This window comes from Sphingobium sp. Leaf26 (assembly GCF_001421665.1).
In the GTDB taxonomy this organism is placed as follows: domain Bacteria; phylum Pseudomonadota; class Alphaproteobacteria; order Sphingomonadales; family Sphingomonadaceae; genus Sphingobium.
Map to the genome: position 1 here is coordinate 1 of NZ_LMKV01000002.1, position 56,356 is coordinate 56,356.

Sequence of the window (56,356 nt, forward strand, 5' to 3'; positions counted from 1 at the left end):
GCTTGCCCGTTTCCAGATCAACGCGCAGAATTGCGTCCATTGCAAGACGTGCGACATCAAGGACCCGACCCAGAATATCAACTGGGTCGTCCCCGAAGGTGGTGGAGGGCCGAATTATCCCAATATGTAAGCGCCTGATCCTTTTGTCCCTGCTGGCGACGCCTGCCGTGGCCGGGGCGTCGGTCGAGCCGGACGGGGCACTGCATGCCTATGCGCGGGCGCGGCTGGCGGACAGCGACGGGGCGCTGGCGCTGGCGGTGGCGAGCTATCGCGAGGCGTTGAAGCAGGACCCGGCGCGGATCGAGATTGCGCGCCGCTCCTATGCGCAGGCGATGGAGAGCGGGGACAGGCTGCTGGCGCGGCAGTCGGCGGCGTTGCTGGATGCGGCGGGCGCCCTGCCGCGCGACGGCACGTTGCTGAAGATCGGCGACGCGCTGACCGTGAAGGATTGGGCCGGTGCGCAGGCGATGACCGACCGGATGGTGGAGGAAGGCAATTTCGCGTTCCTGGCGCCGATCATCCGTAGCTGGATTGCGCTGGGCGAAGGGCAATATGCGCCGCCGGTGATCGAGGGCAAGGATCGGTTCGCGGCGCTGGGGCTGCGCTATGCCGATGAACATGGCGCGTTCCAGGCGCTGGCGCGGCGCGATGTGGCGGCGGCGGTGCCGGCGATCCGCAAGGCGCTGGCGATCCGCAGCGGCGATGGAGCGACGTTGCGGATCGCCTTTGCCGGTCAATTGGCGGCGCGCGGCGCCAGGACGGAGGCGCTGGTGCTTCTGCCGGTCGGCAGCGCCAATTTCGCGCGGGCGCGGGCGGATATCGAAAAGGGCAAGCTGCCCAAGGCCCTGCGCGCGGCGACGACGCCGGCGCAGGGTTTTGCCCGGCTCCTGTCGCGGCTGGCGGTGGATGTGTCGTCCGATGCGAGTGCGTCTCCGCTTGGCCTGCGGCTGGCGCGAATCGCGACCTTCGCCGATCCCGACAGCCCGGACATCCATATCGTGGCGGCGCGGCTGCTGACCGCGCAGGGCCATGCGGCGGGGGGGGCGGCCGAGGCGGACAAGGTGCCGACGCAGGGCTGGTATGGCGCGGTGGCGCAGGCCGAACTGATCGACGCGCTGGCGGCGGCCGGCGACCTGGACGGCGCACTGACGCTGGCGCGGGCGCAGGCGACGGAACCGGGCGCGGAGGCGGAACGGCAGGTGCGGCTGGGCCGGTTGCTGGCGCAGAAACAGGATTTCGATGGCGCGGCGGCGGCCTTCCGCGCGGCGCAGGCCGGCTATGCGCCGGACCAGATGCCCTGGACGCTGCTGCTGTTCGAGGGCAGCGCGCTGGAACAGGGCAAGCATTGGGACGAGGCGCGCGCCGTGCTGGAGCGGGCGGCGACGATGGCGCCCAATGAGCCGGTGATCCTGAACTATCTGGGCTATGCGCAGATCGAGCGGCGGCAGAATGTCGAGGCGGCGCTGGCATTGCTGAAGAAGGCGAGCGCGCTGAAGCCGCAGGATGCGTCGATCACGGATTCGCTTGGATGGGCGCAGTTCGTGACCGGCAATGTCGATGCAGCGGTGCCGGTACTGGAGCGGGCGGCGGCGGCGGCTCCGACCGACAGCACGATCAACGAGCATCTGGGCGATGCGTTGTGGGTGGCCGGGCGCCGATATGAAGCGCGCTATGCCTGGGCCGCTGCGTCGGTCTTTGCCGAGGGCGACGTGGCTGCACGGCTGGCGGCGAAACGCAAAGAGGGGATGAAGCCCGAATATGCCGCACCCTGATATGGCGCTGGACGTGGAAGCGCCGACCGACCCCGTTACCGAGATTGCTTATGCCAAGGTCAACGTCGCGCTGCATGTCCGGGCGCGGCGCGATGACGGCTATCATGCGCTGGAAAGCCTGTTCGTCTTTGCCGAACATGGCGATGTGGTACAGGGATGGGCGAGCGATGACGGGGCGATCGACCTGACGATCGACGGGCCGTTCGGCGGGGTTCTGGATGCGGGTGCGGACAATCTGGTCGTGCGGGCGGCGCGGACGTTGCAGGCCTATCTGGGCGAGCAGCGCGGGGCGGCAATCCGGCTGACGAAGAATTTGCCGGTGGCGTCTGGGATCGGCGGCGGGTCGGCGGATGCCGCCGCGACGTTGCGCCTGCTGGCGCGGCTGTGGGATGTGCGGATCGAACCGGAGGAATTGTCGGCGCTTGCACTGGATCTGGGATCGGATGTGCCGGCCTGCGTCGCGAGCGTGACGCAGATGGTCAGGGGGCGCGGCGAGCGGCTGGCGCGACATGCGGTCGAGGGGCTGGAGGGGCTGCCGATGTTGCTGGTCAATCCGGGGGTCGGCGTGTCGACGGCGCAGGTCTTTGCCGGATGGGATCGGGTGGATCGGGGCGCGCTGGACGCTGCGAGCCTGTCGGCGTTGTGCGCGGATGGCCGCAATGATCTGGAAGCGCCGGCTTTGGCGGTGGCGCCGGTAATCGGGGATGTGCTGGCGATACTGGCGGCCCAAGAGGACGTGCTGCTGGCCCGGATGTCAGGATCGGGCGCGACATGCTTCGCGCTGTTTCGCAGCGAGGCGGCTATGGCGGCGGCTGCGCAAGTGGTGGCGGACGCGCATGGAGATTGGTGGACGATGGCAACGCGGATCAGGAGCGCATGAGCGAAGCGTTTGAGCAGATTGACGGCGGCGGGCTGGACCTGCTGATCGTGGCCGACCATGCGTCCGCCCATGTGCCGGCGGATATCGACCTGGGCATCGCCCCGGCGCTGCTGCGCGAGCATATCGCAGTCGATATCGGCGTGGCCGAGGTCAGCCGGTTGCTGGCGGCGGGGCTGGGGGCGACGGCGATATTGGGCGGCGTGTCGCGGCTGGTGATCGACCTCAATCGGGAAGAGGATGCGCCCGGCCTGTTGCCGGTGATGAGCGACGGCCATGCCATCCCCGGCAATCGCGATGCCGATCTGAACGACCGGATGACGCGCTTCCATCATCCCTATCATCATCGGGTGGCGCAATTGCTGGAGGGGATGACGGCGCCCTTCATCCTGTCGGTGCATAGCTTTACGCCGACGCTGGCGAGCGACCCGGATCAGCAGCGGCCATGGGATATTGGCGTACTTTATAATCAGGATGACCGGGCGGCGCGGATCGCCATTCCCATGCTGGAGGCGGCGGGGCTGAAGGTCGGCGATCAGTTGCCCTATGCCGGGACGGTGCTGAACGCGACGATGAACCGCCATGCAGAGGGCAATGGCATTCCCTATCTGGGCGTGGAGATGCGGCAGGATCTGGTCGGCGATGCCGCCGGGCAGGCACGTTTTGCGGCGATATTGGGACCGGTTGTGCTGGAATGCAGGAAGGCGTTGGCATGACGCGGATCGGGTGTGCGCTGGTGGTGCTTGCGACATTGGCTGGCTGTGGCGAACAGGCGCCATCGGCGCAGCGGCAGACCGGAGCGGCAGCGGAGGCAGAACCGGTCGATGACGGCAAGGCGGATTGTGCGCTGGGCGGGGCGCATGACTGGGCGCATGACTGCGGGGTCGAGCGAGCGGGCAAGATGCTGACGCTGCGGCATCCCGATGGCGGGTTTCGCCGCTTTCGCGTGCTGGATGACGGGCGCGGGTTGGAGGCGGCGGATGGCGCGGAAGCGGCGAAGCTGACGATATTGGACGACAGGCGGATCGAGGTGATTGCGGGCGGCGACCGCTATCGCCTGCCGGCGCAGGTTGGTGCAGTCGCCGGGCAATGAGTGGCGGGCCGATCCTGACGGCGACGCAGATGCGGGCGGCGGAGCAGGCGGCCTTCGACACGGCTGTCGATGATTATGGATTGATGGAGACGGCCGGCGCGGCGGCTGCGGAGATCATATGGCGCGCGGGGCATCGGCGCGACACGCTGGTCCTGTGCGGGCCGGGCAATAATGGCGGCGACGGCTTTGTGATCGCGCGGCTGTTGCGCGAACGGGGCGTGGCGGTGCGGGTGGCGGCGCTGGGCGAGAGCCGGACGGTGTCGAGCCAGCGGGCGCGGGCGGCCTGGGCCGGGCCGGTCGAGGATATGATGACCGCTGCGCCGGCGCCGCAACTGGTGGATGCGCTGTTCGGCACCGGGCTGACGCGCGGGTTGGACGAGGCCGTGGCGGCGCGGCTGTGCGATCTGGCCGGGGCGGCGACGATCAGTCATGCGGTGGACCTGCCGAGCGGCGTGGATACCGATAGCGGCGCGCTGCTGTCAGCGGTGCCGCTGTTCGGGACATCTATTGCGTTGGGGGCGTGGAAGCCGGCCCATCTGTTGCAGCCGGCGGCAAGCCATGTGGGGCGGCTGGTGCTGGCGGATATCGGGATTGCGGTGCCGAGTGCGGTGCATCGGCTGGGACCGCCTGAATTGTCCGTACCGGGTAGCGATGCGCATAAATATACGCGCGGACTGGTGGCGGTGGTGGCCGGGGACATGCCGGGCGCGGCCTGCCTGTCGGCGCAAGCGGCGGCGCGATCCGGGGCGGGCTATGTCAGGCTGATCGCCGATGCGGCGGTGCCGGGGGTGAGCCATGCGATCGTACGGAGCGGGGCGCTGGATTTCGATCGGGCCAGGGCGGTGCTGGTCGGGCCTGGGCTGGGGCGTGATCCTGCCGCCTGGGAAAGGTTGGCGGCGGTGGCCAGCGCCGATGTGCCTTATGTCGCCGATGCCGACGCCCTGTGGCTGTTCGCGGAAATGGGGTTTGGCGGTCTGTCCCGACCCGCCATCGTGACGCCGCATGAGGGGGAGTTTCAGCGGCTGTTTGGCGATGTGTCGGGCAGCAAGATCGCGCAGGCACTGGCGGCGGCGCGATCGTCCTGTGCGGTGGTTGTCTACAAGGGCGCGGATACGGTGATCGCTGCGCCGGATGGTCGGGCGGCGGTGGCGTGCGGCGCTTCGCCCTGGTTGTCGACGGCGGGGACCGGGGATGTGCTGGCCGGACTGGCGGCCGGACGGCTGGCGGTCACGGGCGATCCGTTCCGGGCGGCATGCGAGGCGGTATGGCTGCATGGCGAAGCGGCACGGCGGGCCGGGCCGGCTTTCGTCGCGGATGATTTGCCTGGCGCGCTGCCAGCGGCTATCGCCGCGAGATTGTGACAGACAGCGACCCAGATACCATCATCCGCATCGCCGCCAAGGGCGACGGCGTCACCGCCGACGGCCGCCATTTTCCGCTGACCGCGCCGGGCGACCGGATCGCAGCCGACGGCAGCGTCGTGTTCGGCGTGCATCATGTCGAGCCGCCTTGCGTGCATTTCCCGGCCTGTGGCGGGTGCCAGATCCAGCAACTGGACGATGAAAGCTATGCCGATTTCGTGACCGGGCGGGTCGCGGGGGCGCTGGCCGGGCAAGGTTTGACGCCCGGAGCGGTTTTGCCGCCGCATATCTCGCCGCCGATGACCCGGCGGCGGGCTTCGCTGCGGGCGGCGCGATCGGGCAAGCGCGTGACCATCGGCTTTGCCGAGGAGGGCAGCCACAAGCTGATCGACCTGGACATGTGCAGCGTACTCGACCCGACGCTGTTCGCGCTGATCGCCCCGTTGCGGGGGCTGTTGGCGACGATCCTGCCGGACAAGCGGGCGGCGCATGTGCGCATGTCCTTGGTGGATCAGGGCGTGGACCTGTTGCTGGAGGGGGTGAGCGTTCAGGGACTGGCGGCAGACGAGGCTTTGGGGGATTTTGCGCGCGGCCATGGGCTGGCGCGGCTGACCATCGATGAAGGCGACGGGGCGCAGACGCGCTGGGAGCCGGAGGCGGTGACGGTCAGTTTCGGGGGGGTGCCGGTGGGATTTCCGCCCTTCGCTTTCCTGCAGGCGACGCCGGATGGCGAGGCGGCGCTGGTCGGGGCGGTGCGCGACGCGATGCCGGAGAGCGGGGCGATCGCCGATCTGTTTGCCGGGCTGGGCACATTTGCGCTGGCGCTGGGCGAGGGGCGGCCGGTCTATGCCGGGGAAGGTGCGCGCGATGCGATATCGGCCCTGAAGCTGGCCGGCGCGCGGGCGCAGCGGCGGATGGTGGCGGATCACCGCGACCTGTTCCGCCGGCCATTGACACCGGAGGAATTGAACCGCTTCGCCGCCGTGGTGCTGGACCCGCCGCGGGCCGGGGCGAAGGAGCAGGTGTTGCAACTGGCGGCATCGACCGTGCCGGTGATCGCCTATGTGTCCTGCAATCCTGCCAGTTTTGCGCGGGATGCCGTGCATCTGGCGGCGGCGGGATATCGGCTGGATAGCGTGACGCCGGTAGGGCAGTTCCGGTGGACCACCCATGTCGAACTGGTGGGGATTTTCCGGCGATAACCTACCCTTTTCACGGGACGGTGAACTGGCCCCCGGCCTTCGCCGGGGAACGGCGGGATAGTGGTCGGATAAGAAAAATCCCTCGCCGCTGGGGAAGCGGCGAGGGACTTGATCTTCTCTTGCGAGGCGGTCAGCCCAGCTTGATGACGTTTGCGCGACGACGGGTCGGCAGGACTTCGGTGTAGAGGCTGGCCATCGGCTCATCCTCGACCTCGATCGTGGCTTCCGACGTGAATCCGTTGAAGCCGGTCCGCATCGCCGCGCCATAGGCGCCGAGCATCCCGATTTCGATATAGTCACCGACCTTCACGTCCGCAGGGAGCATGAAGGGGCCGACCATATGGTCCATGTCGTCGCAGGTCGGGCCATAGAAGGAGAAACCGGTCAGTTCCTCCTCGCTTTCGTCTTCCCGCAGCAGGGCGACGGGGAAGCGCCAGCCGATATGCGCGGCGTCGAACAGCGCGCCATAGGCGCCGTCGGTGATATAGAGTTCGTTACCCCGGCGGCGTTCGACGCGCACGATGATGGAGCTATATTCGGCCGACAACGCGCGGCCGGGTTCGCACCACAGTTCCGACGAGTAGCTGACCGGCAGGCTTTCGAAGCCGCGATGGATCGCTTCGAAATAATTTTCGAGCGCGACCGGCTCCATGCCCGGATAGATGGACGGGAAGCCGCCGCCGACATCGATGATGTCGACCGTAACGGCCGCGTCCACGATCGCGGCGCGCACGCGCTCGATCGCATCGCTATAGGCCTGGGGGCTCATCGCCTGGCTGCCGACGTGGAAGCAGATGCCGAGCGCATCGGCGGCCTGACGGGTGGCCATCAGCAATTCGCGGGTTTCGCCCAGTTCCGCGCCGAATTTCGACGCGAGGCTGAGTTCCGAATGTTCGGACGACACGCGCAGACGCACGCACAGCTCCAGATCGGTCGCGTCGTTGGTGGCGCGCATGATCTTTTCCAGCTCCTCGATCGTGTCGAGGGAGAAGGTGCGAACGCCATAGTCACGATAGGCCGTTGCGATCGCTTCCTCGGCCTTGACCGGGTGCATGAAGCACAGCTTGACGCCATCCTCACCAGCGAGCGTTTCGGCGACCAGACGCACTTCGGCGATCGAGGCCACGTCGAAATGCGTGATGCCCGATGCGTATAGCGTGCGGATCAGATCGGGTGACGGATTCGCCTTGACCGCATAGAGTGAGCGACCCGGAAACTTCTCCGTAAAGAAGCGGGCGGCCCGAGCAGCGGCTTCGGGGCGAATCAGCGTTACCGGTGCTGCCGGTGTGAGGGTGGTCGCTACCCCCAGCGCGCTAGGATGCTTGTGCAATTCAAGGGACCTCCAGTGTAGTTCAGGGCGAAAAAGCTGCCTTGCGGTGGAAGTCCCATGGGGCAGCGGACGGTCCGTATATGCGGGGGTGTCCCCCCTGTAAAGCGTGGGGGCAAATTTTGTTGCGCGTCAGGCTATGAAACGTGCTTCAGGAGAGACGGGCTTTAAAGTCGCCATAGGAAAATGATTTTATTTCAGTGAGTTGATCTGTATCCGAGTTCCAGAGCCAGATGGCTGGCAGGGGAACGCCGTTGAAGGTGTTGGTCTTCACCATCGAATAATGCGCCTGGTCGAGGAAGGCGATCCGCGCGCCCGGCTCCGCGCCGCCGGGGATTCGATAATCGCCGATGATGTCGCCCGCGAGGCAGGACGGACCGCCGAGCCGGGTTACGGGACCGTCCTCCGGCTCGTGCAGCATGGCGGGGCGATAGGGTGCCTCGATCACGTCGGGCATGTGGCAGGTGGCGCTGATGTCGGTGATGGCGACGGGCATGCCATTGTCGATGACGTCGAGGATTTCGCCGATGAGAATGCCCGCGTCCAGCGCCATCGCCTCGCCCGGCTCGATATAGAGGGTGAGGCCGGTCTGGGCCTTGATCCGTTGCAGGAAGGCGATGAGGTCGTCGACCTGATAATCGGCGCGGGTGACATGGTGGCCGCCGCCGAAGTTCAGCCATTTAAGCCCGCCTATATGGGGCATGATATGGGGTTCGATCGCGGCCCATGTGCGTTCGAGCGGCGCGAAATCCTGCTCGCACAGGTTATGGACATGAAGCCCGTCGATGCCGGCCAGATGCTCTGCGCGCAACTGGTCGATCGGGAAGCCGAGGCGGCTGTGCGGCTGCGACGGGTCGTATTTGGGCACTTCCCCCTCCGGGTTGAGGGGGTTGAGGCGCAGGCCGATGTCGAAGGTGCGGCCGTCCGCACGGGCGGCGTCGATCACGGGTTTCAGGCGCGCGATCTGGCCGGGGCTGTTGAAGATGACATGATCGGAAATTTTGAGGATTTCTGCGAGGTCATCGGGCTTGTAGGCGGCGCAATAGGTGGCGATTTCGCCCTGATATTCTTCATCGGCGAGGCGGGCTTCATAGATACCCGACGCGCAGACGCCGTCGAGATATTCGCCCAGCACGCCACCCAGCGACCACATGGAGAAGGCCTTGAGCGCGCCCAGCACCTTGATGCCTGCGCGGTCACCAATGTCGCGCAGGACGGCGAGGTTGCGGCGCACCGCGACTTCATCCACCACGAAGGCGGGCGAGGGGACGCGATACAGGTCGAAATGGGCGAAAGCGGCGGGATCGCCGGCGCGGGTTTCCATATGGTAAATCTCGTCATTCCCGCGCAGGCGGGAATCCATCTCCCGACGTCGCGAATGGGGTTAGGGCCGGAGATGGATCCCCGCCTGCGCGGGGATGACGAACATCGTCAGAACGCCAGCGGCGCGTCCAGTTCCTTCACCTGCCAGGGCAGGCCATGCTTGTTCAGCATATCCATGAAGGGATCGGGATCGAACTGTTCGATGTTGAACACGCCGTCTCCCTTCCACGCGCCGGTCAGCATCATGGCCGCGCCGATCATCGCGGGGACGCCGGTGGTGTAGCTGACCGCCTGGTTGCCGGTTTCGGCATAGGCCTCTTCATGGTCGCAGACCTGATAGATGTAGACGGTCTTTTCCTGACCGTCCTTCTGCCCGGTCGCGATGTCGCCGATGTTGGTCTTGCCCTTGGTCGTGGAACCCAGGCTGGACGGTTCGGGCAGGACGGCCTTCAGGAACTGGAGCGGGATGATTTCCTGCCCGTTGTAGATGACCGGGTCGATGCGGGTCATGCCGACATTCTGGAGCACTTCGAGATGCTTGAGATAGGCGTCGCCGAAGGTCATCCAAAAGCGGATGCGCTGGATTTCAGGATAGTGGGTGGCGAGGCTTTCCAGTTCCTCATGATACATGAGGTACATGTTCTTTTCGCCGACCTGGTCGAAATCGAACAGCTGCTTGTGGCTCAAAGCCGGGCCTTCGACCCATGCGCCGTTCGCCCAGTGGCGCGACGGGGCGGTCACTTCGCGGATGTTGATTTCCGGGTTGAAGTTGGTCGCGAAATGCTGGCCATGGTCGCCGCCATTGCAGTCCAGAATGTCGAGCGTGTCGATCCGGTCGAGCAGATGCTTCTTGATGTAGGAGGCAAAGACGCTGGTGACGCCGGGGTCGAAGCCGGAACCCAGCAGCGCCATGATGCCGGCTTCCTTGAAGCGGTCCTGATAGGCCCACTGCCAGCTATATTCGAACTTGGCGGTGTCGCGCGGTTCGTAATTGGCGGTGTCGAGATAATCGGTCTTCGTCGCAAGGCAGGCGTCCATGATCGCCAGATCCTGATAGGGCAGGGCCAGGTTCACGACCAGCCTGGGCTGCACCTTCTGGATCAGCGCGATGGTTTCTTCGACATTGTCGGCGTCGACCTGTGCCACGTCGATGGTGACGCCGGTGCGTGCCTTGACCGATTCGGCCACTTTCTCGCAACTGACGATGCGACGGCTGGCGAGCGTGATATGGCTGAAAATATCAGCGTTCATGGCCATCTTGTGGACCGCGACGGAACCGACGCCGCCTGCGCCGATGACAAGAACCTTGCTCACTAATATTGCTCCATGGCTATGGGCGCGCCGGTCGCGCGAAAGCGCCCATATAGGGACGTCTCGTGACAGCGCAAAGACGCAGTATGATGGCGAGGGTCGAAGCCTCTGTCCTTTAGGTCATATGCGCATCCAATGACCGTGCTCAGACGTATCAGCCACGCATCCCGACACCCAAGGGGGTGCCAAGAAATGGAAGGATGCTGCAATGAAATTTTCCTCTATGACAATCGTGCTCGCCAGCATGGCCCTGGCCGCAGGCGGCGTGGGGATCGCGCATGCAAAGATGGCGGACAATCCGATGGTCGGCGGCGCGGCGATGTATCCCACCAAGGACATTGTCGACAACGCCGTCAATTCCAAGGACCACACGACGCTGGTGGCCGCAGTGAAGGCTGCCGGACTGGTCGATACGCTCAAGGGCACAGGGCCGTTCACGGTGTTTGCGCCCACCAATGCGGCTTTCGCGAAACTGCCCGCAGGCACAGTCGATACGCTGCTCAAGCCGGAGAACAAGGCTACGCTGACCGGCGTTCTGACCTATCATGTGGTGCCGGGCAAGTTGAACGCGAAGGATATCGCGGCGAAAGCGGCAGCCAATGGCGGCAAGGCCGTGCTGACCACCGCGCAGGGCGAGACGCTGACCGTCTGGCAGAAGGGTGCGGACTGGTACGTGACCGACGCGAAGGGCGGCTCTGCGAAGATTACGATCGCGGACGTCAATCAGTCCAACGGGGTCATCCACGTCATCGACACGGTGCTGATGCCCTGACCCCGTCATGACGTGAAGGCCGGCGGGCCGACGGCTGAACCCCTTGCCGTCGGCCCGTTTATTTGCGGATGAACCTTCGCGCGCTGGCTGTTGTCATCGATTCACGGCATGCGATGGCGGTGAGGCTCGTGCGTGCCGGGCGTCAAACCACCAACTTCTTCAATCCCTCGATCGTGTCTGCCTCCGCCGCCGGCTTGTCCTTGCGGATGCGGGCGATGCGGGGGAAGCGCATGGCGAGGCCGGATTTGTGGCGTTTGCTGTCGTGGATGGAATCGAAGGCGACTTCCAGCACCAGCGTCTTTTCCACCTCCCGCACCGGGCCGAAGCGGGCGACCGTATTCTGGCGCACGAAGCGGTCGAGCCATTTGAGTTCCTCGTCGGTAAAGCCGCTATAGGCCTTGCCCACCGGCAGCAATTCGCCGTCTTCCGTCCAGCAACCGAACGTGTAATCCGAATAGAAGGAGGAGCGTTTGCCATGGCCGCGCTGGGCATACATCATGACGCAGTCGGCAGTGAGGGGATCGCGTTTCCATTTATACCAGAGCGCGGCCTTGCGCCCGGCAACATAGGGGCTGTCGCGGCGTTTGAGCATCACCCCCTCGATCGCGGCATCGCGGGCGCCGGCGCGAATGTCGGCAAGGGCTTCGAAATCGGGGGCTTCGATGAGGGCGGAGAGGTCGAAACGGTCGGCGGCAAGCTGCGGCATATAGGCTTCCAGCCGGGCGCGGCGCTGTTTCCATGGGAGGGTGCGCACATCGTCGTCGCCCTCGATCAGCAGGTCGTAGAGGCGGACGAAGGCGGGATAGTCGGCCATCATCTTCGCGCTCACCGCCTTGCGGCCGAGGCGTTGTTGCAAGGCGTTGAAGCTGGCGGCCTCTCCTCCCTGCGTGTCGCCCTTCACCAGCAGTTCGCCGTCCAGAACGGCATGGCCGGTGAAGGCTTGTGCTATTTCGGGGAAGCTGCCTGAAATATCGTCGCCCGCGCGGCTGTAGAGGCGGGTTTCGCTGCCGGTGCCGACGATCTGGATGCGGATGCCGTCCCATTTCCATTCGGCGGCATAGTCGGTCAGGTCGACGCTGTCGGCCTCCAGCGGATGGGCCAGCATGAAGGGGCGGAAATAGGGCGTGCCTTCCGGGTCGGGTCGGCCGATGCGGCCTTCGGCCCAGTCGAACAGTTCGGCGTAGGGCGCGGACAGGGCGTGCCAGACCTGTTCGACATCATCGACGTCGAGGTCGAAAGCCTGCGCGAAGCCGGTCTTGGCGAGGCGGGCGGAAATGCCGACGCGCAGGCCGCCGGTGGCGAGTTTGAGCAGCGCGAAACGGCCGGAGGCGTCGAGATGGTCCATCATCTGGGCCATAGCGTCCGGTGCGGCGGCGCGGCTGACGCCATGCAGGCGGTCGATGACGGCGGAGAGGCTGAGCGAGCCGTCGTCCAGTTCGGCCGGTTGCTCTTCGCGTTTCGGCCAGAGGAGGGCGACGGTTTCGGCGAGGTCGCCGACATAGTCACGGCTCATTTCATAGAGGACCGGGTCGGTGCGGGCGCGGATCATGTCGCCGATGGCGGACGCCTTGACCGCCTTCAGGTCGAGATTGCCGGTCAGCGCGGCGAGCGCCCAGCCACGATCGGGGTCGGGCGCTTCGCGCATATAGGCGGCGATGAGGGCCAGCTTGCCATTGCGCGAGCGGGTGTAGACCAGACCGTCGAGCAGTTGGGAGAATTGCCTCATGAGGCGCCTCCACCATGCTCTTGCGCATGCAGGAGCGTGGAGTGCCAAGCGTCAGGTTTCAAACCCTGGGCTCCTGCTTTTGCAGGAGGACATGGTGGATAAAGCCGGCGCGTCATCACCCCTCATCCTCATCTTCGCGGCCGACCAGCGCCAAAGCGCGCGCCTTGATCTGGTGGGTCATGCACCAGTGGAGCAACGCTTCCTCCCGGCCATGGGTGATCCAGGTTTCAGTCGGCGCAACCTCCCGGATGGTGTCGGTCAGCTCGTCCCAGTCGGCATGGTCGGAAATGACGAGCGGCAGTTCGACATTCTTCTGCCGCGCGCGCTGGCGCACCCGCATCCAGCCCGACGCCATGGCGGTGATGGGATCGGGCAGGCGGCGGCTCCAGCGGTCGTTGAGGGCGGAGGGCGGCGAGACGACGACATGCCCGCGCATTTCCTTCGCCGGCACGCCGGTTGCGGGGCGCAATTCGCCCATGTCGATGCCGAAATCCTGATAGAGGGCGCACATCCGTTCCATCGCGCCATGAATATAGATGGGGTCGCGATGGCCGCGTGCGCGCAGTTCGCAGATGACGCGCTGCGCCTTGCCCAAAGCATAGGCGCCGACCAGCACGCAACGGTCGGGATGGGCGTGGAGCGCGACGAGCAGCCGGTCCATCTCGCTGCCCGTTTCGGGATGGCGGAAGACGGGGAGGCCGAACGTGGCCTCCGTCACGAAGATGTCGCAGGGGACCGGCTCGAAGGCCTTGCAGGTGGGGTCGGGGCGGCGCTTGTAATCGCCGGTGACGACGACGCGCTCGCCGGCATGGTCCAGCACGATCTGCGCCGAACCCAGCACATGGCCGGCAGGGACATAGCGGATCGTGACGCCACCCAGCCTGATCTCCTCCCCATAGCCGACCGCCGTGCCGCTGGCGGTGCCATAGCGCAGCGCCATGATCGCCAGCGTTTCGCGCGTAGCCCAGACATGGCCATGGCCACCGCGCGCATGGTCGGCATGGCCATGCGTCACCAAAGCGCGCTCCTGCGGCAAGGACGGGTCGATCCACGCATCGGCGGGGCGGACATAGATGCCGGTGGGGTGCGGTTCGATCCAGTGAGCCATATGTGCAGAAGATGGGATGGGCCGCTCCGGTTCCGCAAGGCCATTTCCCCAAAGGGAGTCATCGCCACGTCATCGCGGCGTCATGCGGGCGACACGCCATTGCCCTATCGGCGCGGAGACGACCCGGCAGCGAGGAGTGTTTCATGGCGGCGACTGAGCATCAGAAAGTCACCAGTGCGGTGCATCGTCACCGCCATCTGTCGAAACAGGGGCTGCTGGAGCGGGCCTTCACCTTCGCCTTTCGCGGGCTTGTCTATGCGCAAATATGGGAAGACCCGGCGGTGGACATGGAGGCGCTGGCGATCACGCCCGATTGCCATGTGGTGACGATCGCGTCGGGCGGCTGCAACGTCCTGTCCTACCTGACCGCCGATCCCGCCAGGATCACGGCAGTCGACCTCAACACCGCGCATATCGCACTCAACAGGCTGAAGCGCACGGCGGCGCAGGTGCTGCCGGACCATGAAGCCTTCCATCGCTTCTTTGCCCGCGCCGACGACAAGGCGAATGTCGCCGCCTATCGCCGCCATGTCGCGCCGCATCTGGACGAGGCGACGCGGCGTTATTGGGAGGGGCGCGACCTGATCGGCCGTCGGCGGATCGGCGGTTTCGCGCGGGGCATCTACAAGCATGGGCTACTTGGGCGCTTCATCGGCGCGGCGCATCTGCTGGCGCGGGTGCATGGCGTGAACCCCAGGCGGATGCTGGACGCGCAAAGCCGTGAGGAGCAGGTCGCGATTTTCGAGCGCGAGCTGGCGCCGATCTTCGACAGGGGGTTCGTGCGCTGGCTGACCAGCCAGCCGGCTTCGCTGTTCGGGCTGGGCATCCCGCCCGCCCAGTTCGAGGCGCTGGCCGGCGATGATCGGATGGACACTGTGCTGAAAGCGCGGCTGAAGAAGCTGGCCTGCGACTTCGACCTGAAGGACAATTATTTTGCGGTACAGGCGTTCGGCCGGGGCTATGACGGCGGCGAGGGGCCGTTGCCGCCCTATCTGCAAGCCGGCAATCATGAGGCGGTGCGCGCACGGGCCGGGCGGGTCGATGTGCGCCATGTCAATTTCACCGACTTCCTCGCCAGCCAGCCGGCCGGCTCATGCGATCGCTATATCCTGCTCGACGCGCAGGACTGGATGGACGACGCGCAGTTGAACGCGCTGTGGGCGCAGATCACACGGACGGCCAAGCCCGGCGCACGCGTGCTGTTCCGCACCGCCGGCGAACCGAGCATATTGCCGGGCCGGGTCGTGCAGGACGTTCTGGACCGATGGGATTATCGGGCTGAAGCGTCGCTCGATTACACCGCGCGCGACCGGTCGGCCATTTATGGCGGCGTGCATCTCTATGTGCTGAAAGCGGCATGATGAGCGGCCACGGCCAGTTGATGGACGGAGTCTATCGTTACCAGCGGCATATCTACGATTTGACGCGCAAATATTATCTGCTGGGGCGGGACGGGCTGATCGCCGATCTGGATGTGCCGGCGGGCGGCGCGGTGCTGGAGATTGGCTGCGGCACCGGGCGCAACCTGATCGCGGTGGGGAAGGCCTGGCCGCAGGCGCGGCTCTATGGCGTCGATATCAGCGAGGCGATGCTGGGGACGGCGCGGGCGTCCGTGGCGAAGGCCGGCATGGGCGGCCGGGTGGCGCTGGCGCAGGGGGATGCCTGTGGGTTCGATGCGCAGGCGCTGTTCGGCCGGGCGACGTTCGAACGGGTGTTCATCAGCTATGCGCTGTCGATGATTCCGGAATGGGAAATGGCATTGGCACAGGCGGCGCGTTGCGTGGCGCCGGGTGGCAGGCTGGAGATTGTCGATTTCGGCCAGCAGGAGGCGTTGCCGGGGGTTTGGAAGCGGGCGCTGTTCGGATGGTTGGATCGGTTCCATGTGTCGCCGCGCCGGGAACTGGCGATCGCGATCGAGCGGCTGGCGCGGGATATGGGCGGGTTCCCGCATAGCCGGGCGCTGTATCGCGGTTATGCGGTGCGGGGTGGGTTGATCCGGGTTTGAGGGTGTCGGCCCTTGCCGGGGGATGGGCGATGCCCTCGCCATGTGAGCCCACCAAAAACCACATCCGTTCGGCCTGAACTTGTCGAAGGACGCGCGCCCAGCTTGGACTATGATATGGCCTTTCACGCATATCTCCTCCGATGCAACGATAGTTCCTTCTACGCGGGTCACACGGATGATCTGGAAATCCGCGTCGCCCAGCATCAGCAAGGTTTGATCGGCGGATACACCGCCATGCGCCGGCCGATGGTTCTGGTCTGGACGGAAAATTTCGGAACGCGAGAGGAAGCGCTGGCTGCGGAGCGTAGGATCAAAGGGTGGAGCCGGCCAAGAAACAGGCCCTGATCGATGGCGATTGGGAGCGGCTGAAACTCCTCGCGCGCAATCGGCAGGGGCAATGAGGGCAGACTAGCGCGCGTCCTTCGACAGGCTCAGGACGAACGGAGGTGGGGAGGAAGCCGGGCTTCTCTCCCTGCTATCTTCAAGCCGCCTGACGCGCCGTCTTTTCCAGTTCCAGACGGTCCCAGATTTCGGCCAGCGCCGACACAAGGTCGCGCATCATCTCTTCGGTATGCGCCGGGCCGGGGGTGAAGCGCAGGCGTTCCGTGCCGCGGGGGACGGTGGGATAGTTGATGGGCTGCACATAGGCGCCATATTCGGCGAGCAGGATGTCGCTGATCCGCTTGGCCTTGACCGGGTCGCCCACCATCAGCGGGACGATATGCGTGACCGAATCCATCACCGGCAGGCCGGCGTCGCGCATAAATTGTTTGAGCGTGGCGGCCGATGCCTGCTGGCCTTCGCGCTCTTCGCTCGATGCCTTCAAGTGGCGGACGCTCGCCAGCACGCCGGCGACCAGCACGGGCGAGAGCGAGGTGGTGAAGATGAAGCCGGGCGCGTAGCTGCGGATGACGTCGACGATCATCTGGTCGGCCGCGATATAGCCGCCCATGACGCCGAACGCCTTGCCCAGCGTGCCTTCGATGATGGTCAGGCGGTCGGCGACCTCATCCCGTTCCGAAATGCCGCCGCCGCGCGCGCCATACATGCCCACGGCATGGACTTCGTCCAGATAGGTAAGCGCGTTATATTCATCGGCCAGATCGCAGATGTCAGCGATCGGCGCGACATCGCCGTCCATCGAATAGACGCTTTCGAACGCGATCAGCTTGGGCGCTTCGGGGTCTTCGGCGGCCAGCAATTCACGCAGATGATCGACATCGTTATGACGGAAGACGCGCTTTTCGCAGCCTGAGTTGCGGATGCCCGCGATCATCGAGGCATGGTTCAATTCGTCGGAAAAGATGATGCAACCCGGCAGCAGTTTGGCGAGGGTCGAGAGCGTCGCTTCGTTCGAGACATAGCCCGAGGTGAAGAGCAGCGCGCCTTCCTTGCCATGCAGGTCGGCCAGTTCGCCTTCCAGGTCGATATGATAATGGGTGTTGCCGCCGATATTGCGGGTGCCGCCGGAGCCGGCGCCGACATCATGGAGCGCTTCCTCCATGGCGGCGACCACCTTGGGATGCTGGCCCATGGCGAGATAGTCGTTGGAACACCAGACGGTGATGGGCTTGGGACCATTATGGCCGTGGAAGCAGCGGGCGTTGGGATAGGCCCCGCGATTGCGCAGGATATCGATGAATACGCGATAGCGACCTTCTTCATGGAGCCGGTCGATCGCCTGCGAAAAGATGTGCTTGTAGTTCACTACGCTTCTTCCCGTTTCATTCGCGCGCTGTTGTTTTTCGCTGCGCCATCCTCTTGCCCGATGCCGCATTTAACCGCGCAGACCCGTCATTACCAGCGATAACCGCTCGCAACTTCAGGGAGAAATACCTATCAGACTGAACGAGCCGTCTGGCCATTGGACAAATGGCCCATGCCATTCAAAGCGCTTCGATGCGGTCGAGGCCATAGCGGGCGAGGGTGGGGCGCAAGGCTTCCTGCCTTTCATCGAGGCGCGTGAAAACCGCAACGCCGGGGGCTGGCGTGTCCGGCCAGGGCTGGCCTTGCGTCAGATATCGGATACGCCGGGCGATGCCGTCGCCACCATGGACGAAGCCGACGGGATGGGGTGCGGCAGCGGCCAGTTCCTGTTCCACCAGCGGAAAATGGGTGCAGGCGAGGACGACCATATCCATGCGGTCGCCGCCGGGCTGGTCGATGAGACCGGCCAGCGCGTCGCGCGCGACCTGCGGGTCGAGCGGGTCGCCGCGCAATTTTGCTTCGGCCAGTTGCACCAGCGCGGCGGAGCCATGGCGCAGCATGGTGCAGTCGGCGCCATGTTCGGCCGCGAGCCGATCGACATAGGGCTGGCGGACGGTCGCGTCGGTACCCAGCACGCCGAAGACGCGGCTTTTGGAGAGCAGGGCGGCGGGCTTGATCGCCGGGACGGTGCCGACCACCGGAATGTCGAGCGCGGCGCGGACATGCTGGAGCGCGATGGTGGAGGCGGTGTTGCAGGCGATGACGGCGAGGCGCGGGCGGTAGCGCTCCACCAGCCGGCCGAGCAGCGCCGGGACACGGGCGGCAATCTCCGCCTCGCTCTTCGTACCATAGGGGAAGCCGGCGCTGTCTGCGGCGTAGACGATCCGGGCGGTGGGCAAAGCCGCGCGGGCAGGGGCCAGGATGGAAAGCCCCCCTACGCCGGAATCGAAGAAGAGGATAGGAGCGTCTGGTGCGACCGTCATGGCGTTTCATGTCGCGTCATGGGGTCTGCGTGTCAACGGCCTGCGCTTGCAAAGCGGGCCGGCCGCTGCCACTTCGCGCGCAAGATCAGGGAGAGGATGATGACCGGGCGCAGCATGAAGCAGAGGATGATCGCGGGCGAACCCTATCATGCCGATGACCCCGAGATCATTGCCGATCAAATGGCGGCGGCGGAATGGATGCGACGGTTCAACGCCACCCTGCCGCCGGAGCGTGAGGGTTTGCTGCGCGAGCGGCTTGGGGCGGTGGGGGCGGGATCGACCATCCGGCCGCCTTTCCACTGCGATTATGGCTTCAACATCTTCCTGGGCGATGGCGTATTCCTGAACTTCAACTGCGTCATCCTGGACGTAGTGGACGTGACGATCGGCGACGGGACGCAGATCGGGACCGGCGTGCAGATATTGACCGCCGATCATCCGCGCGATGCGGCCGAGCGCGCGACCGGGATCGAATGGGGCCGACCGATCCGCATCGGGCGCAATGTGTGGATCGGCGGCGGGGCGATCATCCTGCCGGGCGTGACGATCGGCAACGATGCCCTGATCGGCGCGGGCAGCGTGGTGACGCGCGATGTGCTGGCGGGCGCGACCGTGGTCGGCAATCCAGCGCGCGTGCGTTAAGCGCATCAACAGCATTGCCCCGCGCGGCTGTCACTGTATGGTCGCGTGCAACATTTACTGGCGATTTTCATGACATCTCCCTGGCTTCTTCCTGCTTTCGTCCTGCTGCTGGGCTATCTGCTTGGTTCCATCCCCTTTGGCCTGTTGCTGACCCGCTTTACCGGCGCGGGCGACCTGCGGCAGATAGGGTCGGGCAATATCGGCGCGACCAATGTGCTGCGCACCGGGCGCAAGGGGCTGGCGGCGGCGACATTGCTGCTGGACCTGCTGAAGGGTGTGGCGGCGGTGCTGATCGGTGCGGCTCTGGTCGATGGCGGCGGGCCGATGGCGGGGGCGATGGCCTTCATCGGCCATTGCTATCCGGTGTGGCTGCGCTTTGCAGGGGGCAAGGGCGTGGCGACGATGATGGGCGTGGTGACGGCGCTCTGCTGGCCGGCCGGGATCATATTCGCGCTTGTGTGGCTGGGCATGCTGTTCGGGACCAAATGGTCGTCGGTCGGGGGCATGTCGGCGGCGATCAGCGCGCCCGTGGCGATGTGGGCGTTCGGGCGCCTCGATCTGGTGCCGGTGTCGCTCGCCATGGCGCTGATCCTGCTGTGGCGGCATCGCGCCAATATCGCGCGGCTGACGAAGGGCGAGGAGCCGAAGATCGGCAAGGCCAAGGGCGCGTCCCCGGAATGAGCGAGCGGGAGCGGTTCGACCGGCTGCGGCTGATCCGCTCCCCCCGGATCGGTCCGGTCAGCTATCGGCAATTGCTCGCGCGGTTCGGGACGGCGGCGGAAGCGTTGCGCGCCATTCCCGAGCTGGCTGCGCGGGGCGGCGGCAAGGCGAGCGTCGCGGATGCCGGCGCGGTGGAGCGAGAGATTGCGGCGGCGCGGGCGCTGGGCGCGCGCTATCTGCTGATGGGCGATGCCGACTATCCCGCGCTGCTGGACCAGATGGACGGTGCGCCGCCTGCGCTGATCGTGCGGGGCGACGGGGCGCTGGCGGCGAAACCCTGCATCGCGATGGTGGGCGCGCGCAATGCGTCGGCCGCGGCGTGCCGCTTTGCCCGAAGCCTTGCACAGGATCTGGGGCAGCGCGGCGCGGTGGTCGTGTCGGGGCTGGCGCGTGGCATTGATACAGAGGCGCATCGCGGGTCGATCGAGAGCGGCACGATCGGCGTGATCGCGAGCGGCATCGACGTGGTGTTTCCGCCGGAGAACCGGGATTTGCAGGCGCAGGTTGCGGAACGGGGACTGCTCGTCACCGAGCATCCGCCGGGCGTCCAGCCGCTGGCCCGGCATTTTCCGGCGCGCAACCGGATTATCGCCGGCCTCGCTCTGGGGACGGTGGTGGTGGAGGCTGCGCCCAAGTCCGGGTCGCTGATCACGGCGCGGCTGGCGGGCGAGGCGGGGCGCGAGGTGATGGCGGTGCCGGGATCGCCGCTCGACCCGCGCGCGCAGGGGTGCAATTCGCTGATCCGCGAGGGCGCCATTCTGGTCCAGAACGGGGCGGACATCATGGAGGCGATCGGCGGCTTCGATCCCCGGATGGTGCGGCAGGGTGGCTTCGACTTCATCGGGGCACCGGTGTCCAGCGATGTGGCGGAGCAGGAGCGCGCGACGGTGATCGGCCTGCTGGGGCCGGTGGCGGTTCCGGTGGATGAACTGATCCGCCTGTCGGGCCTGTCGCCGGCGGTGGTGCAGACGGTGCTGCTGGAACTGGAATTGGCGGGCCGGACCGACCGGCATTCAGGGGGAAAGGTTTCAATGACATGAGCGATGAAGTGCAGCGACTGGACATCGGCGGGATATTCTCGACAGCGATGGCTGACATCGGACGGGATGGGATGCGTTACGGCGCCTGCGTCGTGGTCGTCGGCTTGGTAGCGGGAGGGATCGATACCTATGAGCCTGTTGTCGCCGGGAATATAGCGGGCAATATAGCGCTGTTCTTCGTTTCCGTGCTGGCGGTGTATTTCACGCTTCAGAAACGCTTGTCGGGCGACGAGATCGCACCGCGCTTTGTTGCGGCGTTTGGCTTGAGTCTCCTGACGGGAATCGGGATTCTCGTTGGTCTTGTCTTCCTTGTCGTGCCGGGGCTGATGCTCTTGACCCGCTGGGCGGTCAGCTTGCCGGCTATGCTGCGCGAAAATCTGAGCGTGTTGGAGGCCATGGCGCGCAGCACCGCACTGACGGAAGGCAATCGCTGGCGGATATTGGGTTTGGGTCTGCTGATCTGGGTGCCGTTCCTGATCATCATGGCGGCGATCGGCGGGCTGTTGGCAGCCTTTGCCGGAGAAGAGAGCATGGATACGCTGGTTTTCAACATCTTCGTCAATATGGCGGCTGGCGGCGCGACGATTCTGAGTTCGGTCTGCTGGAGCGAAGCCTATCTGGCATTGGCACGCGAGGATGAAAGCGGGCGGTCGCTTGCACAAATATTTGCCTGATATGGCGCGGTTAAGACTGGCGTACAGGGGCGCTTGACGCGATAGCGACAACCCAGCCAGACTCGCGCGTACGTGTAAGGCATCAAATTTCGGGGCCATAATGCAGCTTGTCATCGTAGAATCGCCGGCCAAGGCGAAGACCATCGAGAAATATCTGGGCGGGGATTTCCATGTCCTCGCCAGCTATGGCCATATCCGCGACCTGCCGGCCAAGGACGGGTCGGTGGACCCGGACGACGGCTTTGCCATGTCGTGGGAAAATTATGGCGACAAGGGCAAGCAGCTAAAAGCCATTGCCGATGCGTCCAGGCAGGCGACGCGATTGATCCTGGCGACTGACCCTGATCGCGAAGGGGAAGCGATCAGTTGGCACGTGCAGGAGGTGCTGCGCGCGAAGAAGGCGCTGCCGTCCGTCGTAGAACGGGTGACGTTCAACGCGATCACCAAGGCGGCGGTGCTGGATGCGATGGCCAAGCCGCGCGCGCTGGACGAGGATCTGATCGACGCCTATCGGGCGCGCCGCGCGCTCGACTATCTGGTAGGCTTCACCTTGTCGCCGGTGCTGTGGCGCAAGCTGCCCGGCGCCAAGTCGGCCGGGCGCGTCCAGTCGGTCGCATTGCGGCTGGTGGTGGAGCGCGAACGAGAGATCGAAAGCTTCACCCCGCAGGAATATTGGTCGGTCGCGGCCGAGATGGAGCAGGGCGGACAGGCTTTCACCGCGCGCCTCGTCCGCTGGAAGGGCGAGAAGATCGACCGCCTGACCATCGGCAAGGAAGGCGACGCCATGGCGGCCAAGGCCGATGTGGAGGCCGGGCGCTTCACGGTCGACAAGGTCGAGACGAAGCCGGTCAGCCGCAATCCGCCTGCGCCGTTCACGACGTCGACGTTGCAGCAGGAAGCGGCGCGCAAGCTGGGCTTTTCCGCCAGCCACACGATGCGGGTGGCGCAGCAATTGTATGAAGACGGCGCGATCACCTATATGCGTACCGACGGCGTGCAGATGGACGGCAGCGCCATTTCCGCCGCGCGCAAGGCGATTGCGGAGCGCTATGACGGCGGCTACCTGCCCGAAAAGCCGCGCCAATATCAGACCAAGGCGAAGAATGCGCAGGAAGCGCATGAAGCCATCCGTCCGACCGAGTTCGGCCGCGACAAGGTGGGGTCGGGCGACCATGCGCGCCTGTACGACCTGATCTTCAAGCGGGCGCTGGCGAGCCAGATGGCGTCGGCGCGGCTGGAGCGGACGACGATCGACCTGGTCGACGGGTCGGGCAGCCATGCTTTGCGCGCGACGGGTCAGGTCGTGATCTTCCCCGGCTTCCTTGCACTCTATGAAGAGGGCCGGGACGACAGCGACGACGATGATTCGAAGCTGCTGCCACGCATGAGCGAGGGCGATGCGCCCGCCAAGAAGAAGGTGACGGCCGACCAGCATTTCACCCAGCCGCCGCCGCGCTATTCCGAAGCGTCGCTGGTCAAGCGTCTGGAGGAATTGGGGATCGGGCGGCCTTCCACCTATGCGTCCACACTACAGGTGCTCAAGGACCGCGACTATGTGCGGATCGAGAAGAACCGCTTCTTTGCTGAGGAGAGCGGGCGGCTGGTGACGGCGTTCCTGGAGCGCTTCTTCGAACGCTATGTGTCCTACGACTTCACGGCAGGTCTGGAAGACGAGCTGGATGACATCAGCGGCGGCCGTGCCCAGTGGCAGGAAGTGCTGGAAGCCTTCTGGCGCGATTTCAAGCCGAAGACGGCCGAGATCATGGAGCAGAAGCCGTCCGACATCACGGCGGAGCTGGACAAGTTTCTGGAACCGATGCTGTTTCCGCCCAAGGCCGACGGCAGCAATCCGCGCGCCTGCCCGCTATGCGCGGATGGGCAATTGTCGTTGCGTGGCGGGCGGTTCGGCGCGTTCATCGCCTGCTCCAACTATCCGGAGTGCAAATATACCCGCAAGTTCGGCCAGCCGGGTGGGGCCGAGGGCGCCGATAGCGGACCTGAAGTGCTGGGCCAGCATCCCGAAACCGGGCAGGACATCGTCAAGAAGTCAGGCCGTTTTGGTCCCTATATCGAAATGGGCGAGGGCAAGGAGGCCAAGCGCGGGTCGATCCCTAAGGATCTGCCCGATGGCGAGATGACGCTGGACTGGGCGGTCAAGCTGCTGAGCCTGCCGCGTGAAGTCGGGCTGCATCCCGAAACGGGGCTGCCGATCGTGGCGAATATCGGGCGCTTTGGTCCCTATCTGCTGCATGACGGCAAATATGGGCGATTGGCGAACACGGCCGAGATTTTCGAGGTCGGCATGAACAGCGCGGTCGTGAAGCTGGCCGAGGCTGCCAACCGGGGCGGCCGGTCGAGCGGTGGTCGCGAGCCGCTCAAGGTGCTCGGCGCGCATCCGCGGACCGAGGCCGAGATCAAGCTGATGGAGGGCCGTTATGGCGCCTATGTCACCGACGGCACGACCAATGCGACGCTGCCCAAGACGGTCGACAAGGACCAGTTGACGCTGGAGGAAGCCGCGCAACTGATCGACGCCCGTGCCGCTGCGGCACCGGCCAAGAAGGGCAAGAAAGCCCCTGCCAAGAAGAAGGCGGCGCCCAAGAAGGAAGCGGCTGACAAGAAGCCTGCGGCCAAGAAGGCGCCGGCGAAGAAGGCCCCGGCCAAGAAGAAGGAAGCGGCGGCCGAATAAGGCCGGACGCTCAGGCGGCGCGGCGCACCTGGTTGCGTCCGCCCGTCTTGGCCGCATACATGGCAAGGTCGGCCAGATGCAGGCTGGCCTCGATCGGGCGGGTCGGATCAGACGCGCTGAGGCCGATGCTGGCAGTGACGCGGACCGTGCCGCCGGTGGGGGCACGGACGCGCAGCGAATGGACGGATGCGCGGACATGTTCGGCCCGGCGTTCGGCCTGATCCTCGTCGCAGCCGATCAGGCAGGCGGCAAATTCCTCGCCGCCCAGCCGGCCGCACAGGTCGGCGGGGTGCAAGGCTTCGCGGATCGCTGTCGCCACCGCATGCAGGACGATGTCGCCGGTCTGGTGGCCATGCTCGTCGTTGAAGCGCTTGAAATGGTCGATGTCGATCAGCAGATACCAGTTGTCCGGCTGGCGATGGACCTGATCCACCGCGTCGAAAAAGGCGTTGCGGCTGAGCAGGCCGGTCAGCCCGTCAATCTGCGCCAGCCGCGCCAGTTCGGCCACCCGCAATTCCAGTTCATGGCGGAGGCGTCGGTTATCCTCGCCCTGGCGGACGAGGAGGATGCAGACGGGCGCCGAGATGCTGCCCGAACAGAAGATGCCGACGCCGAAATAGCGGAGCGGGATGAACATGCCGGGAATGGCCGACACGATGGCCATGATGACGATCGTCCCGACAACGGAGACGCCGACGGCAAAGGCGATTTTCTGCTTCGGTCCCATGACACGGGTCCGTAACGAAACAAGGTAAAGAATGGATTTACCTTGTTTGCATTGCCGTCGTCGCCCCGATCGTCATTCCACCCAGTCGAGGCCGATGTCGCGATAGATGCCGCGATCATTCTCCCAGTCTTCCTTCACCTTGACGTGGAGATAGAGATGGACCTTCACGCCCAGCAGGATTGCCAGTTCGGCGCGGGCCTTCGACCCGATTTCCTTGAGGCGCTGACCGCCCTTGCCCAGGACGATGGCGCGCTGCGTCGGGCGACCGACCAGGATCTGCTGGTGGATTTCGACCGAGCCGTCGTCGCGCTCCTTATATTGTTCGGTGTCCACGGCGGCGGCATAGGGGAGTTCGGCGTGGAGCTGGTGATAGAGCTGCTCGCGCGTGATTTCCGCCGCCATCATGCGGTCGGTGGCGTCCGACACCTGATCTTCCGGGAAGTGCCATGGTCCTTCGGGCATGGCGTTCGCGAAGGCGGTCTTGAGTTCGGGCAGGCCATCGCCGGTCGCGGCCGAGACGAAGTAGATTTCGTCGAAACCCAGTTGGTCGTTCAGCTTTTGCGTGTGGGCCAGCAGCCGTTCCTTGGTGGCGATATCCACCTTGTTGATGATGAGCCATTTGCGTTCGCTGCGATGCTTGAGCGCTTCGACGATCGGTTCCAGCTTGGGGCCAAGGCCGGCCTTGCCGTCGATGACCATGGCAATGAGGTCAGCGCCCTGCGCGCCGCCCCAGGCCGCCTGTACCATGGCGCGGTCCAGCCGCCGCTTGGGCGCGAAGACGCCAGGCGTGTCGACCAGCACCAGTTGCGCGTCGCCCTCGATCGCGACGCCCATGACGCGGGTGCGCGTGGTCTGCGCCTTGGGGCTGGTGATCGCCACCTTCTGCCCCACCAGCGCGTTGACCAGCGTCGATTTGCCCGCATTGGGCGCGCCGACGATGGCGATGACGCCGCAGCGCTGGTTTTCAATGTCCTTGTCCAAAAATAACTCCGTTCGCGCTGAGCCTGTCGAAGCGCTTTACTTTTTTTTGTTCGATCGCGCCAAGCTGGAGATCAATGCCCAATCTTCGCGGATCAGAGCCAACTTCTTGGCCCGGTTCCAGCCTTTGATCTGCCGTTCGGCCTCAAGTGCTTCCATACGCGTGCCGAAGGCTTGCGACCAGACCAGTTTTACCGGCAGGCGCGTTTGGGTGTAGCCGGGGATTTCCCCACTCTCATGCTGGGCAATGCGCTGTCCCAGATTGTCGCTATGCCCGACGTAGAAACTGCGGTCTGCGCAGTGGAGCATGTACGCCCAGAATGTCATGCCCGGCTCGAAGAAGGAAAGCCCTTCGACAGGCTCAGGGCGAACGGGTTGATGAAGCGCTTAATCAACCCGTCAGCTTCTCCAGCAGGGCCTTGGCCGCAGCCGTTTCGGCTTCCTGTTTCGATGCGCCGGTCGCGCTTGCCTCGCCCGCCCCCTTGATCGACACGGTGACCGTGAAGCGCAGGGCGTGCTGGGGGCCGGACCGGTCGGTCAGCGCATATTCTGGCGGTTTGCGCTTGTTGGCGGCGGCCCATTCCTGAAGATAGGATTTGGGATGGCGCGGGGCGCTGGTCTGGGTGTCGACCCGGTCGGCCCAGAGGCGGCGAACCAGGGTGCGCGCTTCTTCCAGCCCGCCTTCCAGATAGAGGGCGCCGATCAGCGCTTCCATGACGTCGCCCAGCACATTGTCGCTGTTGGTGGCGCCATCGTCACGGGCCTGTTTGCCCAGCACCAGATGCCTGGGCACGCCGGCGGCGCGTGCGACTTCGGCACAGGTTTCGCCCGATACCAGCGCGTTGAAGCGGCGGGACAGCTTGCCTTCGGGTTCGTCGGCAAAGCTTTCGAACAGCCATTCACCGATCAGCAGGCCGAGGATACGATCGCCCAGGAACTCCAGCCGTTCGTAATTGACGGCCTTGGCGCTGCCATGAGTCAGCGCCTGTTCGAAGGTCGCGGGATCTTTCGGCGCGCGGCCGATCAGATCCTTGAGCCAGGCAGGCGTGTCAGAGGCAGGAACGGTCAGCTTCAAAAGCCTTCCCCGATCCGGCTCCAGCGCGCGGCGGTGAACCAGGTCCAGGGCAGCAGCCAGTTGGCGCTGCCATCGGTCGAGAAGACCGAGATCACCGCCTTGCCCACCAGATTTTCTTCTGGGACGAGGCCGATGCCGCCGCCTTCGACCGCCGGGAAGCGGCTGTCGGCGCTGCGATCGCGATTGTCGCCCATCATGAACAGCTTGCCTTCGGGCACCAGCACCGCGTCGCGATCATCGGCCGCGCCATCGGGCAGCAGGTCGAGGACATTGTAGCTCTTGCCGCCGGGCAGCGTTTCGCGGAATTGCGGGTAACGGCACTGCCTGCCGCCGTCGGACGCGGCTTCCTCGAAATCCGGGCGATAGCAGGGGGAGGCCGCGCCTTCCTTCGCCGAAGCGTCGATCATGTTCTGCGTCACCGGGATGACGAGGTCGGCGACCTTCTGCTTCGGGATCGCCTGACCGTTCAGATAGACGGCTCCGCCGCGCACCGCGATCTGGTCACCGGGCAGGCCGATGACGCGCTTGATATAGTCGTTCTTCTGGTTCGGTGGCGCCTTGAACACCACCACGTCGCCACGCTCAGGCGTGGAGGCGAGGATACGGCCGGGGATCAGCGGAATGCTGAACGGCAGCGAATAGCGGGAATAGCCATAGGGCCATTTGGCCACCAGCAGATAGTCCCCGATCAGCAGGCGCGGCTGCATGGATTCCGACGGAATGTTGAACGGCGAAATGATGAAGCTGCGCAGGATGAAGACGAACAGCCCGAGCTTGGCGAGAAACCAGAGGAAGTCCCGCGTTTCCGATTTGGCAGTCATGGAGTGTCGTCTGATCCCTTGAGAAGGCCCATAAAGCGGCCGTGGCGGCTTTTGGAGCCTGCGAAGGTGCGCGTCAAGCAGTCGTTGCCGATGCAAAACCCGCCGCTTTGGGCTAAGCATAGCGGGAATCGACCGGTGCAGCGTCGATATCGACCAACGTCATAGAGGATATTGCATGACCAGCCCTGCACAGCCGAGTTCCTTGGCGTCCATCGCCGCGCTTCCGCAAGCAGACCTCAAGTCGATTTTCACGACCGATCCCGATCGCCTGTCCAAGCTGGTACTGAGCCAGGGGCCGATCCGGTTCGACTGGTCCAAGACCCATCTGACCGACGATGTGCTGGCAGGCTTCCTGACGCTGGCGCAGGAACAGGATTTTGCCGGCTGGCGCGATGCGCTGTTTTCAGGGCAGGCGGTCAACAACAGTGAAGGCCGTGCCGCCGAGCACCCCGCCGAACGGGGCGAGGGCAATGCCGACAGCGTCGCCCATGCCAAGATGCTGCACAACCGGATGCGCGGCCTGATCGATGCGATCGAGGCGGGCGCGCTGGGCGAGGTGCGCCATGTCCTGCATATCGGCATCGGCGGGTCGGCGCTTGGCCCCAAGCTGATCGTCGATGCGCTGGACGGCGATGGCGTGCGCTATGACGTGGCGATCGTGTCCAATGTGGATGGCACGGCGCTGGAGCGGGCGCTGGAAGGGTTCGATCCGCACACGACTTTGATCGCGATCGCGTCGAAGACCTTCACCACCGGCGAGACGATGCTGAACGCGGCGAGCGCGATCAACTGGATGGTCGAGGCGGGCGTGGACGATCCCTATGGCAAGGTGATCGCGCTGACCGCCGCGCCGGAAAAGGCGATGGAATGGGGCGTCGATGAAACCCGCATCCTGCCCTTTGCCGAAAGCGTGGGCGGACGCTATTCGCTTTGGTCCTCGATCGGCTTCCCGGCGGCGATGGCGCTGGGCTGGGATGCGTTCGAGAGCCTGCTGGAGGGCGCGGCGGCGATGGACCGCCATTTCCGCCTGTCCGCTCCGTCCGAGAATGCGCCGCTGATCGCGGCCTTTGTCGACCAATATTATGCGCGGGTGCTCGGTTGTCAGACGCGCGCGCTGTTCGCATATGACGAACGGCTGGCGCTGCTGCCCTCCTATCTCCAGCAACTGGAGATGGAGAGCAATGGCAAGAGCGTGACCCGCGACAACCAGCCGGTCGTTGGGCCGACCGCGCCGATCACCTGGGGCGGGGTGGGCACCGATGCGCAGCATGCGGTGTTCCAGTTGCTGCATCAGGGCACGGTGATTTCGCCGGTCGAGTTCATCGCCTCGATCGAGCCGGGTCATGTGCTGGACCCGGCCCATCATCGCGCGCTGCTGGTCAACTGCTTCGCGCAGGGCGCTGCTCTGCTGCGCGGCAAGGAGAATGCGGACGATCCGGCGCGGGCCTATCCCGGCAACCGGCCGTCGACCACGATCCTGCTGGACGATGTGACGCCCGAGGCGCTGGGCGCGCTGATCGCTTTCTACGAACATCGCACCTTCGCCAATGCAGTGCTGATGGGCATCAACCCCTTCGACCAGTTCGGCGTGGAACTGGGCAAGGAGATCGCCAAGTCGATCGAGGCCGATGGGCCTACGGGGTTCGACCCGTCGACCATGGCGCTGATCGAGTTGGCGATGGGGGCAGAATAAACACACAACCGTTCGTTTCGAGCGAAGTCGAGAAGCGCTGGTGCAGCGCTTCCGCTTCTCGACACGCTCGAAGCGAACGGAGGTGGTTTGGGTACCAGCAACAATATTCCCATTTGTAACTCCGTCCCCCAGCCGCCATATCCGCCCCCAAGTTTGATGGCGCAGCGCCCTGTATGCGACGCGCCGAGCGGAGACCTGGCATGAGCGAGTTTGATTTCGACCTTTTCGTCATCGGTGCAGGATCGGGCGGCGTGCGCGCCTCCCGCGTCGCGGCGGCGCATGGCGCGAAGGTGGCCGTGGCCGAGGAGTTTCGGGTCGGCGGCACCTGCGTCATTCGCGGCTGCGTGCCCAAGAAGCTGCTCATCTATGGCGCGCATTTCGCCGAGGACCTGAAGGATGCACGCCGGTTCGGCTGGAAGGTGCCGGAATGCGGTTTTGAATGGACGACGTTGCGCGACAATGTGCTGGGCGAGGTCGACCGGCTGGAAGGGCTGTATGGCAATACGCTCGACAGTCACAAGGTCGAGGTGATCCGCGAGCGCGCGACCATCACCGGACCGCATGGCGTCAAGCTGGCGAGCGGGCGCGAGGTGACGGCCAAGGTGATCCTGGTCGCGACCGGCGCCTGGCCGATCGTGCCGGAGGTGGAGGGCGCCGAACATGGCATCACCAGCAACGAGGTGTTCCATCTGGACGAATGCCCCAGGCGGATCGTGATCGTCGGCGGCGGTTATATCGCCAATGAATTTGCCGGCATCTTCCACCAGTTCGGCAGCCATGTGACGATGGTCAATCGGGGCAGCGACCTGCTGCGCGGTTATGACGCGCAGATCCGCGACCGGCTGCTCCAGATCAGCATGACCAAGGGGATCAATTTCCGCTTCAATGCGAAGATGGACCGGATCGAAAAGAATGACGACGGCACGCTGTGCGTCCATTTCAAGGATGGTGATCCGGTCGCGGCGGACGTGGTGTTGTTCGCCACCGGGCGCAAGCCGCATGTCGACGGGCTGGGTCTGGAGACGGCCGGGGTGGACCTGACCGACAAGGGCGCGATCAAGGTCGACGATTATAGCCAGACCAGTTGCGAAAGCATCTATGCGGTGGGCGATGTCACCGACCGGCTGCAACTGACGCCGGTGGCGATCCGCGAAGGGCACGCCTTTGCCGACACGGTGTTCGGCAACAACAAGCGCAAGGTCGACTATGGCTCCGTGCCTTCCGCCGTGTTCAGCCATCCGCCGCTGGCCGGGGTCGGCCTGACCGAGGCGGACGCCAAGAATAAATATGGCACGGTGAAGGTCTACACCTCCGACTTCCGGCCGATGAAGAATGTGCTGGCGGGGCGCGAGGAACGGGCGCTCTACAAGATGGTGGTGGATGCGACGACCGACAGGGTGGTCGGGCTGCACATGATCGGGCCGGATGCGCCGGAGATATTGCAGGCCGCCGCGATCGCGGTGAAGGCGGGACTGACCAAGCAGGATTTCGACGACACCATCGCGCTGCATCCCAGCATGGCGGAAGAACTGGTGCTGCTGAAATGACGTGATCCTCCCTGGCACGGGAGGTGGCTGGCCGTAGGGTGGGCTGAGGGGGGTGTGCCGTGGGGCAGTTCCCCCCTCCACCTATCGCTACGCGATCGGTTCCCCTCCCCGTGCCGGGGAGGAAAAGGTCACCACCAGTGCGTCGCGCCAGGCGGGCGCGGCGGGATCGACGGGGTGGATTTCCGTCACGCCGTGCAGGATGCGGTGATCGTCGATCAGCATCGTGTCGGCGGGGTCGGTCAGGGTGAATTCGCCCAGCGCCGTGCCGTCGGGTGCGCCGATCCGGGTGACGCCTTCGCGGACATTGCGGCGTTCGACCAGCATCACCAGCACATGATCGACGCCGTCGCGGTGCATGCCTTCGGGCGTGGGGCGGCCGTTTTCGTCCGGTTTTGCCTCGATCCGGAACTGGTGCATTTCGACATGCCACCGGCCTCTGGCGGCGGGATCGAAGCTGTCGGCGCAGAAGGCGAAGATCGACCGGAGGGCCGGATTGGCGACCGTGGCGTCCTCCACCGGATCGAACCAGCGCTGCACATCGCCGTTCAGCGGGTTATAGTCGCGGCTCTGATAATGGGGCTGGTGCGGCTTGCGGGTGAAGCGACCCTGTTCCAGCGCGAAGGCGGCGTGGCGGCGGCGGCGGTAGCGGCCGCCATCGGCCATGTAGAGATCGGGGCCGAGATCGTTCCAGCTTTGCGCGAAGGCCGCCCAGTCGGGTTCGGCTATGTCCAGCCGGTCGAACATCGCCGCGCCGGACAGGCGGGCATAGCCGTCCGTCAGCAGGGCATCTTCGATCGGGGATAGGCTGTCCGTGTCGCTCATCGTCATTCCTCTAGTGGAGGGTGGAGACGAGCGACAGGGCCAGTTTCCGCAGGGTGGGTTGTTGGCACTTCGACCCCGTTCGTCCTGAGTAGCCATTGAGCGAAGTCGAAATGGCGTATCGAAGAATTACGCGCCGCGCCTGATGCTTCGATATGGGTCTTCGACTTCGCTCAGACCCTACTCAGCACGAACGGATGAGTGGGACGGGCTTACGCGATCGTGGGCACCATGCCGCCTTCGACCCGCACGGCTGCGCCGTTGGTGGCTGCGGCGAGGGGGCTGGCGAGATAGGCGACCATGGCGCCGACCTCGTCCGCTTCGATCAGCCGCTTGATGAGCGAGAGCGGGCGCAATTTGGTGAAGAACTCGGCTTCGCGATCGGCTTCGGGTGCGTCCTTGTTGTCGACCACGGAGCGGATGAAGTCGACGATCCCTTCCGAACGGGTCGGGCCGGGGAGGACGGAATTGACCGTGACGCCGGTGCCGCGCGTATGTTCGGCAAGGCCGCGCGAGATGGACAGCTGGGCCGATTTGGTCATGCCGTAATGGATCATTTCGGCGGGTGGCAGCAGGCCGCTTTCGCTGGCGATGAAGATCACCCGGCCCCAGTTGTTGGCAAGCATCTTAGGGAAATAATGGCGGGAAAGGCGCGCGCCGCTCACCACATTGACCTCGAACAGATGGTGCCAGTCCTCGTCGCTGATGTCGGCAAAGTCCTTGGCTTCGTAGATGCCGAGGTTGTTGACAAGGATGTCGGTCGAAGGAACGGCGGCGATCAGGGCGGCGGCGCCGTCCGCCGTGGCGGGATCGGCAAGGACGGCGTTGACGGGCAGGCCGATTTCGGCAGCGGCAGCGTCCAGCTTCGCCTGGCTGCGGCCGGTGATGGTGACGGTGACGCCTTCCTGCGCGAGGCGTTTGGCGATAGCGAGGCCGATGCCGGCGGTCGATCCGGTGACGATGGCGCTCTTGCCGGTGAGTTTCAGGTCCATGGGCTTTTCCCCTTCGAGTTGAGACAGCGAGTTGGACAGGTAAATAGATATTTGCTTAGTGATGATTAGATGGAATGACATCACTTCAGAAGTGAATTGAAATCATGGATAACCGGTTCGGCGACGTCGAGAATTTCCTGATGGTGGCGGACGCGGGCAGTTTTGCCGCCGCCGCCAAGGCTTTGCGCCTGACCCCGTCGGCGGTGAGCCGATCGATCACGCGGCTGGAGCAGAGGCTGGGCGTGGTGCTGGTGCGGCGGACGACACGGTCGCTGGCGCTGACGCGGGAAGGACAGGCCTATCATGACCGGATGATCGCGATCCTGGGCGACATGTATGAGGCCGAAAACAGCCTGCGCACCGAGGGGCAGGGGCCGCGCGGGTTGTTGCGGATCAATGCCTCCCCCTCCTTCGGCATGGAGTATCTGATCCCGATCCTGCCGCAGTTCGGGGTGCGCTATCCGGCGGTGACCGTGGACCTGACGCTGACCGACGCTGTCGTGGACCTGGTCGAGGAGCGGGCGGACATCGCCATCCGCATCGGGCCGTTGCGCGACACCAGCCTGCGCGCCAAGAAGCTGGGGCATAGCAGGATGCTGCTGGTGGCCAGCCCCGATTATCTGGCGCGGCGGGGGACGCCCATGACGCCCGACGATCTGGAAGCGCATGACTGCCTGCGCTTCAGCTTCCGTCGGTCGGTCGATAGCTGGCCGTTCCGCGTGAAGGGCAAGCATGTGCAGCGGCCGGTGCCGGGACGCTTCTTCGGCAATTCAGGCGAGGTGGTGCGGCAGATGGCGGTCGCGGGCGCGGGCATTGCGCGGCACGGCCGGTTCCATGTCGCGCGCGACCTGCGCGAAGGGCGGCTGGTGGAGGTGCTGGCGGAATATAATGCCGGCGACGGGGAGGATATTCACGCCCTTTATGCGGCGGAGGACCGGGCAGCGGCGCGGGTGCGGGCGTTTCTGGATTTTCTGGACGAGGCGATGGTGGTGGAGGGGTGAAGACGCCTCTCCATAGCAAAGGGCTATGGAGAGGCATGATAATCATTTTTTGCCGCATGAATCCGTCTCGGCATGACGCCTATGCTTGATTTCCAAATCTGGATATATAAGAATATATATTCTAGTATAGAGGGGAATGGCATGTTGACGCGCCGTCAGTTCGGGAAAGCACTGAGCGGATCTATAGCCTTGCTGTCCGGCCCTGCATGGGCGGCACCCTTCCGTACCATACCGCAGCGCGCTTCCGCTCGGGTCATCGTGGACAATGATTTTTCGGGCGACCCGGACGGGCTGGTGGCGCTGGCCCATCAGTTGCTGACGCCTAAGACGCGCACGGTGCTGTGTACGTCTTCGGCGCTGGACCGCAAGCTGGTCGGCAGCGTGCCGCCGGATCGGTCTGCTGTGGTTGGCAAGGGTATCGCGCTGGACCTGATCCGTCGCGCGAAGCTGGCCGATGCGCCGCCGGTCGAGGCCGGGTCCGAAAATCTCAATCTGGTTGCTCCCGAAGCCAGCGCGGCGGCCAAGGCGATCGTGGCGGAGGCGATGCGCGACGACAAGCTGCCGCTCTACATCACATGCGGCGGGCCGCTGACCAACGTCGCGGCGGCGATCTGTCTGAAACCGGAGATTGCGCAGCGGATGACGCTGATCTGGATCGGCGGCGGGCGCTATCCGCAGGGCGGGTGGGAATATAATCTGTCGGCCGATCTAGCGGCGGCGCGGATCGTGATCGAGCAATCGGCGATCCCGATCTGGCAGATACCGCAGAACGCCTATCGCCAGATGCAGTTTTCCGTGGCGGAATTGCAGGACCAGATGCGGCCCATTTCGGATTTCGGCGCGTGGCTGTACGACAAGTTCACGACACCACCCGCCTTTGTCGATGTCGGCGGCAGTTGGCCGCTGGGGGACAGTCCGACCGTGTTGTTGAGCGCGATTTCCGGCGAAAGCAGCCAATATGTCGATCGGCCGGCGCTGCGGATCAAGCCGGACGGTAGCTATGGCGATCCGGTCGGCAATGGCCGGATGATGCGCGTCTATGAAGTGCTGGACGCCCGTCTGACCTTCGAGGATTTCCTGTCGCTGATGCGGATGCACGCAGCGAAGAGGTGAGCTTACAGGGAGGCCAGGGCTGCGTTCACTCAAATGCAGCGCGCCTTGCTTCTCGACTTCGCTCGAAGCGAACAGACAGGGAGTGACGGCCTATCCCTTCACCCGATCCAATACGGTACGATCTGGCGGTTGTCCGGGTCGACATGGATCGGCCGGTCGGCGGGCGGGAAGGCGCGCTGGTCGCAGCTTTGGCGGGGGCATAGGCGGCAGGTGATGCCGATCGGCGTCGCGGCGCCTTCCTCGGCCAGATGGAGGCCGTCGGCATAGACGAAGTTCGCCGCGTGCGCCGTTTCGCAGCCCAGCACCACGGCGTAGCGGCGCGGGGTGCGCTTGTAGCTGCCCGACGGCTTTACGAGGCCTTTCGCCATGGAGACATAGCGTACGCCATCGGGTGTTTCGCCCAATTGCACGTTGATGCGGTCGGGCACGGCGACGGCTTCATGGACGTTCCAGAGCGGGCAGGCGCCGCCGAAGCGGGCGAATTGCAGGCGGGTGGCGCTGTGGCGCTTGGTGATGTTGCCCGCCATGTCGACGCGGCAGAAGAAGAAGGGGATGCCGCGCAGGCCGGGGCGCTGGAGCGTGGAGAGGCGGTGGCAGGCCTGTTCGAAGCTGACGCCGAAGGTGCGGGCGAGCCGGTCGATATCGTGGCGCATCGCGCGGGCGGCTTCGCGGAAGGCGGCATAAGGCAGGAGCAACGCGCCGGCGGCATAGTTGCCAAGGCCGATCGCCAGCAACCGGTCGGCGCCGGGAACGGGCAGGGCCGCTTTGCGAACCACATCGGCGATCACCGCCTGCCCCTCCAGCATCATCAACTGGTGGGCGAGCATGAACTTGCGGCTTTCGGTCGGGAGCGCCGCGTTGATGAACAGCTTGCGTTCCGCCGCGCGATAGGCGCGCAGGGCGCTGTCGGGCGTTTCGGCGATCAGCGTTTCGATGCCATGGCGGCGGGCGAGCGCCTCCACCAGCATGCCTTCGTCCAGGGCCTGCCCCTGGGTAAAGCTTTCCGCCATTTCCTCCGCCAGGCAATCGAGCGGATGGACATAATTTCCCGCCTCGTGGAACCAGTCGCGCGCAGCCTCCCATGGCAGGCGGGCCTGCACCTCATGATCGTTGGCAATCGCCTCCTCGATCATGTTGATGCGTTCGTTGGCGCGCATATGGGCATTGTAGAGATCGACATAGCGCGCCGCGAATTCCGGGAATTGCAGGTGCAGCTTCTCGATCCGTTCCGGCTCCATCTGGTTGCCGGGCAGTTCGGGATGGCCCAGCGCATAGGTGAAGGCGCCCAGAAGCTGTTCCTCCTCCCGACTGTCGAAGCTGGCCCAGTCGGTCGGAAAGGCGCTGGCGAGCGCGGCCTTGACCTTGGCGGTCAGGGGGCGATCGTCATTTTCCATCTGCGAAAGATAGGATACGGATATGCCCAGTGCCTGCGCCATCGTAGCCTGGTCCATCCGATGGTCCAGACGAAGCTGGCGCAGGCGAGGACCTGCGAAGATGCGGTTGCCGCGTGCCATGTTTCTGCCTTCCCTTGCGCCCCTCATCGCTTCGCTAAGCGCATGACGGTGACGCAAAGATGGACCTTAATTGCGAAGTCGCGATTTGCAAATTAGCAAATTTACATTTGCGAACTTTGCCATGGGCTGGGTAGGGGAGAGGCAAGGCGGCCGATGTCGCACATGGGAGAGATGTAGGAATGTCGAAGCTCGCCATCATCGAACAGCTTGAAACCAAGCGGGAGGCCGCGCGTATGGGCGGCGGCCAGCGGCGGATCGACGCCCAGCATGGCAAGGGCAAGCTGACCGCGCGCGAGCGGCTGGACGTGCTGCTGGACGAAGGCAGTTTTGAAGAGCTGGACATGTATGTCGAGCATAATTGCATCGATTTCGGCATGGACGAACAGCATATTCCGGGCGACGGCGTCGTCACCGGATCGGGCACGATCAACGGCCGGCTGGTGTTCGTGTTCAGCCAGGACTTCACCGTCTATGGCGGCGCGGTGTCGGAACGGCATGCGATGAAGATCTGCAAGATCATGGACATGGCGCTGAAAGTGGGTGCGCCGGTGATCGGCCTGAACGACAGCGGCGGTGCGCGCATTCAGGAAGGCGTAGCGTCGCTGGGCGGCTATGCGGAGATTTTCCAGCGCAATGTGCTGGCGAGCGGCGTGGTGCCGCAGATCAGCGTCATCATGGGGCCGTGCGCGGGCGGCGCGGTATACTCGCCGGCGATGACCGACTTCATCTTCATGGTGAAGGACAGCAGCTTCATGTTCGTGACCGGCCCGGATGTGGTCAAGACGGTGACGAACGAGGTCGTCACGCAGGAGGAACTGGGCGGCGCGGTGACGCATACGACCAAGTCGGGCGTGGCGGACGTGGCGTTCGACAATGATATCGAGGCGCTGCTGGCGACCCGCGATTTCGTGGACTTCCTGCCCGCGTCGAACAGGGAGCCGGTGCCGGAGCGGCCGACCGCGGACGCATGGGACCGGATCGAGGAGAGCCTGGACACGGTGATTCCGGCCAATGCCAACCAACCCTACGACATGCATGAAGTCATCCGCAAGGTCGTGGACGAGGGCGACTTCTTCGAGGTGCAGCCGGCCCATGCCGGGAATATCCTGTGCGGTTTCGGCCGGATCGAGGGCAAGACGGTGGGCATCATCGCCAACCAGCCGATGGTGCTGGCGGGCGTGCTGGATATCAACTCGTCCAAGAAGGCGGGGCGGTTCGTGCGCTTCTGCGATGCGTTCGAGATACCGATCGTGACCTTCGTGGATGTGCCGGGCTTCCTGCCAGGCACGGCGCAGGAACATAGCGGCATCATCAAGCATGGCGCGAAACTGCTGTTCGCTTATGCCGAAGCGACGGTGCCCAAGATCACCGTCATCACGCGCAAGGCTTATGGCGGGGCGTATGACGTGATGAGTTCCAAGCATCTGCGCGGCGACCTGAACTATGCCTGGCCGACCGCCGAGATCGCGGTGATGGGGGCGAAGGGCGCGGTCGAGATCATCTTTCGCGGCAGGACGGCGGAGGAGATTGCGGAGCGGACGGCGGAATATGAGGCGCGCTTCGCCAACCCGTTCGTGGCGGCGAGCAAGGGCTTCATCGACGAGGTCATCCAGCCGCATTCGACGCGCAAGCGGATCGCGCTGGGGCTGCGCAAGCTGAAGAACAAGGCGCTGGAGAATCCGTGGAAGAAGCATGACAATATTCCTCTCTAACTAAGGTCCGTCATCCCCGCGAAGGCGGGGATCCATCTCCGGGCCTCGCGCCTTGGGATGGGGTGGGAGATGGATTCCCGCCTTCGCGGGAATGACGAAGTTTAGGAACGCATGATGAAACTCGGCCGTCTCAACCATATCGGTGTCGCCACGCCGTCGCTTGAAAAGAGCATTGCTTATTATCGCGATGTCATGGGCGCGACGATCGCGCATGAACCCTTCGACCTGCCCGCTCAGGGGGTGAAGGTGTGTTTTGTCGATACGCCGGGCGAGAATGGGACGGCGGGGACGCAGATCGAGTTGATCGAGCCGTTCGACGCAAGCTCGCCGATCACTGCCTTCATCGCCAAGAACCCGGCCGGGGGGCAGCATCATATGTGCTATGAAGTGCCCGATATTCTTGAGGCCAAAGCCTGGTTCGAGCGGCTGGGCAAGAAGGTGTTGGGCGAGCCGCGCATCGGGGCGCATGGGACGCCGATCTTCTTCGTGCATCCCAAGGATATGAACGGGGTGCTGACCGAGATCATGGAGACGCCGAAAGAGGCGCATTGAGGTTTTAATCCTCCCCCCACGGGGGGAGGCGCGAGACTTAGGGGCTGCGCAGCAGACCCTAAGTCGCAGCGGAGAGGGGGCACGACGCCCGATGGGGCGAACCCCCTCTCCAACTTCGGCTAGGCAGCAAGCTGCCAAGCCTGCGTATCCTCTCCCCGCCGGGGAGAGGGAGTAAGGGTGGAATATGACCGAGAAGCCGACGCTGGATCAGTGGGCCGCCGCTGCCGCCAAGGAAGTGAAGGGCAAGGATCTGAACTGGGATACCCCCGAAGGTATCCGGGTGAAGCCGCTCTATACCGCCGAGGATGTGGCCGTCGATCCGGGCCTGCCGGGCTTTGCGCCGTTCACGCGGGGCGTGCGCGCGTCCATGTATGCGGGGCGGCCATGGACCATCCGGCAATATGCGGGCTTTTCGACAGCCGAGGAATCCAATGCCTTTTATCGCCGCAATCTGGCGGCGGGGCAGAAGGGGCTGAGCGTTGCGTTCGATCTGGCCACTCATCGCGGTTATGACAGCGACCATCCGCGTGTGACCGGCGACGTGGGAAAAGCCGGCGTGGCGATCGACACGATCGAGGATATGAAAATCCTGTTCGACGGCATTCCGCTCGACAAGATGAGCGTGTCCATGACCATGAACGGCGCGATCATTCCGGTGCTCGCCTTCTTCATCGTCGCGGGCGAGGAACAGGGGGTCGATCGCAAGCTGCTCGACGGGACGGTCCAGAACGACATCCTCAAGGAGTTCATGGTCCGCAACACCTATATCTACCCGCCAGAACCCAGCATGCGGATCATCAGCGACATTTTTGGCTATACGAGCCGCGAGATGCCCAAGTTCAACAGCATCTCCATTTCCGGCTATCATATGCAGGAAGCCGGCGCGACACAGGTGCAGGAACTGGCCTTCACCATCGCCGACGGCATCGAATATGCGCGCTATGGCATGGCGAGCGGCCTGGACATCGACAATTTCGCCGGGCGTTTGAGCTTCTTCTTCGCGATCGGCATGAATTTCTTCATGGAAATCGCCAAGCTGCGGGCGGCCCGCGTGCTGTGGCATCGCGCCATGACGAAGCTGGGCGCGCAAAGCGAGCGCAGCAAGATGCTGCGCACCCATTGCCAGACGAGCGGCGTGTCGCTGACCGAGCAAGACCCGTATAACAATGTCATGCGCACCACGATCGAGGCGATGGCCGCGATGCTGGGCGGGACGCAGTCGCTCCATACCAATGCGCTGGACGAGGCGATCGCGCTGCCGACGGATTTTTCCGCCCGCATCGCGCGCAACACGCAGATCGTCATTCAGGAAGAGACGGGCATGTGCAATGTCGTCGATCCGCTGGGTGGCAGCTATTATGTCGAGAGCCTGACCCAGCAACTGGTCGATGCCGCGCAGGAGATTATCGACCGGGTGGAAAGCGAAGGCGGCATGGCGAAGGCCGTGGCGGCGGGCTGGCCCAAGGCGATGATCGAAACGGCGGCGGCGGCACGGCAGGCGCGGGTCGATCGTGCCGAGGACGTGATCGTGGGCGTCAACAAATATCGGCTGGCGAGCGAAGACCTGCTGGAGACGCTGGAGGTCGATAATGCCAAGGTGCGCGAGGCGCAGATCGCGCGCATCAACCGGGTGAAGGCGGAGCGCGACGAGGATGCCTGTCAGGCCGCGTTGCAGGCGCTGCGCGACGCCGCCGCCGCGCCGCAGTCGATCGAGACGAACTTGCTGGCCCATGCGGTCCAGGCGGCGCGGGCGCGGGCCACGCTGGGCGAAATCTCCTCCGCCATGGAGGATAGTTTCCAGCGCTACGGCACCCAGCCGACGCCGGTGAAGGGCGTCTATGCAGCGCCTTATGAAGGAGACAAGCGCTGGCAACAGGTTCTCGACGGCGTGCAGGCCGTCGAGCGGCGCCTCGGTCGGAAGCCCAAACTTCTTGTAGCCAAGATGGGGCAGGATGGACATGACCGGGGCGCCAACATCATCGCATCGGCGTTCGGCGACCTGGGCTTCGACGTCGTGTCCGGTCCCTTGTTCCAGACGCCGGAGGAAACGGTGGTGCTGGCGCTGGAGAGCGCGGTCGATGTGGTGGGCGCGTCGAGCCTTGCGGCCGGGCACAAGACGCTGATTCCCGAACTCATCAACCGGCTGCGGGAACAGGGGCGTACCGATATCAAGGTGATCGCCGGCGGCGTGATCCCGCCGCAGGATTATGACTATCTTCGGGACGCCGGGGTTCAGGGCATTTATGGGCCTGGGTCCAATGTCGTGGAGTGCGCGGCCGACGTGCTGCGCCTGCTCGGCCACAACATGCCCCCCGCCGGGCTGGACGAAGCGGCATGATCCTGTCGCTGATCATGGTTGCGACAGCGGCGCCCGTGATCCGATATGATCCGACGGATCGTGCGTTGGCGCTGAGTGCGCCCGCGTCTGTGGTCGCCACCTTTCGTCGAGCCTGTTTTGATCCTTTTCCAGACGGGAAAAAAGTCGCTGCTGTGATGAGCGTGGCGGGTACCGGCTTTAGCGCGTACCAACCTGCGTCCCAACTGGACAGTCAGATACAGGCCTTGTTTCCATCCAGCATGTGGATGTCGCCGACCATGACGGTGCGATTCATCGCGCGAGGCGCAGATGCGGGCGACATGCCCGACCCGCAATGCAGTGTGATGGCAAGAGTGGCGGCCGACGAGCAACCGGAAGCCCTGTTTTCCGTTCTGGCAGGCGAAGTTGGATTGCCAGCAGGGAAAGTCGTGGGCAAGAAGCGCTACCGCACGTCGATGTGGGACATTGCGCGTGCCGATGGGCAGCGCTGGCGCGTCATTTTGGGCACCCAGCGTGAGGACGATGGCCTGCACCTTCGATTGTCCATGCTCAATCTCATGCCGGAAACACGCAAATGACTGCCATTCAAGCCCGTACCGACTGGACCCGCGAAGAGATCGCGGCGCTGTTCGACCTGCCCTTCAACGACCTGATGTTCGAGGCGCAGTCGATCCATCGGGCCAACTTTCCGCGTAACGAGGTGCAGCTTTCGACGCTGCTGTCGATCAAGACCGGCGGTTGCCCGGAGGATTGCGGGTACTGCAACCAGTCGGCATCGGCCGAAAGCGGGCTGAAGGCCGAAAAGCTGATGAGCGTGCAGGCGGTGATGCAGGCGGCGGCGCAGGCGAAGGATGCGGGGTCGTCGCGCTTCTGCATGGGCGCGGCCTGGCGCAATCCCAAGGAGCGGGACATGCCCGCCATCGTCCAGATGGTGCAGGGCGTGCGCCAGATGGGCATGGAAACCTGCATGACGCTGGGGATGCTGAGCGAGGGGCAGGCCAAGACTTTGGCCGATGCGGGCCTGGATTATTACAACCATAATATCGACACTTCGCCTGAACATTATGAGAAGGTGATTACGACGCGGACGTTCGATGACCGGCTGGAAACGCTGGAGAATGTGCGCAATTCCGGCATTAACGTCTGTTCCGGCGGGATCGTGGGCATGGGCGAGACGCGCGTGGATCGCGTCGGGTTTTTGCACGCGCTGGCCGTGCTGCCGACCCATCCGCAAAGCGTGCCGATCAATGCGCTCGTGCCGGTCAAGGGCACTGTGCTGGGGGATATGCTGGCCGACACGCCGCTGGCGAAGATCGACGAGATCGAGTTCGTGCGGACGGTGGCCGTGGCGCGGATCGTGATGCCGCAGAGCATGGTGCGGCTGTCGGCGGGGCGTGAGAGCATGTCGGAGGCGTGTCAGGCTTTGTGCTTCATGGCGGGGGCGAACAGCATCTTCACCGGCGACAAGCTGCTGACGACGGCGAACGCTGGCGACAATGCGGATGCGGCGCTGTTCGCGAAGCTGGGCGTCGTGCCGATGCAGGCCGAGGTGAAGGTTGCGATGGAGGCGGCGGAGTGAGTTTTGCGCCCACCTCCGTCACCCCGGACTTGATCCGGAGTCCCGCTTCTTCACGGCCCTTGCGCGGGAAGCAATCGGGATGCCGGATCAAGTCCGGCATGACGGGTGTGGGATGGGCGCATGACTGGCGGTAAAGTAATCGCTCTTTCTTGGCTGACTTTCGCTGTTCTTATCCTCAGCACGGGATCGGCTTGGATCGGTTGGTATGTTGCTTTGCCTGTTCTGCTTGTTTGGCTAACCGGCATCTATTTCATTTTTCGGCGGAAACCTTCTCGCTGAAACACAACATCCGTTCGCCCTGAGCTTGTCGAAGGGCGGCACTTTTTCGAAGCGAAGAACGGGGCTTCGACAGGCTCAGCCCGAACGGCTGATAGGATAGGACTGGGACAGGGAATAAAATGGCAATCACCAAGATCCTGATCGCGAACCGTGGCGAAATTGCGTGTCGTGTCATGCGCACGGCCAAGACAATGGGCATCAAGACCGTTGCGGTCTATTCCGATGCCGACGCCCGCGCGCCGCATGTGCTGATGGCGGATGAAGCCGTGCATATCGGCCCGTCGCCCGCCGCCCAATCCTATCTGATCGCCGACAAGATCATCGCGGCGTGCAAGCAGACCGGTGCGGACGCGGTCCACCCCGGCTATGGTTTCCTTTCCGAGCGGGAGAGTTTCCGCAAGGCGCTGGACGCCGAGGGCATCATCTTCGTCGGTCCCCCGGCCAATGCGATCGCGGCGATGGGCGACAAGATCGAGTCCAAGAAGCTGGCGCTGGCCGCTGGCGTCAATGTCGTGCCGGGGTTCGTGGGCGTCATTGATGACACCGAACATGCGGTGCGCATCTCCAACGAGATCGGCTATCCGGTGATGATGAAGGCGTCGGCTGGCGGCGGCGGCAAGGGGATGCGGCTGGCCTATAGCGAGCAGGATGTTCGCGAAGGGTTCGAGGCGACCAAGCGCGAAGGTCTCGCCAGCTTTGGCGACGATCGCGTGTTCATCGAGAAGTTCATCGAAAGCCCGCGCCATATCGAAATTCAGATACTGGGCGACCAGCATGGCAACATCGTTTACCTGAACGAACGCGAATGTTCGATCCAGCGCCGCCACCAGAAGGTGGTCGAGGAAGCGCCTTCGCCCTTTGTCAGCCCGGAGATGCGCAAGAAGATGGGCGAGCAGTGCGTCGCTCTGGCGCGGGCGGTCGGCTATTTCAGCGCAGGGACGGTCGAGCTGATCGTCAGCGGCGAGGACAAGACCGGGGACGGCTTCTACTTCCTTGAAATGAATACCCGGTTGCAGGTGGAACATCCCGTCACCGAGGAAATCACAGGTGTCGACCTGGTCGAGCAGATGATCCGCGTGGCCAATGGCGAGGCGCTGTCGTTCGGGCAGGCCGATGTGAAGATCAACGGCTGGTCGATCGAGAACCGGGTCTATGCCGAAGATCCCTATCGCGGCTTCCTGCCGTCGACCGGCCGCCTGATCCGCTATAATCCGCCCGAAACCGGCACGGACGAGAGCGGCGCGCTGATCCGCGTGGATGACGGCGTGGAGGAAGGCGGCGAAGTGTCGATCTTCTACGACCCGATGATCGCCAAGCTCATCACCTGGGCGCCGACGCGGCTGGAGGCGATCGACAAGCAGATCGAGGCGCTCGACAAGTTCGAGATCGAGGGGCCGGGGCATAATATCGATTTCGTGTCCGCGCTGATGCAGCATGAGCGGTTCCGGTCGGGCCATATCACCACCGGCTTTATTGCCGAGGAATATCCTGACGGGTTTCAGGGCGCGCCTGCGTCGCCTGAATTGCTGGTGCGGCTGTCGGCGATCGGCGCCTTCGCGGCGATGGCGCAGGCCGACCGCGCGCGCCGGATCGACGGACAATTGGGCAAACGCCTCGCCCCGCCGACCGGCTGGCAGGTGAAGATCGGGGATGCGATCCATGACGTCGTGATCGACGGTGACGAGGTGACGGTCGATGGTCAGGCCGTCGACATGGCGCTGGAATATACGCCGGGCGACCGGTTGATCGAGGCGGAGTTTGGCGAGGAGGCATTGGCCGTGCGGATCGCGCCGGTGCGGTCGGGCTTCTTGCTGACGGCGCACGGGGCGAGCCACAAGCTGCGCATTCTGCCTGCCCATGCCGCTGCCCATGCCAGCCATATGATCGAAAAGATCCCGCCGGACCTGTCGCGCTACCTGATCTGCCCGATGCCGGGCCTGCTGGTCGCGCTGCATGTGGCTGAAGGTGACAAGGTCGAGATCGGCCAGCCGCTCGCGGTGATCGAGGCGATGAAGATGGAAAATATCCTGCGCGCGCAAAAGGCGGGTGTGGTCAAGAGCGTGTCGGCGGCGCAGGGCGAGAGCCTGCCGGTGGACGCCATCATCCTGGAAATGGCATGACACATGGCCTCCCCCGCTGTGCCGGGGGAGGCTCTACAGCCTTGCCTTTCTTGCCATAACCCCGGAACAAGGGGGCAAGAGCATAGCGAGGTGATGACATGACGCAGCCCCAGACCGCCCCCGCCGCGCCCGAGATCAGCTTCGATGATTTTCTGAAGGTCGACATAAGGGTCGGCACGATCATTTCGGCCGAACCCTATCCGGAGGCGCGCAAGCCGGCCTACAAGCTGCTGATAGATTTCGGCCCGGCGATCGGGCAGAAACGATCGAGCGCGCAGATTAGCGTGAACCACAGGCTGGAGGATCTGCCGGGGCGACAGGTCGCCGCCGTCGTCAACTTCCCGCCGCGCCAGATCGGCAAGTTCATGTCGCAGGTGCTGACGCTGGGCTTTGCCGACGAAGCTGGCGCCGTCACGCTGTTCGCGCCGGACAAGGTCGTGCCGAACGGGGCGCGGATGTTCTGATCGGTTAGAGCCGACCGGACAGCGCCCATTTGCGCACGATCCGTTCCAGCCCATCCACGACTCGTGCCAGCCGGACATAGTCGAGGCGGTCGGGTGTGTCGGCCTCGCTATGATAATAGCGGTAACGGAAGGGGGCTGTGTCGGTGACCATCAGGGCGGGCACGGAGATTTGCGCGAAAGACCAGTGATCCGACCAGTCGACCCCCTGTACGAAGGCCGGAGCGCTGCCGCCGACGCTGGGGAAGGGAGCAGCGTCGCGGAAGGCGCCGACCGTCGATCGAACGAAGGAGCGGGATTGGGGCATCCCGACGAAAGCGACGAAATCGCCGGTGTTGGGGTAGAGGAGGGATAGCGGAAATGGATAATGCTGGCTGCCCGGCCGATCGCTGTAATAGCCGAGCGTTTCCAAGGAGATCATGGCGAGAATCGGTGTACCGCTGTCGGCGAGTGCGCGCGCATAGACCATGCTGCCCATGCGCTCGGTCTGGAAATAGGGCGGCTCCTCATTGGCAAACAGGACGAAGCGCAGGCGCAGCCTGGCCTTGCCATGCAGATCGGCCAGCGCCCGCGCCAGTTCCAGCGTCGCCGCCGTGCCCGATCCGTTGTCGTTTGCGCCAGCCGTCGTGCCATAGCTGTCATAATGCGCACCGATCACCAGCATCGGCGCCTGCGGATCGGCAGGATCGAGCGTTGCGTCGATATTGACTGTGCCGGGTACGCCGGGAATGGGCTGGCGGCGGGGCGCATAGCCCATCTGACGCAATTGTGCCTCGATATAGGCGGCGACTACGGCCATTTCGCGCGGGTGGGCGGCGTTGTGCGGCTTGCGGGCGATGATCGCGATATGGCCACGCAGCCGGTCGGCGATATGCGTCTGGTTCGGCGTGAGCGCAGGAAGCGGTCCTTCATGAGAGCGTCCCGGCACCGCCGTCATCCATAGCAAAGCCAGCAATGGCGACAGGATCAGGATCAGCAAAAGGGCGTAGAGTGCAAAGCGCAGATATCGTACACTGATCCGCTCGATCCGGCCTGTTCCATCCATAAGCTTGATCCTCCCCATCGTGCCACCATAGGCGAAACGGGAAAGATGGCGACAGGCGATGTTGGGGCTGTCCTGCCGCTTCGGTTCGCGGCATGATCCGTGTAGTGACGATGTGAGCTTTGAGGGCGGGATGGCGGTGGCGGTGGGGGATGGCTATGTGATGGATGCGAAGCGGGACCGGCTGGTCATTGCCGCGTCCGCGCTGGGCACCGTGTTCGAATGGTATGATTTCTATATCTATGGCGTGCTGGCGCCGATCATCGGGCGGACCTTTTTCCCGACCGACAATCCGACGGTCGAGTTGCTTTATACGCTGGCGGGCTTTGCCATCGGCTTTGCATTTCGCCCGATCGGGGCGGTGCTGTTCGGTTATCTGGGCGACAGGCTGGGGCGCAAATATACGTTTCTGGCCACGATCATCCTGATGGGGCTGGCGACGGCGGGGGTGGGCCTTACCCCGTCGGCCGCCAGCATCGGCGTGGCGGCGCCGATCATCCTGATCGCGCTGCGGATCGGGCAGGGGCTGGCGCTGGGCGGCGAATATGGCGGCGCGGCCATCTATGTCGCGGAACATGCGCCGGCGGGGAAGCGCGGCTTCTATACCAGCTTCATTCAGGCCGGCGTGATCGGCGGCTTCATCCTGTCGCTGATCGTGGTGGTGGGCACGCAGGCGATCGTCGGCAAGGCGGTGTGGGACGATTGGGGATGGCGCATTCCCTTCATCTTCTCGCTGGCGCTGCTGGGGATTTCGCTGTGGATGCGGTTGATGCTGCGCGAAAGCCCGGTGTTCCTGGCGATGAAGAAGGCCGGCGCGCAGGCGAAGAACCCGATCAAGGAAGCGTTCACCGCGCCGGGCAACAAAAAGCGGATGTTCGTGGCGATGATCGGCATCGCGGCGGGCTTTACCGTGATCGCCTATACGGTGATGTTCCAGGCGCTCTATTTCCTGCAAAACAGCCTGCATGTCGCGGCGGGGGTGGCGCAATTGCTGGTCGGGGGCAGCGCCTTCATCGGCATGGGCGCCTTCATCTTCTTCGGCTGGCTGTCCGACCGGATCGGCCGCAAGAAGCCGATCGTGATCGGCTATGCGCTGGTGCTGTTGCTGGCCTTGCCGCTCTATCAGTTCATGGGGGCGACCGCCAATCCGGGGCTGGCGGCGGCGGCGGAACGGGCGCCGGTGGTGGTGAGCGGCCCCGATTGCCGTTTCGATCCCTTTGCCAAGATCCAGCCGACCGCTTGCGGCAAACTGCTCGATCATTTCTCCAAGCGCGGCATTCCCTACGACAAGACGGAGGGCGCGATACCGGCCGTGGCGATTGGGGGGGTCGGGGTGGCGGACCTGAGCGGCGAAGGACTGGATGCGGCGCTCAAGGCCCAGGGCTATGATTTCGGCGCGGTGACGCCGGACTGGCCGCGGGCGATGATGCTGTTCGCCGCGCTGCTGCTGCTGTGGACGCTGTCGGGCGCGACCTATGGTCCGGTGGCGGCTTTGCTGTCGGAATATTTTCCCGCGCGCATCCGTTATAGCTCGCTGTCCATGCCCTATCATGTCGGCACCGGCTATTTCGGCGGTTTCCTGCCGCTGGTCAGCCAGTATATCGTCGCGCGGACGGGCAATCCCTATGCGGGGCTATGGTATACGCTGGCGATCGTGGCGCTGGCGCTGGTGACTTGCCTGATCGCGCTGCCAGAAACGAAAGATCGCTCTCTCGACGCCTGAAGGGATTGGACCATATGCCGAACGGGGTCGCCAAACGGGATCTGCCGACCAAGACATGCCCGACATGTCAGCGTCCGTTTTCGTGGCGGAAGAAATGGGAGCGCGACTGGGACAATGTCGTCTATTGTTCCGACCGATGTCGAACCTCGGCAAAGAAGGGCTGACATAGAAAGAGCCGCCAGTTCGATCGAAGCGGCGGCTCTTTCTATGGTTCACTGACGGATCAGCGTTCGATGCACATGGCAACGCCCATGCCGCCGCCGATGCACAGGGTGGCGAGGCCCTTCTTCGCGTCGCGCTTGGCCATTTCATAGAGCAAAGTGGTCAGAACGCGCGCGCCCGACGCGCCGATCGGATGGCCGATGGCGATCGCGCCGCCATTGACGTTGACCTTCTCGGCGTCCCAGCCCAGTTCCTGGCCGACCGACAGCGCCTGCGCGGCGAAAGCCTCGTTCGCTTCGATCAGATCGAGGTCGGCGATCGACCAGCCGGCCTTTTCCAGCGCCTTGCGGCTGGCCGGGGCCGGGCCGATTCCCATGATCGACGGATCGACGCCGCAGGTCGCGAAGCCGGCGATGCGGCCCAGGATGGTCGCGCCACGCTTGGCGGCGGCATCGGCCGTCATCAGCACCAGCGCGGCCGCGCCGTCGTTGAGGCCGCTGGCATTGCCTGCCGTCACGGTGCCGTCCTTCTTGAAGGCAGCGCGCAACGCCTGCATCGCTTCGATCGTGGCACCGGCGCGGATATATTCGTCGGCATCGACGATGGTGTCGCCCTTGCGGCCCTTGATCGTCACCGGCACGATTTCGTCGGCGAAGCGGCCGCTGGCGCGGGCAGCTTCGGCCTTGTTCTGGCTGGCGACGGCGAAGGCGTCCTGCGCGTCGCGGCTGATCTGATATTTCTCGGCCAGATTTTCGGCAGTGATCCCCATATGATAGCCGCCGAACGCATCGGTCAGGCCATCGTGGATCATCGTGTCAACGAGGGTCACGGCGCCCATCTTGCTACCAGCGCGCAGATATTGCGCGTGCGGGGCGAGCGACATGCTTTCCTGGCCGCCCGCAACCATGATGCTGGCGTCGCCAGCGCGGATCGCCTGTGCCGCGAGAGCAACGGCGCGCAGGCCCGAGCCGCAGAGCTGGTTGAGGCCGATGGCGGTGCGTTCGACCGGGATGCCGGCGTTGACGGCGGCCTGGCGCGCGGGGTTCTGGCCCTGACCGGCGGACAGTACCTGCCCCAGGATCACTTCGTCCACTTCATCGGGCGCGACGCCGGCCTGCGCGAGCGCGGCGATGATCGCCTGGCGGCCCAGTTCATGCGCGGGGGTCGAGCCGAAGGCACCCATGAAGCTGCCGACGGCAGTGCGCTTTGCGGCGGTGATGACGATGTCAGACAAAGGCGTGATCCTCGATTCCAGTGGTTGTTTTCGCAGGCGCAATAGCATCAACCGCCTTGAGTGAAAAGCCAATGGGACAGCGGTTCCCACAGCGTTTCGCGGGCGCGGCCGCCCACGACCATGCCGACATGGCCAAGCGAAAGGCTGCGTTCTTCGCGCAAGCGAGGGCCGGCGGCGGCCGGCACGATGCGGTCGCTGGTGGAGACGATCGAGAGGGTGGGGCAGGCAAGTGCGGCAGGATCGACGGTCTGGCCACCGACCTGCCAGCGCCCGGTGCCGCTGAGATTGCGGGAATAGAGGCCATCGAACAGGTCGCGCCCCGCAGCATAGGTCAGCGGCGCGCCGCCATTGGCCCAATCCTCCACCGCCAGGAAGGCGCGCTCCGCATCCGATCCCGCGTCGGCGTCGGCGAAGGCGGCATATTTGCGGATGGTGCGCGCCGGGTCCATCGCCCAGAAACCCGATTGCAGTACCTCCATCGGTACATAGCCGATCCGCTGGCACATCGGCTTCGCACCGCGCCACAGGCCGCCGATCAGGTCGAGATCGGCGGTGGGGAAGGCATCGAAGCGCCAGGGGGCCGCGATCGTGGCCACGGCGGGAACCCGGTGCAATGCGGCGGCGGCGAGCGTCAGGCTGCCACCCAGGCAATAGCCGACCAGGATCGGCGGGCGGGGCAGGGCAGCGAGCAAAGGCAGCAGCCGTTCGGTGACATGGCCGTCGAGGCCAAGCTGCGCATCCTGCGGGGCAGGCGTGCCCCAGTCGACCAGATAGGCATCATGGCCTGCTGCGGCCATGTGGCGCAGCATGGATCGGCCTTCCGACAAATCCAGCACCTGTGGCGGATTGATGAGCGAGGGGACGAAAACCACGGGATTTCTGTCATTTGCCGCGCCATGTTGCAGCAAGCGGGCCGCACCGGCGGTGGCGACGCAGCGGGCCGCTGGCGGCGCGGGCGGGCGCGCCGCGTGCTGATATTTGCGCAGACCGGTGAAAGCGCGGCGTCGAAGCTCGGCATCATCCTCTGTTTCGCGCCATAAAATATTGAGAAAAAGGGGTAAAGGCCGCGGCCCATGTTGCGGTGCGGCATCGCCCTGTGCTAATGCGAAATAGTCAGGTGTGGGAGAGGAATCCATGGCCAAGTCCAAGACCGCTAATGAATCAGATCCGGTCATCATCAAGAAGTACGCCAACAGGCGGCTCTATAATACCGAAACTTCGAGTTATATCACGCTGGACCTTCTGTCGCAGATGACGCGCGAGGGGCGCGAATTTGTGGTCGTGGACGCCAAGACCGGCGAGGACATCACCCATAATGTCCTGACCCAGATCATCATGGAAGAAGAACAGCGGGGCAAGAACATGCTGCCCGTCAATTTCCTGCGCCAGTTGATCGCCATGTATGGCGATTCGATGCAGTCGATGGTGCCGCAATATCTGGAATCGTCGATGGACGCCTTCCGCAAGAACCAGCAGCAGTTCCAGGAAGCCATGAAGGGCGCGTTCGGCGGCGGCCCGCTGGCCGACATCGCCAAGCGCAATCTGGAAATGTTCGAGGCCGCAGCCAGCGCGTTCGGCAATGGCGTACCTGGGATGCCGAACATTCCAGGCATGGCTCCCCCTGCCGCGCCAACACCGGCCGCCACCGAGGGAAGCAAGGACGAGGAGATCAGCGACCTCAAGGCGCAACTGGCGGCGCTCAATGCCAAGATCGACAAGCTGACCTGAAGCCATGGCCAAGGCGGATCGTCTGGAGCGGCTGGACGTCCGCCGCGAGGAAGTGGAAGCGGAATATCGCGACGCCCTGATCGCGGCGCTGCGCGTGACGGCGGCGGGGCGGTGGGGCCTGTTCGACCATCAGAAAGACAAGGCCGCCCGTGCCCGCACCGCACCGGTGATCGCGGCGCTGGAGGAACTGGCGGACGCGATCGACGCCATGCGCGACACGCTGGGGCTGGAGCCATTTGTGTTGCATCAGGATTTCATGGCAGTACGCGGTCCGGCAGCAGCCGATGCCGTCGGTGAGCCGAAGCAGGCCAAAGCCTGGCTGGAGCGACTGGGCGCGGACGCCTGAAACCGTCATCATCGCGCCCTTGCGGGGGTCGACAGGCATGGCGCGTCTGGCCTATGGCGCGCCATTCTTCTTTTCCGTTCTAGCCAAGGTTCGCACACCGTGAAGCACGCCCTCAACGTCACCCGCGAAAAGGATTTCGCCGCCTGGTATCAGGCCGTCATCACCGAAGCCGACATGGCCGAGGAAAGCGGCGTGCGCGGCTGCATGGTCATACGGCCGTGGGGCTACGGCATCTGGGAACGTATCCAGAAATTGCTGGACGAACGGATCAAGCAGACGGGGCATGAAAATTGCTATTTCCCGCTGTTCATCCCCTTGAGCTATTTCGAGAAGGAGGCCGAGCATGTCGACGGCTTCGCCAAGGAAATGGCGGTCGTCACCCATCATCGCCTGATCCAGAAGGACGGCAAGATGGTGCCGGACCCGGACGCGAAACTGGAAGAGCCGCTGGTCGTGCGGCCGACGTCGGAAACCGTCATCGGCGCGGCGTTCAGCCGCTGGGTCCAGAGCTGGCGCGACCTTCCGGTGCTGATCAACCAGTGGGCGAACGTCGTCCGCTGGGAAATGCGCACCCGCATGTTCCTGCGCACCAGCGAGTTTCTGTGGCAGGAAGGGCATACCGCGCACGCCACCGTCGATGAGGCGATGGAAGAGACGATGAAGATGCTAGAAGTCTATCGTAGCTTCGCCGAAGAATGCGTCGCCCTGCCGGTGGTCGCTGGCGAGAAGCCGGAAAATGAGCGCTTCCCCGGCGCCGTCGCGACCTATTCGATCGAAGCGATGATGCAGGATGGCAAGGCGTTGCAGGCGGGCACATCGCACTTTCTGGGCACGACCTTCTCCAGCGCGCAGAATATCAAGTTCCAGAATGCCGAGGGGCAGCAGGAACTGGCGCAGACGACCAGCTGGGGCATGTCGACCCGCATGATCGGCGGCCTGATCATGGTGCATGGCGATGATGACGGGCTGCGCGTGCCGCCGCGCGTCGCGCCCTATCAGGTGGTCGTGGTGCCGATGCTGCGCGATACTGACGAGGATGCCGCGATAGTCGATTATTGCACCGATCTGGTGAACCAGCTCAATGCGCTCGATGTGTATCGTGAGCCGGTGCGCGCGCTGCTCGACAAGCGCCCGTCGAAGGCGGCGACCAAGCGCTGGAGCTGGGTCAAGAAGGGCGCGCCGATCGTGATCGAGGTGGGCGGCCGCGACGTGGCCGGCGGCAATGTGTCGGTCATCCGGCGCGACCGTCTCTATCGCGAGGATGGCAAGCTGGACAGCCAGATCGTCGCCAAGGGCGATTTCGTTGGCGGCGCTGCGGCGATGTTGCAGGATATCCAGGAGTCGCTGTTCGCCGACGCAAAGGCGCGGCTGGACGGCAATATCGACCGGTCGATCAGCGATCTCGATGCGCTGAAGGCTTATTTCAAGGCCAGCAAAAATCCCGGCTGGGCGCTGGTGCAGTGGGCCAGTCCGACCGGCGAGGCGCTGGACAAGGTGGTCCAGTGGCTGAAGGGTGAGAAGCTGACGCTGCGCAATGTGCCGACCGATGCGGACGCGGCGGATGGAGCGTGCGTCTTTACCGGCGGTGCGGCGGTGGAGCGTGTGCTGGTCGGGCGGAGTTACTGAGCAACCATCACCCTCCCTTTCAAGGGAGAGGCCGGGGGTGGGTGCCGCGCAGCGGCGTTGCGACATCTCGATCGGTCGCACGCTCGCTATGCTCGCTACCCACCCCAACCCCTCCCTTGAAAGGGAGGGGCTTTTTCAATTACAGCACATATTTGCTGAGGTCGGTGTCGTGGGCGACCGCTGACAACTGTTTTTCGACATAGGCCTGGTCGATCACCAGCGTTTCGCCGCGACGATCTTCCGCCTCGAAGCTCACATCCTCCAGCAGCTTTTCCATCACCGTCTGGAGACGGCGGGCGCCGATATTCTCGATCTCGCTGTTCACGTCGGCAGCGATCTTCGCGACGGCGCGGATGCCGTCGGGGGTGAGGTCGATCGTCACCTCCTCGGTCGCCAGCAGCGCGCGATATTGGGTGACGAGGCTGGCCTTGGTGTCGGAGAGGATGGCGACGAAATCCTCCTCTGTCAGCGCCTTTAACTCCACGCGGATCGGCAGGCGGCCCTGTAGTTCGGGCAGCAGGTCGCTGGGCTTGGCGACATGGAAGGCGCCCGACGCGATGAACAGGATATGGTCGGTCTTGAGCGGACCATATTTGGTCGAGACGGTCGTGCCCTCGATCAGGGGCAGCAAGTCGCGCTGTACGCCTTCGCGGCTTACGGAGCCGCCGCGCACGTCGCTGACGGCGATCTTGTCGATCTCGTCGAGGAAGACGATGCCGTTCTGCTCGGCGCTGGTGATGGCCACGCGGGCGACGTCATCCTGATCGAGACGCTTGTCCTGCTCCTCCTCGACCAGCTTGTCCCAGGCTTCGGCGACGCGCATCTTGCGGCGTTTTTTCTGCTGTTGCCCGAACGCCTTGGACATCATGTCGGACAGGTTGATCATCCCGACCTGACCGCCCATGCCGGGAATTTCCATCGGCATCGACGGGGTGTCGGCGACTTCGACCTCGACCTCGACCTCGTTCATCTGGTCGTTCTCGATCTTCTGGCGGAAGGAGAGGCGGGTGGCCTCGCTCGCTTCCTTGCCGGTCAGCGCGTCGAGCAGGCGAGCCATGGCGGCTTCTGAGGCGGCTTCCCGCACCGCCTCACGGCGGCGGTCCTTTTCAAGGCGTACGGCTTCCTCGACCAGGTCGCGGACGATCTGCTCGACGTCGCGGCCGACATAGCCGACTTCCGTGAATTTGGTGGCTTCGACCTTGACGAAGGGCGCGTCGACCAGCTTGGCGAGGCGACGGCTGATCTCCGTCTTGCCGCAACCGGTCGGCCCGATCATCAGGATATTCTTGGGCGTCACCTCGTCGCGCAGGTCGACGGGCAGGTGCTGGCGGCGCCAGCGGTTGCGCAACGCCACAGCCACCGCGCGCTTGGCGTCATGCTGGCCGATGATATGCGCGTCGAGCGCGGCGACGATGGCTTTGGGGGTCAGGTTGTCGTTCATCAAAATACTCCGCCCTCCCTTGCAAGGGAGGGGCTGTTCAGGTCAGTTCGCGCTGTCGAGCGTTTCGATCGTCAACTGGTCGTTGGTGTAGACGCAGATGTCGGCGGCGACGCCCATCGCCTTGCGGGCGAGGGTTTCGGCATCGTCCTCATAGTCCACCAGCGCGCGGGCGGCGGCGAGGGCGAAATTGCCGCCGGAGCCGATCGCGGCGACGCCGCCTATCGGCTCCAGCACATCGCCGTTGCCGGTGAGGATCAGCGTCACATCCTTGTCCGCGACGATCATCATCGCTTCCAGATTGCGCAGATATTTGTCGGTGCGCCAGTCCTTCGCCAGTTCGACAGCAGAGCGCATCAACTGGCCGTTGAAGCGCTCCAGCTTGGCTTCGAGCCGCTCGAACAGCGTGAAGGCGTCGGCCGTGGCGCCGGCGAAGCCGCCGATGACGCTGCCGTCATGCAGCCGGCGGACTTTGCGGGCATTGGGCTTCATCACGGTCTGGCCCATGGATACCTGGCCATCGCCGGCGACGACGACCTTCCCATTCTTGCGGACGGACATGATGGTTGTGCCATGCCAGACCGGCATGGAGGCGCTGCGTTGGTCGTTCATGGAGCGGCATATGGGACGCTGTGCCGCCCGGTGCAAGTCACGCCGCACACTGCGCCGGAACGTGTCATTTCGGCGACAATATTCTTACAAATCGTTCAGGAACAAATGTCGATCAATTGACATTGTGCAGTGCACAAACAATGATCTGCACCATTATTCGAAAGCGAGGACGCACCATGTCTCTCAAGGCCAGGGCACAAGAAAAGGTCGAACGGGCGGGTATTTCCAACTACTCGTTCGATCGGGACGTGCTGGTCATGTGCGGCGTGCGCTATACTATAGAGGCCTGCGAATGTGGGGAGCCGGAATGCGATGGCGTTCGGCTGAACAAGAAAATGACGGCGATCGGACGCGCGCTTCAGTGATATGAAGGTCGGGGCAGATCGCTCCCCCTCCAACCCCGTGCCCTTAGTGCATGGCATCCTTGCCTGCGCGGCCGACCGATTCGATATCCCGGCCAACACCCTGAACCGTGTTGCAGGCGGCGAGCGCCGTCAGCAGCAGGCTACCAACAATCAGGGCGAGAATGTGACGCATGGTTATTCCACTTTCCAAGATTGATGCCGGTCTATAAGCGTCGATCGGCCGGACGGGAAAGCATTTTGCATCAAATCGGCAAGAGCATGTTGACAGTGCGGACCGTGGGTGCCAAAGGCCGCCTCCTCCTTACAGGGGGCGCGTAGCTCAGCGGTAGAGCACACCCTTCACACGGGTGGGGTCACAGGTTCAATCCCTGTCGCGCCCACCATCATCCCGGTGATGATGGCAGGACAGTTTATTTCCCGGCATTGATCTTTTCTGATCCGTCGCGCT

At 64.4% G+C, this 56,356-nt stretch carries 54 protein-coding genes and 1 tRNA gene; 34 read left to right on the top strand and 21 right to left on the bottom strand.

From position 1 onward, the window contains the following. The 7 genes from ASE85_RS22230 to ASE85_RS04675 all read left to right on the top strand — a co-directional run. On the top strand, positions 1-130 hold a 130-nt coding region (locus ASE85_RS22230), incomplete at its 5' end, for a 4Fe-4S dicluster domain-containing protein (RefSeq protein WP_156358204.1). A 19-nt stretch (positions 131-149) separates the two neighbouring features. Beyond that, entirely contained in the window at positions 150-1,772 is a 1,623-nt protein-coding gene (locus tag ASE85_RS04650; RefSeq protein ID WP_056684793.1) for a tetratricopeptide repeat protein, read from the top strand. Further along, on the top strand, positions 1,759-2,652 hold the full coding sequence (locus tag ASE85_RS04655; protein WP_056684392.1) for a 4-(cytidine 5'-diphospho)-2-C-methyl-D-erythritol kinase: 894 nt from the start codon (positions 1,759-1,761) through the stop codon (positions 2,650-2,652). Before ASE85_RS04650 ends, ASE85_RS04655 begins: the two co-directional genes overlap by 14 nt. After that, on the top strand, positions 2,649-3,365 hold the full coding sequence (locus tag ASE85_RS04660; protein ID WP_056684796.1) for an N-formylglutamate amidohydrolase: 717 nt from the start codon (positions 2,649-2,651) through the stop codon (positions 3,363-3,365). Before ASE85_RS04655 ends, ASE85_RS04660 begins: the two co-directional genes overlap by 4 nt. Further along, positions 3,362-3,742 (top strand): hypothetical protein, encoded by a 381-nt coding sequence (locus tag ASE85_RS04665; protein ID WP_056684798.1) that lies wholly within the window; start codon positions 3,362-3,364, stop codon positions 3,740-3,742. The genes ASE85_RS04660 and ASE85_RS04665 overlap by 4 nt, the downstream gene beginning before the upstream one ends. After that, positions 3,739-5,103, top strand: coding sequence for a bifunctional ADP-dependent NAD(P)H-hydrate dehydratase/NAD(P)H-hydrate epimerase (locus ASE85_RS04670; protein WP_056684395.1), 1,365 nt, complete (start codon positions 3,739-3,741; stop codon positions 5,101-5,103). The genes ASE85_RS04665 and ASE85_RS04670 overlap by 4 nt, the downstream gene beginning before the upstream one ends. Continuing rightward, positions 5,100-6,305 carry a class I SAM-dependent RNA methyltransferase gene (locus tag ASE85_RS04675; RefSeq protein WP_056684398.1) on the top strand — a complete coding sequence of 402 codons (1,206 nt, stop codon included), beginning with the start codon at positions 5,100-5,102 and terminating at the stop codon, positions 6,303-6,305. Before ASE85_RS04670 ends, ASE85_RS04675 begins: the two co-directional genes overlap by 4 nt. A 130-nt stretch (positions 6,306-6,435) precedes the next feature. Here ASE85_RS04675 and ASE85_RS04680 read toward each other — a convergent pair whose 3' ends face one another. From ASE85_RS04680 to ASE85_RS04690, 3 genes are all read right to left on the bottom strand, one after another. Then, a complete protein-coding gene (locus tag ASE85_RS04680) occupies positions 6,436-7,635 on the bottom strand; it encodes a type III PLP-dependent enzyme (RefSeq protein WP_056684401.1) in 1,200 nt (399 codons plus the stop codon). A gap of 148 nt (positions 7,636-7,783) precedes the next feature. Further along, positions 7,784-8,956 (bottom strand): carboxynorspermidine decarboxylase, encoded by a 1,173-nt coding sequence (locus ASE85_RS04685; RefSeq protein WP_056684802.1) that lies wholly within the window; start codon positions 8,954-8,956, stop codon positions 7,784-7,786. A 107-nt stretch (positions 8,957-9,063) separates the two neighbouring features. Beyond that, a complete protein-coding gene (locus ASE85_RS04690) occupies positions 9,064-10,269 on the bottom strand; it encodes a saccharopine dehydrogenase family protein (protein ID WP_056684404.1) in 1,206 nt (401 codons plus the stop codon). Positions 10,270-10,474: 205 nt separating this feature from the next. Here ASE85_RS04690 and ASE85_RS04695 point away from each other — a divergent pair, with 205 nt between their 5' ends. Next, on the top strand, positions 10,475-11,038 hold the full coding sequence (locus tag ASE85_RS04695; protein ID WP_200928294.1) for a fasciclin domain-containing protein: 564 nt from the start codon (positions 10,475-10,477) through the stop codon (positions 11,036-11,038). A gap of 142 nt (positions 11,039-11,180) precedes the next feature. Here ASE85_RS04695 and ASE85_RS04700 read toward each other — a convergent pair whose 3' ends face one another. Next, entirely contained in the window at positions 11,181-12,764 is a 1,584-nt protein-coding gene (locus ASE85_RS04700) for a cisplatin damage response ATP-dependent DNA ligase (protein ID WP_056684410.1), read from the bottom strand. 115 nt (positions 12,765-12,879) lie between these two features. Continuing rightward, positions 12,880-13,872, bottom strand: a complete 993-nt coding sequence (locus ASE85_RS04705; protein ID WP_056684413.1) for a ligase-associated DNA damage response exonuclease — start codon at positions 13,870-13,872, stop codon at positions 12,880-12,882. 143 nt (positions 13,873-14,015) lie between these two features. Here ASE85_RS04705 and ASE85_RS04710 point away from each other — a divergent pair, with 143 nt between their 5' ends. From ASE85_RS04710 to ASE85_RS04720, 3 genes are all read left to right on the top strand, one after another. Further along, positions 14,016-15,233 (top strand): DUF3419 family protein, encoded by a 1,218-nt coding sequence (locus ASE85_RS04710; RefSeq protein WP_056684416.1) that lies wholly within the window; start codon positions 14,016-14,018, stop codon positions 15,231-15,233. Further along, positions 15,233-15,877 carry a class I SAM-dependent methyltransferase gene (locus ASE85_RS04715; protein WP_056684419.1) on the top strand — a complete coding sequence of 215 codons (645 nt, stop codon included), beginning with the start codon at positions 15,233-15,235 and terminating at the stop codon, positions 15,875-15,877. The genes ASE85_RS04710 and ASE85_RS04715 overlap by 1 nt, the downstream gene beginning before the upstream one ends. Before the next feature lie 114 nt (positions 15,878-15,991). After that, positions 15,992-16,222 carry a GIY-YIG nuclease family protein gene (locus ASE85_RS04720; protein ID WP_235523240.1) on the top strand — a complete coding sequence of 77 codons (231 nt, stop codon included), beginning with the start codon at positions 15,992-15,994 and terminating at the stop codon, positions 16,220-16,222. 136 nt (positions 16,223-16,358) lie between these two features. Here the strand turns inward: ASE85_RS04720 and hemA are convergent, their stop codons facing one another. Next, positions 16,359-17,585 (bottom strand): 5-aminolevulinate synthase, encoded by a 1,227-nt coding sequence (gene hemA, locus ASE85_RS04725; RefSeq protein WP_056684421.1) that lies wholly within the window; start codon positions 17,583-17,585, stop codon positions 16,359-16,361. A 178-nt stretch (positions 17,586-17,763) separates the two neighbouring features. Then, positions 17,764-18,567, bottom strand: a complete 804-nt coding sequence (gene murI / locus ASE85_RS04730) for a glutamate racemase (RefSeq protein ID WP_056684424.1) — start codon at positions 18,565-18,567, stop codon at positions 17,764-17,766. Between the two features lie 99 nt (positions 18,568-18,666). Here murI and ASE85_RS04735 point away from each other — a divergent pair, with 99 nt between their 5' ends. From ASE85_RS04735 to topA, 5 genes are all read left to right on the top strand, one after another. After that, positions 18,667-19,209 carry a sugar O-acetyltransferase gene (locus ASE85_RS04735; RefSeq protein ID WP_056684805.1) on the top strand — a complete coding sequence of 181 codons (543 nt, stop codon included), beginning with the start codon at positions 18,667-18,669 and terminating at the stop codon, positions 19,207-19,209. A 69-nt stretch (positions 19,210-19,278) separates the two neighbouring features. Further along, positions 19,279-19,890 (top strand): glycerol-3-phosphate 1-O-acyltransferase PlsY, encoded by a 612-nt coding sequence (plsY, locus tag ASE85_RS04740; protein WP_056684428.1) that lies wholly within the window; start codon positions 19,279-19,281, stop codon positions 19,888-19,890. Next, positions 19,887-20,969, top strand: coding sequence for a DNA-processing protein DprA (dprA, locus tag ASE85_RS04745; protein WP_056684431.1), 1,083 nt, complete (start codon positions 19,887-19,889; stop codon positions 20,967-20,969). Before plsY ends, dprA begins: the two co-directional genes overlap by 4 nt. Further along, the gene (locus tag ASE85_RS04750) at positions 20,966-21,643 is read left to right on the top strand and encodes a glycerophosphoryl diester phosphodiesterase membrane domain-containing protein (RefSeq protein ID WP_056684434.1); all 678 of its coding nucleotides are present in this window, start codon (positions 20,966-20,968) and stop codon (positions 21,641-21,643) included. Before dprA ends, ASE85_RS04750 begins: the two co-directional genes overlap by 4 nt. A 100-nt stretch (positions 21,644-21,743) precedes the next feature. After that, positions 21,744-24,332 carry a type I DNA topoisomerase gene (gene topA, locus ASE85_RS04755; RefSeq protein WP_056684437.1) on the top strand — a complete coding sequence of 863 codons (2,589 nt, stop codon included), beginning with the start codon at positions 21,744-21,746 and terminating at the stop codon, positions 24,330-24,332. Between the two features lie 10 nt (positions 24,333-24,342). Here the strand turns inward: topA and ASE85_RS04760 are convergent, their stop codons facing one another. The 5 genes from ASE85_RS04760 to lepB form a co-directional block, all read right to left on the bottom strand. Continuing rightward, positions 24,343-25,059: a GGDEF domain-containing protein gene (locus ASE85_RS04760; RefSeq protein WP_056684440.1), complete on the bottom strand. Its 717-nt coding sequence runs from the start codon at positions 25,057-25,059 to the stop codon at positions 24,343-24,345. Positions 25,060-25,131: 72 nt separating this feature from the next. Continuing rightward, a complete protein-coding gene (gene era / locus ASE85_RS04765; RefSeq protein WP_056684443.1) occupies positions 25,132-26,040 on the bottom strand; it encodes a GTPase Era in 909 nt (302 codons plus the stop codon). Between the two features lie 36 nt (positions 26,041-26,076). Next, complete coding sequence (locus ASE85_RS04770) at positions 26,077-26,364, bottom strand: GIY-YIG nuclease family protein (RefSeq protein WP_056684447.1); 288 nt, start codon at positions 26,362-26,364, stop codon at positions 26,077-26,079. 64 nt (positions 26,365-26,428) lie between these two features. Next, positions 26,429-27,112, bottom strand: coding sequence for a ribonuclease III (gene rnc / locus ASE85_RS04775; protein ID WP_156358205.1), 684 nt, complete (start codon positions 27,110-27,112; stop codon positions 26,429-26,431). Then, positions 27,109-27,933, bottom strand: coding sequence for a signal peptidase I (gene lepB / locus ASE85_RS04780; RefSeq protein WP_056684450.1), 825 nt, complete (start codon positions 27,931-27,933; stop codon positions 27,109-27,111). The genes rnc and lepB overlap by 4 nt, the downstream gene beginning before the upstream one ends. Positions 27,934-28,108: 175 nt before the next feature. On the opposite strand from lepB, the gene pgi reads away from it, so the two are divergent. Together pgi and gor are read left to right on the top strand one after the other, a co-directional pair. Continuing rightward, a complete protein-coding gene (gene pgi / locus ASE85_RS04785; protein WP_056684453.1) occupies positions 28,109-29,626 on the top strand; it encodes a glucose-6-phosphate isomerase in 1,518 nt (505 codons plus the stop codon). 200 nt (positions 29,627-29,826) lie between these two features. Beyond that, positions 29,827-31,173, top strand: a complete 1,347-nt coding sequence (gor, locus tag ASE85_RS04790) for a glutathione-disulfide reductase (RefSeq protein WP_056684455.1) — start codon at positions 29,827-29,829, stop codon at positions 31,171-31,173. 87 nt (positions 31,174-31,260) lie between these two features. Here gor and ASE85_RS04795 read toward each other — a convergent pair whose 3' ends face one another. Both ASE85_RS04795 and ASE85_RS04800 read right to left on the bottom strand, forming a co-directional pair. Next, complete coding sequence (locus ASE85_RS04795; protein ID WP_056684458.1) at positions 31,261-31,995, bottom strand: 2OG-Fe dioxygenase family protein; 735 nt, start codon at positions 31,993-31,995, stop codon at positions 31,261-31,263. A 209-nt stretch (positions 31,996-32,204) separates the two neighbouring features. Then, on the bottom strand, positions 32,205-32,984 hold the full coding sequence (locus tag ASE85_RS04800; RefSeq protein WP_056684461.1) for an SDR family NAD(P)-dependent oxidoreductase: 780 nt from the start codon (positions 32,982-32,984) through the stop codon (positions 32,205-32,207). A gap of 104 nt (positions 32,985-33,088) precedes the next feature. Between ASE85_RS04800 and ASE85_RS04805 the strand changes: the two genes are divergently transcribed. Both ASE85_RS04805 and ASE85_RS04810 read left to right on the top strand, forming a co-directional pair. Further along, positions 33,089-33,985 carry a LysR substrate-binding domain-containing protein gene (locus tag ASE85_RS04805; protein ID WP_056684464.1) on the top strand — a complete coding sequence of 299 codons (897 nt, stop codon included), beginning with the start codon at positions 33,089-33,091 and terminating at the stop codon, positions 33,983-33,985. 141 nt (positions 33,986-34,126) lie between these two features. Next, entirely contained in the window at positions 34,127-35,098 is a 972-nt protein-coding gene (locus ASE85_RS04810; protein ID WP_056684467.1) for a nucleoside hydrolase, read from the top strand. 98 nt (positions 35,099-35,196) lie between these two features. On the opposite strand, the gene ASE85_RS04815 is transcribed toward ASE85_RS04810, so the two are convergent. After that, complete coding sequence (locus tag ASE85_RS04815) at positions 35,197-36,612, bottom strand: helix-turn-helix domain-containing protein (protein WP_056684470.1); 1,416 nt, start codon at positions 36,610-36,612, stop codon at positions 35,197-35,199. 179 nt (positions 36,613-36,791) lie between these two features. Here ASE85_RS04815 and ASE85_RS04820 point away from each other — a divergent pair, with 179 nt between their 5' ends. From ASE85_RS04820 to ASE85_RS04850, 7 genes are all read left to right on the top strand, one after another. Next, positions 36,792-38,324, top strand: a complete 1,533-nt coding sequence (locus tag ASE85_RS04820) for an acyl-CoA carboxylase subunit beta (protein WP_056684473.1) — start codon at positions 36,792-36,794, stop codon at positions 38,322-38,324. Between the two features lie 114 nt (positions 38,325-38,438). After that, complete coding sequence (gene mce, locus ASE85_RS04825; protein WP_056684810.1) at positions 38,439-38,876, top strand: methylmalonyl-CoA epimerase; 438 nt, start codon at positions 38,439-38,441, stop codon at positions 38,874-38,876. Between the two features lie 184 nt (positions 38,877-39,060). Continuing rightward, the gene (gene scpA, locus ASE85_RS04830) at positions 39,061-41,214 is read left to right on the top strand and encodes a methylmalonyl-CoA mutase (RefSeq protein WP_056684476.1); all 2,154 of its coding nucleotides are present in this window, start codon (positions 39,061-39,063) and stop codon (positions 41,212-41,214) included. Further along, positions 41,211-41,771: a hypothetical protein gene (locus tag ASE85_RS04835; protein ID WP_056684479.1), complete on the top strand. Its 561-nt coding sequence runs from the start codon at positions 41,211-41,213 to the stop codon at positions 41,769-41,771. Before scpA ends, ASE85_RS04835 begins: the two co-directional genes overlap by 4 nt. Next, positions 41,768-42,772, top strand: a complete 1,005-nt coding sequence (bioB, locus tag ASE85_RS04840) for a biotin synthase BioB (protein ID WP_056684482.1) — start codon at positions 41,768-41,770, stop codon at positions 42,770-42,772. The genes ASE85_RS04835 and bioB overlap by 4 nt, the downstream gene beginning before the upstream one ends. Before the next feature lie 398 nt (positions 42,773-43,170). Continuing rightward, positions 43,171-45,171, top strand: coding sequence for an acetyl-CoA carboxylase biotin carboxylase subunit (locus ASE85_RS04845; RefSeq protein ID WP_056684485.1), 2,001 nt, complete (start codon positions 43,171-43,173; stop codon positions 45,169-45,171). 98 nt (positions 45,172-45,269) lie between these two features. After that, positions 45,270-45,635 (top strand): tRNA-binding protein, encoded by a 366-nt coding sequence (locus tag ASE85_RS04850; RefSeq protein WP_056684487.1) that lies wholly within the window; start codon positions 45,270-45,272, stop codon positions 45,633-45,635. A gap of 4 nt (positions 45,636-45,639) precedes the next feature. On the opposite strand, the gene ASE85_RS04855 is transcribed toward ASE85_RS04850, so the two are convergent. Then, positions 45,640-46,677, bottom strand: coding sequence for a M28 family peptidase (locus ASE85_RS04855; RefSeq protein WP_056684490.1), 1,038 nt, complete (start codon positions 46,675-46,677; stop codon positions 45,640-45,642). 130 nt (positions 46,678-46,807) lie between these two features. Between ASE85_RS04855 and ASE85_RS04860 the strand changes: the two genes are divergently transcribed. Together ASE85_RS04860 and ASE85_RS22235 are read left to right on the top strand one after the other, a co-directional pair. Next, positions 46,808-48,397 carry an MFS transporter gene (locus ASE85_RS04860; protein ID WP_056684493.1) on the top strand — a complete coding sequence of 530 codons (1,590 nt, stop codon included), beginning with the start codon at positions 46,808-46,810 and terminating at the stop codon, positions 48,395-48,397. Between the two features lie 14 nt (positions 48,398-48,411). Beyond that, positions 48,412-48,561 carry a DUF2256 domain-containing protein gene (locus ASE85_RS22235; RefSeq protein ID WP_082462663.1) on the top strand — a complete coding sequence of 50 codons (150 nt, stop codon included), beginning with the start codon at positions 48,412-48,414 and terminating at the stop codon, positions 48,559-48,561. Between the two features lie 59 nt (positions 48,562-48,620). Here the strand turns inward: ASE85_RS22235 and ASE85_RS04865 are convergent, their stop codons facing one another. After that, positions 48,621-49,793 (bottom strand): acetyl-CoA C-acetyltransferase, encoded by a 1,173-nt coding sequence (locus ASE85_RS04865; RefSeq protein ID WP_056684813.1) that lies wholly within the window; start codon positions 49,791-49,793, stop codon positions 48,621-48,623. Between the two features lie 47 nt (positions 49,794-49,840). After that, on the bottom strand, positions 49,841-50,929 hold the full coding sequence (locus tag ASE85_RS04870; RefSeq protein WP_156358206.1) for an alpha/beta fold hydrolase: 1,089 nt from the start codon (positions 50,927-50,929) through the stop codon (positions 49,841-49,843). Between ASE85_RS04870 and phaR the strand changes: the two genes are divergently transcribed. From phaR to proS, 3 genes are all read left to right on the top strand, one after another. Next, positions 50,928-51,521 carry a polyhydroxyalkanoate synthesis repressor PhaR gene (gene phaR / locus ASE85_RS04875; RefSeq protein ID WP_056684497.1) on the top strand — a complete coding sequence of 198 codons (594 nt, stop codon included), beginning with the start codon at positions 50,928-50,930 and terminating at the stop codon, positions 51,519-51,521. The genes ASE85_RS04870 and phaR overlap by 2 nt on opposite strands. A 4-nt stretch (positions 51,522-51,525) precedes the next feature. Further along, positions 51,526-51,867 carry a hypothetical protein gene (locus ASE85_RS04880; protein ID WP_056684500.1) on the top strand — a complete coding sequence of 114 codons (342 nt, stop codon included), beginning with the start codon at positions 51,526-51,528 and terminating at the stop codon, positions 51,865-51,867. Between the two features lie 99 nt (positions 51,868-51,966). Then, a complete protein-coding gene (gene proS / locus ASE85_RS04885) occupies positions 51,967-53,493 on the top strand; it encodes a proline--tRNA ligase (RefSeq protein ID WP_056684503.1) in 1,527 nt (508 codons plus the stop codon). Between the two features lie 139 nt (positions 53,494-53,632). Here proS and hslU read toward each other — a convergent pair whose 3' ends face one another. Continuing rightward, positions 53,633-54,934: an ATP-dependent protease ATPase subunit HslU gene (hslU, locus tag ASE85_RS04890; protein ID WP_056684506.1), complete on the bottom strand. Its 1,302-nt coding sequence runs from the start codon at positions 54,932-54,934 to the stop codon at positions 53,633-53,635. Between the two features lie 42 nt (positions 54,935-54,976). After that, positions 54,977-55,543: an ATP-dependent protease subunit HslV gene (gene hslV / locus ASE85_RS04895; protein ID WP_056684509.1), complete on the bottom strand. Its 567-nt coding sequence runs from the start codon at positions 55,541-55,543 to the stop codon at positions 54,977-54,979. 176 nt (positions 55,544-55,719) lie between these two features. Between hslV and ASE85_RS04900 the strand changes: the two genes are divergently transcribed. Further along, a complete protein-coding gene (locus ASE85_RS04900; RefSeq protein ID WP_056684511.1) occupies positions 55,720-55,908 on the top strand; it encodes a hypothetical protein in 189 nt (62 codons plus the stop codon). A 43-nt stretch (positions 55,909-55,951) separates the two neighbouring features. Here the strand turns inward: ASE85_RS04900 and ASE85_RS04905 are convergent, their stop codons facing one another. Further along, positions 55,952-56,080, bottom strand: coding sequence for an entericidin A/B family lipoprotein (locus ASE85_RS04905; RefSeq protein ID WP_056684514.1), 129 nt, complete (start codon positions 56,078-56,080; stop codon positions 55,952-55,954). A gap of 136 nt (positions 56,081-56,216) precedes the next feature. Between ASE85_RS04905 and ASE85_RS04910 the strand changes: the two genes are divergently transcribed. Then, positions 56,217-56,291 (top strand) — tRNA-Val (locus ASE85_RS04910). Positions 56,292-56,356: the final 65 nt, after the last annotated feature.

What these genes read in the sequence shown, in the direction of transcription:
- ASE85_RS04655 (WP_056684392.1), top strand. Translation starts at nt 1,759, where the DNA reads ATGCCGCACCCTGATATGGCGCTGGACGTGGAAGCGCCGACCGACCCC.
- ASE85_RS04660 (WP_056684796.1), top strand. Translation starts at nt 2,649, where the DNA reads ATGAGCGAAGCGTTTGAGCAGATTGACGGCGGCGGGCTGGACCTGCTG.
- ASE85_RS04665 (WP_056684798.1), top strand. Translation starts at nt 3,362, where the DNA reads ATGACGCGGATCGGGTGTGCGCTGGTGGTGCTTGCGACATTGGCTGGC.
- ASE85_RS04670 (WP_056684395.1), top strand. Translation starts at nt 3,739, where the DNA reads ATGAGTGGCGGGCCGATCCTGACGGCGACGCAGATGCGGGCGGCGGAG.
- ASE85_RS04685 (WP_056684802.1), bottom strand. Translation starts at nt 8,956, where the DNA reads ATGGAAACCCGCGCCGGCGATCCCGCCGCTTTCGCCCATTTCGACCTG.
- ASE85_RS04695 (WP_200928294.1), top strand. Translation starts at nt 10,475, where the DNA reads ATGAAATTTTCCTCTATGACAATCGTGCTCGCCAGCATGGCCCTGGCC.
- ASE85_RS04700 (WP_056684410.1), bottom strand. Translation starts at nt 12,764, where the DNA reads ATGAGGCAATTCTCCCAACTGCTCGACGGTCTGGTCTACACCCGCTCG.
- ASE85_RS04705 (WP_056684413.1), bottom strand. Translation starts at nt 13,872, where the DNA reads ATGGCTCACTGGATCGAACCGCACCCCACCGGCATCTATGTCCGCCCC.
- ASE85_RS04710 (WP_056684416.1), top strand. Translation starts at nt 14,016, where the DNA reads ATGGCGGCGACTGAGCATCAGAAAGTCACCAGTGCGGTGCATCGTCAC.
- ASE85_RS04715 (WP_056684419.1), top strand. Translation starts at nt 15,233, where the DNA reads ATGAGCGGCCACGGCCAGTTGATGGACGGAGTCTATCGTTACCAGCGG.
- ASE85_RS04720 (WP_235523240.1), top strand. Translation starts at nt 15,992, where the DNA reads ATGGCCTTTCACGCATATCTCCTCCGATGCAACGATAGTTCCTTCTAC.
- murI (WP_056684424.1), bottom strand. Translation starts at nt 18,567, where the DNA reads ATGACGGTCGCACCAGACGCTCCTATCCTCTTCTTCGATTCCGGCGTA.
- ASE85_RS04735 (WP_056684805.1), top strand. Translation starts at nt 18,667, where the DNA reads ATGACCGGGCGCAGCATGAAGCAGAGGATGATCGCGGGCGAACCCTAT.
- plsY (WP_056684428.1), top strand. Translation starts at nt 19,279, where the DNA reads ATGACATCTCCCTGGCTTCTTCCTGCTTTCGTCCTGCTGCTGGGCTAT.
- dprA (WP_056684431.1), top strand. Translation starts at nt 19,887, where the DNA reads ATGAGCGAGCGGGAGCGGTTCGACCGGCTGCGGCTGATCCGCTCCCCC.
- ASE85_RS04750 (WP_056684434.1), top strand. Translation starts at nt 20,966, where the DNA reads ATGAGCGATGAAGTGCAGCGACTGGACATCGGCGGGATATTCTCGACA.
- topA (WP_056684437.1), top strand. Translation starts at nt 21,744, where the DNA reads ATGCAGCTTGTCATCGTAGAATCGCCGGCCAAGGCGAAGACCATCGAG.
- ASE85_RS04760 (WP_056684440.1), bottom strand. Translation starts at nt 25,059, where the DNA reads ATGGGACCGAAGCAGAAAATCGCCTTTGCCGTCGGCGTCTCCGTTGTC.
- ASE85_RS04770 (WP_056684447.1), bottom strand. Translation starts at nt 26,364, where the DNA reads ATGACATTCTGGGCGTACATGCTCCACTGCGCAGACCGCAGTTTCTAC.
- lepB (WP_056684450.1), bottom strand. Translation starts at nt 27,933, where the DNA reads ATGACTGCCAAATCGGAAACGCGGGACTTCCTCTGGTTTCTCGCCAAG.
- pgi (WP_056684453.1), top strand. Translation starts at nt 28,109, where the DNA reads ATGACCAGCCCTGCACAGCCGAGTTCCTTGGCGTCCATCGCCGCGCTT.
- gor (WP_056684455.1), top strand. Translation starts at nt 29,827, where the DNA reads ATGAGCGAGTTTGATTTCGACCTTTTCGTCATCGGTGCAGGATCGGGC.
- ASE85_RS04795 (WP_056684458.1), bottom strand. Translation starts at nt 31,995, where the DNA reads ATGAGCGACACGGACAGCCTATCCCCGATCGAAGATGCCCTGCTGACG.
- ASE85_RS04800 (WP_056684461.1), bottom strand. Translation starts at nt 32,984, where the DNA reads ATGGACCTGAAACTCACCGGCAAGAGCGCCATCGTCACCGGATCGACC.
- ASE85_RS04805 (WP_056684464.1), top strand. Translation starts at nt 33,089, where the DNA reads ATGGATAACCGGTTCGGCGACGTCGAGAATTTCCTGATGGTGGCGGAC.
- ASE85_RS04810 (WP_056684467.1), top strand. Translation starts at nt 34,127, where the DNA reads ATGTTGACGCGCCGTCAGTTCGGGAAAGCACTGAGCGGATCTATAGCC.
- ASE85_RS04815 (WP_056684470.1), bottom strand. Translation starts at nt 36,612, where the DNA reads ATGGCACGCGGCAACCGCATCTTCGCAGGTCCTCGCCTGCGCCAGCTT.
- ASE85_RS04820 (WP_056684473.1), top strand. Translation starts at nt 36,792, where the DNA reads ATGTCGAAGCTCGCCATCATCGAACAGCTTGAAACCAAGCGGGAGGCC.
- mce (WP_056684810.1), top strand. Translation starts at nt 38,439, where the DNA reads ATGAAACTCGGCCGTCTCAACCATATCGGTGTCGCCACGCCGTCGCTT.
- scpA (WP_056684476.1), top strand. Translation starts at nt 39,061, where the DNA reads ATGACCGAGAAGCCGACGCTGGATCAGTGGGCCGCCGCTGCCGCCAAG.
- ASE85_RS04835 (WP_056684479.1), top strand. Translation starts at nt 41,211, where the DNA reads ATGATCCTGTCGCTGATCATGGTTGCGACAGCGGCGCCCGTGATCCGA.
- bioB (WP_056684482.1), top strand. Translation starts at nt 41,768, where the DNA reads ATGACTGCCATTCAAGCCCGTACCGACTGGACCCGCGAAGAGATCGCG.
- ASE85_RS04845 (WP_056684485.1), top strand. Translation starts at nt 43,171, where the DNA reads ATGGCAATCACCAAGATCCTGATCGCGAACCGTGGCGAAATTGCGTGT.
- ASE85_RS04850 (WP_056684487.1), top strand. Translation starts at nt 45,270, where the DNA reads ATGACGCAGCCCCAGACCGCCCCCGCCGCGCCCGAGATCAGCTTCGAT.
- ASE85_RS04855 (WP_056684490.1), bottom strand. Translation starts at nt 46,677, where the DNA reads ATGGATGGAACAGGCCGGATCGAGCGGATCAGTGTACGATATCTGCGC.
- ASE85_RS04860 (WP_056684493.1), top strand. Translation starts at nt 46,808, where the DNA reads ATGGCGGTGGCGGTGGGGGATGGCTATGTGATGGATGCGAAGCGGGAC.
- ASE85_RS22235 (WP_082462663.1), top strand. Translation starts at nt 48,412, where the DNA reads ATGCCGAACGGGGTCGCCAAACGGGATCTGCCGACCAAGACATGCCCG.
- phaR (WP_056684497.1), top strand. Translation starts at nt 50,928, where the DNA reads ATGGCCAAGTCCAAGACCGCTAATGAATCAGATCCGGTCATCATCAAG.
- ASE85_RS04870 (WP_156358206.1), bottom strand. Translation starts at nt 50,929, where the DNA reads ATGGATTCCTCTCCCACACCTGACTATTTCGCATTAGCACAGGGCGAT.
- ASE85_RS04880 (WP_056684500.1), top strand. Translation starts at nt 51,526, where the DNA reads ATGGCCAAGGCGGATCGTCTGGAGCGGCTGGACGTCCGCCGCGAGGAA.
- hslU (WP_056684506.1), bottom strand. Translation starts at nt 54,934, where the DNA reads ATGAACGACAACCTGACCCCCAAAGCCATCGTCGCCGCGCTCGACGCG.
- hslV (WP_056684509.1), bottom strand. Translation starts at nt 55,543, where the DNA reads ATGAACGACCAACGCAGCGCCTCCATGCCGGTCTGGCATGGCACAACC.
- ASE85_RS04900 (WP_056684511.1), top strand. Translation starts at nt 55,720, where the DNA reads ATGTCTCTCAAGGCCAGGGCACAAGAAAAGGTCGAACGGGCGGGTATT.
- ASE85_RS04905 (WP_056684514.1), bottom strand. Translation starts at nt 56,080, where the DNA reads ATGCGTCACATTCTCGCCCTGATTGTTGGTAGCCTGCTGCTGACGGCG.